Here is a 57,671-nt window from a genome sequence, read left to right on the forward strand (position 1 = left end):
CTTCTTCCATTGCTAATTCAAAGGAAGCTCTTAGGGAATCCTTGAATTTTAAATCTTCATCATTTGCTTGTTTCATGTTTATTTTTTTAAGTGAATTTTGGGTTAGGTTTGTATGTTGTTACCTAAAATAAATATAAATATGTATACTCTTAGATTTTTTTGTGATATGCCGAATATGAAAATTTGATTGTTATAGATACATTTATCACCTTCAAATTAAAAAGACTGAATTTATGTATATTAATGCTGTGGGTTACTATATCCCTGAAAAACGAATTTCGAACGATTACTTTACTGATATAAATGGACTTGACGCACAATGGATATACCAGCGAACCGGAATCAAAACTCGCTCCAGAGCTAATGATAAAGAAACTATAGACTACATGTGTACCGAAGCGGTATTAGGTGCATTGCCACAATTACCATACAATGAAACAGATGTAGACCTCATAATATTCGCTTCTTATACCCCTTCGGATACTGTAGGTACAACGGCCCATGTTATTCAGAGGGAGTTTAAAATGGAAAAAGCTAAAGCATTTCATATATCTTCGGCTTGTTCTTCCGCAATTAATGGAATGGAGATTATACAGTCGTTTCTTAAGGCTAACATGTCTAAGAAAGCTCTACTTATCTGTGCGGAAAGGAATTCTACATATTCTGATGATGCTGATTCTATAGCAGGGCACTTATGGGGCGATGCTGCCACAGCATATTTTTTCTCATTTGAACGATATTCGAGTGATGAATTGGAAATAGTTGACATCACAAGTCAGGGATTAGCACATATAGGGCAAGGGCCGAAAGCTGTTAATCTAGAACCAAATGGTGCCGGATTACGTATGCCGTATGGCAGGGATGTATTTCAGCGTGCATGTATCTATCTAGTGCAAAATACTGAAGATATTATAACTAAAAATGGATATACTATCTCTGATTTGTCATATTTTATAGGACATCAGGCGAATAAAAGGATTATAAACCATGTAGTTAAAGAATTGGGTATACCTCAAAACAAAACAATGAATAATATAGAGGAATTGGGTAATACGGGTTCTACAAGTGCGTTATTGGTTCTTGCTCAAAATTATGATACATTCAAGGAAAATGACCTGATATGTATATCTGTTTTTGGTGGCGGTTATTCTGCCGGAACGTGTTTATTAAAGAAAAGCTAAATTTATATTCTCCATATTTTTTCTTGGTTACTAAAACCATGTCAATTTAATACATTATATTTGCACTAGAATTTTGGTGTTACAAGTCTGCGTTTGCCAGATAAGTAATGAAAAGGGAATCAGGTGTAAATCCTGAACAGACCCGCTGCTGTAAGTTCCATTAGTTTTTACACAAAACTCATACCACTGTTCGTTAAGAATGGGAAGGTTGTGTAGAAGGAATAAGTCAGAAGACCTGCCATAAAATAATAGTTTAAAGCTCGCGGTAAAGGCTTATAACATATAAGAGCATCATGTATGTAATCTTGTTTTATCCCTATTATCAAAGGCGTTATTAATAATACTCAAATTAAGAGTTTATAATGTACCCTATTACCTTTGTTTCTCTCGGACCGGGAGAAGCTGAACTTATTACATTAAAAGGATTGAAGACTTTACAGTTGGCTGATCGGGTATTCTACCCTGCTACCATAAGTAAAGAAGGTGTTCAGACCTCGCGTGCTTTGGATATTCTTTCCGAGTTAGATATTGATACGAGTAAATTAGTTCCGTTTCATGTTCCGATGAGTAAAGACCGCTCGTTGGCTATAGATGCTTATAACGCAGTATCGGAAGAGATAAAGGAACAATATAAAATGGGGCAGAGAATATGTGTTGTTGCCGAAGGTGATTCGGGTTTCTATTCTTCTATACAATATATATTCGATAACCTGTCAGATAGCGACTTTCCAGTAGAGCGTATTGCCGGGATCCCTGCTTTTATAGCAAGTGGCGCTTTAGCTAAGATACATATTGTAAAGCAGGAAGAAGAGTTGAATGTTGTTCCGGGTATTATATCGGCATCCGATCTCAAAGAGAGAATAGAATCGGGAAAAGTTGTTGTAATAATGAAAGTATCGCAGTGTGCAGAAGCTATTAAAGAATGTATAAGTGAAAAATCGGATGCTACATATCATTATTTCGAAAACGTCGGTGTAGATGGAAAAGAATACTATACTAAAAACACATCAGATATTCTCGATCGGAAAATTCCTTACTTCTCATTAATGATTATTCATAAGTAAAAAGCTATGAACAAATTTTCGTTTCTGTACCTTATCATTATTACTATTTGCTTTTCGGCTTGCAACCCGAACAGATCACAAGAAGGAACAAACAGTTCTTCAATAAATAATTCGGACTCTGCATATATTGAGATAAAATATGCGCAAGGTTTTAAAGTGACATATTTAGATAATTATAAGTTGGTAGATATCCAAGATCCGCAAGGTGAGAGTGAAACTATTTATCGCTACGCTTTAGTTAACAGAGGACAAAGCCATGAAAGGATTCCGCAAGATTATACAATTATAGAAACTCCTGTTCGAAGCCTTATTTGCATGACGACCTTACAACTTTCCAACTTCATTAAGTTAGGTGTACTAGACAAAGTAGTGGGTATGACAAGCACCAACTTCTTGTTTAATGAAGAAATGAAAGAACGAATAAAAACAGGGAAAGCCAGTCAGATAGGTATAGAAGGTAATTTCGATAAAGAGATTATTATGGCGCTCGATCCTGATGTAGTTCTGGTTTCGCCATTTAAACGCGGAGGATATGAGGTTATCAAAGATTTAAATATTCCTCTGATTACATTTCTTGGATATAAAGAAACATCTTCTTTAGGACAGGCAGAATGGTTGAAATTTGTTGGCATGTTATTAGGGACAGAAGAACAAGCCAATCATAAATTTGTCGAAATAGAAAAGAAATACAATGAGTTAAAAGCGCTTAGTGAATCAGTTACTAATAAACCAATAGTACTGAGTGGGGAAATGCGTTCGGGAAATTGGTATGTAGTGGGTGGCAAAAGCTATCTTGCAGAACAATTCAGAGACGCAGGTGCAGAATATTTTCTGAAAGATAATCAGGAAACAGGAGGTGTAAATCTCGATTTCGAATCGGTGTATTCGCAAGGGGCAAATGCTGATTTCTGGAGACTTTTGGTAAGTCATACGGGTGACTATTCATACGAAGTGTTAAAGGCTAGCGATGCTCGTTATGCAGACTTTAAAGCTTTTAAAGAAAAAAAGGTGGTATACTGCAATCTTCGCCAGAAACCATTTTATGAAAATGCACCGGTAGAACCAGAAGTGGTGTTAGCTGATTTGATAAAGGCTTTTCATCCTGAATTGTTGCCTGATCATAAACCTGTATATTACGAATTATTGAAATAATGAGCAGAAAACAAAATATACTTTTCTTCACTCTTATTATAGCATCCATTATTCTATTTTTTATTCTGAATCTAATATTGGGAACTATTTCGATCCCTCCATCTTCTATAGGCAAAATACTATTCAATGTTGGTGACGAACCTATTATCTGGCAGAATATTATCTGGAAATCTCGTTTTCCGCAAACAATAACAGCTTTGTTTGCTGGGGCTGGTTTAGCTATAAGTGGATTACAGATGCAAACAGTATTTCGTAATCCATTGGCAGGACCATCTGAATTGGGTATTAGTTCGGGAGCAAGTCTGGGGGTTGCATTAATGATTCTACTCTCTGGAAGCATAGGGGGTATTGCCTTAAGTAAGATTGGTTTCTTTGGTGAGATTGCTGTTTCTGTAGCCGCGATACTAGGGGCGTTTGCAGTCATGTTATTGATAATAGCTATATCGCAACGAATAAAAGGAAGCGTAATTTTACTAATTATTGGTGTTATGATCGGTTATATAGCTAATGCAATAATCGGTGTATTGAAATTTTTCAGTAACGATGAAGATGTAAGAGCCTATGTAATATGGGGATTAGGAAGCTTTTCGAAAGTATCGGGCGATCAAGTCTATACCTTTGTAGCAATTATGCTGGTACTTATCCCCCTCTCTTTTCTACTTATCAAGACGCTTAACCTCATGCTCTTGGGCGATAGTTATGCACGTAATTTAGGTTTGAATGTCAGGCGGGCAAGATTATATGTTATCACTTGTTCGTGTGTCATTACCGCTATTGTAACAGCATATTGCGGACCGATTGTTTTTCTTGGGCTTGCAGTTCCGCATTTATGCAGGACTATATTTCAGACATCAGATCATCGCATTCTTGTACCTGCGGTTACTTTCGTGGGTGCATCCTTATCCTTGTTCTGTAACCTTGTAGCTCGTATGCCAGGTATGGAAGGTGCATTGCCTATCAATTCGGTAACGGCGCTTATCGGTGCACCGATTGTTATTTCAGTATTATTCGGTAAAAGAAGAAACGAGATAAATAGTTGATAAGGATGGCTAAACAAAAGACAATAGAATTACAGAATCTTGCGATCGGCTATCAAACGAAGAATAATAAAAAAGTCGTTGCTGAAAATATTACTGCTGATATTTATAGTGGTGAATTAACTTGTTTACTAGGTTCTAATGGTATAGGTAAATCGACATTACTACGCACATTATCGGCTTTTCAACCTAAGTTAGGTGGTAATATTAAGGTTTTAGATAAAGACATATCAGCATATACTGAAAAACAGTTATCGACACTGATTAGTGTTGTCCTCACCGAAAAAACCGATGTGAAGAATATGACAGCAAGGGAACTTATCGGTTTAGGTCGCAGTCCTTATACTGGATTTTGGGGTACATTAAGTGACGAAGATAATCGGATTGTAGATGAAGCTATCTCTATGATTAAAATAGAAGATTTGGCTCAGCGAATGATTCATACCCTTAGCGATGGAGAGCGTCAGAAAGTAATGATTGCAAAAGCATTGGCACAGGAAACACCTGTTATATTTCTTGATGAGCCAACCGCCTTTCTTGATTTTCCGAGCAAGGTTGAGATTATGCAATTGCTACATCGTTTGTCCCGCAAAACGAATAAAACGATATTCTTATCGACACACGATCTGGAGCTAGCTTTACAAATAGCAGATAAGATATGGCTCATAGATCAGTATTCGAGTGTAAATATAGGAACTCCCGAAGATTTATCCTTAAACGGTCAGTTAAGCAGCTTCTTTGAGCGAAAAGGAATCACATTCGATATGGAAACGGGATTGTTCCGTATTGAAAATACGTATGATAAGCAAATAAGACTTGTTGGACACGGACAAAAATATGCTATGGTGCGTAAGGCCTTATTGCGTAATGGTATATTAGCATCACGCAATATAGAGACTGATTATTATATTGAGGTCGGCAATTTATATGATACAGAAATAAAACTATACTTGATTGAAAATGAAGTGATTTTAGTGAATAGTATTGAGAATTTGCTTGAGCATATTAATCTATTTTCGTTCTTTAATAAATAGTAGGTATATGATATTGATATTTGGAGGAACAACCGAAGGACGGCACGCTGTAAAAGTTTGTGACGAAGCCGCAAAAATATATTATTATTCTACAAAGGGGGATTTGCAGGAGGTAGAATGTGTTTATGGCATTCGTTTGACAGGTGCATTAAATGATCAGTCAATGTCGGATATTTGTACAAATAATCATATCAAATTAATAATAGATGCAGCTCACCCTTTTGCTGTTGGCTTGCATCAAACGATAGCACGAGTATCGGAAAATTTAGAAATACCTGTTGTTCGCTATGAGCGTAATTATCCTGAACATGAAGACGATTTAATATGGTGCGATAATTATGAGAATGCTATCAATTATCTGGAGAAAAATAAAATAGATAATTTATTGGCATTGACAGGTGTAAATACAATCTCTAAATTGAAACCTTATTGGGAACATCGTAATTGTTGGTTCAGAATACTAGACCGTGATGAATCCAGATCAATTGTCGAAGACTCTGGCTTTCCAATAGAAAAGGTACTTTATTATCAGCAGGGGGAAGATGAAGAACCATTATTTAAGCAGCTAAACCCTCAAGCAATCATAACAAAAGAAAGTGGAGAGTCTGGTGGTTTTAAGGAGAAGATAGAAGCTGCATGCAATTTGAATATTCCTATACTAGTTGTGAAACGCCCTACCCTTTCATCTTCTTTTATTTCAGTATATGGAGAACATGGATTGAGAAAAATTATAGAAAAGCTTGTTCCTGACTTTTTTGAATTAAAAACGGGCTATACTACGGGTACTTGTGCCACAGCAGCCACTAAAGCCGCACTAATAACTTTATTAAATCAAGAGATTGTAAATGAGGTGAGTATAACTCTACCAAATGGCGAATGGATACGAATTCCTATAAATTTTGTAGTATTCGACAAAGAGATGGCTACAGCTACCGTTATTAAAGACTCTGGGGATGATCCAGATGTTACAAATGGTATAGAAATACAATCGACAGTTTGTTTAAACGATGCTAAACGTGGCGTTCATTTGCTACAAGGAGAAGGTGTAGGTACAATCACTTTGCCCGGCTTAGGATTAGAGATTGGTGGACCAGCTATAAATGAGACTCCCCGAAAGATGATGAAGCGGGAAGTATTTAAAGTGTTGCGACATAATCAGGATAAATTACCGAATCAGAATGTAAAAATTGGGGTTGATGTAACTATATCAATACCTAAAGGTGAAGAAATAGCAAAACGGACTTTTAATCCGAAGCTCGGAATTATAAACGGTATATCGATTATTGGTACTTCGGGTATTGTAAAACCTTTTTCGTCAGAAGCTTTTGTTAATTCTATCCGTCGCGAGATGCAGGTCGCCAAAGCCTTAAAGTGCGAACGGGTAGTAATTAATTCGGGAGCAAAAAGCGAACGATTTATAAAAGGTGAATATACTGATTTACCAAGTCAGGCATTTATACACTATGGCAATTTTATAGGAGAGACTATCAAAATAGCTTCTGAACTTCAATTCGGTTATGTAACAATGGGCATAATGCTCGGAAAAGCGGTGAAACTAGCCGAAGGCTCGTTAGATACACATAGCAAAAAGGTTGTAATGAATAAAGATTTTCTGATTGATACCGCCAGAGCATCAAGCTGTTCGGATAAAACAATTGAATCAATAGAGAATATTACAATGGCACGTCAGTTATGGGATATAATTCCAAACGAAGAATCTACGTTCTTTCATCTCATTATAAAGAAATGCCATGAAGTATGCGCTCCTCTACTTCCTGACGGTGAGCTAACAATATTATTGATTGATGAAGAAGGACGAATTTTAAAATAAAGTTATTTCAAATCAAATTCAAGTACCTGTCCATACTCAGCTAAATTATCAAAAGCACTTTTAAGGTTGGTTTGTCCGAAATAGACCTTTGCACAATTAATTACACCACCATGAGCAAAAACAATCACTTCTTTATAGTCATTTTCTTTTATTTCGTCGAAAAATGAAGCTACACGGTCGTACATATGTTTGAATGATTCACCATTAGGTGCAGGGTTATTAACCCAGTCTTTTTCCCATTCAGACATATCCAGCTCGTCCCATTTGTGCATTTCCCAATCTCCGAAATGCAACTCTTTCAATCGATCGTAGAGTTGAATTTCATCAGCATATCCGCAATAATTTGCCAGCTTGCGGCATCTGCTCAATGGGCTTGAGAATACAGCATCATGATCGACATCAGCTAATTTCTGCTTTACAATTTCTGCTTCCGATTCAAAAGTGTTTTTTAAAGGTACATCGGTTTGTCCATAGCATGTGCCTTGAGGGACTCCAACCGCTGTATGTCTGACAAGATATATTTTCATAAATTGAATATTCTTAATAATATAATAATTCCCAGATAAAAAGATAGTTCGCAAAGTAGAAAAGTTGCACCGCAACAATCACCTGTATAACCTTGAATCTTTTTTCTCATCAGGAAAATTAATAATATGAATACAAATATAGGAAATAATATTGCTAGCCAAAAGTGAAATTTCCATAATAAAACAAGAGGAAGAAGTCCGAAAATACAAGATATAATGGCTGTTCCGATTGACATTTTGTTATAAACGGTCTTTGATTTACTTGTCTCTGCCGTACGCGCATAAGGCAAAAATAATGTTATCTGAGAGGCGATAAATTTACATAACGGATCGCCAGCCAATATAGCTAAACAAGCTAAATGTAAATTCATATTATCGAATAGCAGATAAAAAAGCAAGAAATAAAAGATAAGGCTTATCACACCATAAGTACCTATGTGTGAGTCTTTCATTATTTCTAAAGTTCGCTCTTTTGTGTTTCCACCTCCGAAGCCGTCGAAGAAATCGGCTAGACCATCTTCGTGTAAAGCGCCAGTTATTAGTAGACGGCTAAGGATAGCCAAAACTATCGCTATAGAATATGGAAGAATATGTGCCGCACTCCATAATACTCCAACCATTATGACTGACGTTAGCCAACCGACAACAGCCCAGTGATTTATTACCTGTTTGAAATAATCAGGCCGTACATTAAAGGCCTTTAGTCGCCAGAAAGGCAAGCGGGTAAAGAAAACAAGTGCAGCAGCTATATTTTTCATCAATCAGAAATACTTGGTTACTTGTATTTTCTTAAAGGAATTCATTTCGTTTATCATTCTCACTGCTGAATCGACAATTGGGTAGGCACAAAGCGCACCTGTACCCTCTCCTAACCTGAAATTGAGATGAAGAATCGGTTTAGCGGACAGGTATTCAAGTATTTGTTTATGCCCTGCTTCATCCCCCTGATGTCCGAAAACAGCATAATGCAATACATCGGCATTGAGTTTAGATGCAGCGAGTAGGCAGTTTGTCATAATGAAACCATCAATAAGAATAATCATCTTCAATTCGGCAGCTTTTAGCATAGCACCTACTGCCATTACCATTTCGTAACCACCGAAATATCGCATAATATCTTCGGGAGAATAATCTCCACCATAGTTTTCAAGCGATTGTTTGAGTACTTTGAGTTTATGTTCTATTACTTGCCCCGAATGATCGCAACCCGCACCCACGCATTGTTCTAATGGTGTTCCGGTAAGGCATGCCATCCATAGAGCAGAAGATGAAGTATTGGTAATACCCATTTCGCCAAAGCCTATGACATTACATCCGCTATCATAGCATTCTTGTACACATTCTGCACCACGCTCTATGGCTAATTCCATTTCTTCCTTAGTCATGGCTGCTTCATACAGATAATTGCGTGTGCTTTTACGAATCTTTTTATCTATAATAGGGTCTTCCGCTTTAAAATCGAAGTTAACACCGGAATCCACAACCTTGAGATCGAAATTATGCTGACGTGACAGAAAATTAACGCCTGCACCTCCTGCCCAAAAGTTAGCTATCATCTGATATGTAACTTCTTGTGGCGATGGACTGACACCTTCGGCAGCAATACCATGATCACCGGCAAAAACAATGTGGCAAGGGCGACTTAATTTCGGTTCGAGTGTTTGTTGTATCCATCCTATTTGCATGGCTAGATCTTCGAGTATTCCTAAAGAACCTTTGGGTTTAGTCAGATTATCTATTTTTTCTTGTAGGTATGAGCGAACTTCGTCTTTAGGCTTTTCGATATTGAACTGTATCATTTTTTATTTTTGGTTTATTATTTTATTTTCATTGGAATACCCGATATCATGATATATACATCATCGGATTTACTCGCAATATACTGATTCAGCCAACCTTGTAAATCGGCAAATTTTCGTTGAATTTCATTTTGTGACATTTCACCCATCCCTATCTCATTGGTCACAAAAATAAATTGAGCATCTTGTAGGGTGAAGTTATCGAATTCAGATTTCAAGGCATCCAAAGATTGTTCTACATTGGATTCTAAGTCAAAGAAAAAGTTTGTAGCCCAAAGGGTTATGCAATCTATCAGAATTACCCGATCTGTCAGATCATATTTACTTAGTTCTTTTTCCTCTTCTATATTTTTCCACTCTTTTCCTCTATTGGCTTTGTGTCGTTCGATACGTTTGCAATGTTCATCATCCCAGATACGCGATGTTGCCATATATACAGGATGAGGCGAAAGTGATAATGCCAGTTGCTCCGCATAATTACTTTTGCCAGAACGCTGTCCGCCTGTTATGAGGGTTATTTTTTTCATTCTAATTATTATTCGCCCCCTTTAAACCAATTAAGGCTTACCTGATCTATTGTCAGATATTCATTCGGAATACTATTTATTTTTGTAGAATCGCCTTTAGCTGTTATTCGATAATATACATTTTTTAGAGCTTCATCATTTACCTGATATTCGGGGTCCTCAATAAATTGTGCCTGATAGATTCCTTCTACACCTTCTAATTCAGAGCCCTTCCATTTTATAGTATATAATGCTGCATCCATTCCCGAATATCCGTAAGTAAGGCCTCTTATTAAACCTTCTCTTGGATAAAATGTAGGATTCATAAATTCGACTTTCTTTTTAAATGTACCGTTTTTGGGATTTAACAAATACACATCGTGTATATTTTTAAGACAACAACCTGCCAGCGGATACCAATGTATATCTAAATCTTTATATCCATCGCCATTTATATCTCTTATTTCGTCACTCATAAATGTATTATAGCTTTGCTCATTATGGTTGACAAGTTCAAATTTATTGTTTTTGAATAAATATAAATCTATTAATACATCTCCGTACTCAACTGTTCTTTTGATGAATAAGTGTTTATGATTGGCAGAGAATAAATTGCCCAAAGAAATAAAAACTTTAGTCGGATTATATACTTCATCACCTTCTACCTGATATTCATCGGTAAAGCTTGCCTTATCTTTATTCTGAACAGCTATAGACAAAGCATTTTTCAAAATATCATCCATTCTTAAGCTATCGGAAACGTCCTTGAGATTATCAACTGTTTGCGAATTAGCTACATTATCTTTTGCCTGAAAAGATAAAAAAGTTAGTGCAACGAATGCAGTAATCAATAGTTTTTTCATAGTTATTTTCTGAATAAATGTTTAAACTGATGCGAATATAATTTGGACAATCCTTTACGATTATCAATAGCGTCACCCACTACAATCATTGTAGTAAGAGTTAGGTTATTATCATTTACAATTTTAGCTAAATCCTTTAATTCTCCACGATAGATACGCTCGTCTTTCCACGTTAGTTTGTAACATGCAGCAACGGGTGTTGTAGGTGGATAATGTTCCAATAAATCTTTTTGTACATCTTCTATCACGGTTGCACTTAGAAATATACACATTGTACTTTGGGAGCGAGCCAACAAATTTAATTTCTCTTTCTCCGGCATTGCTGTGCGACCTTCGCCACGAGTCAGTATAATCGTTTGTACTTTCTCTGGTATTGTAAATTGAGATCGTAGTGCAGCCGCAGCAGCCTGAAAAGAGGATATCCCGGGGGTTATATGATATGACATATCATATTGGTCGAAATATGCCATTTGCTCTTGTATAGCGCCATAGATACATGGGTCTCCTGTGTGTAAACGGACAACAAGTTTTCCCTTATCGTAAAACTCTTTCATTGTAGTAAACTGTTCTTCCAGATCCATCGAAGCAGAACTGCGAACAACCGCCCCTTCTTTCGCACAATAAGTTAATTCAATGGGTACAAGACTGCCGGCATAGAGAATTAAATCTGCAGCTTCTAAGAATTGACGTCCTTTTACCGATACTAAGTCCGGATCACCGGGACCTGCCCCTACTATTTCGATATGCCCCTGACGAACAACTTCTGCATCTAATGCTAAAGCAAAAGTGAAATCATTACCATGGCTCAACACACCTTTGTGTTTCTCAAGAATTAGTGGACCTCCATTACCACTTTTGATGGCTGTGGATTCTGATACTCCAAAAACAGAGGTAACTTGTTGTACCTTCTCTGATGGGTTCGGCACTTCTATATCTCGTAGCTCGTCAGCCGAGTAGATATTGACAGGAATACTATTAAAGTGTGCTTGCAATTTCTTCAATAAAGGCTCATCTTTCTTGAGATCGATAGATGAAATATCCTTTATAGAAGCTTTTGCAATATTAAGTCCTTTTAGCTCCATATCAATAAATTCTGCTATTCCTTTCGGATCACAATCTTTACGACAGCCAATACCTAAGTGTAATACCTGAGGATGATAGTATATTATCTGTATACTTGCATCCGGATATAAATAAGGAGTGACAGCAATCAGTAACTCATAATTATGCAAATCAATATCCTCATATTTGTAGAATACTTTTACATGTTCCGGGGCTGTGCGTTCCAAATACTGAGTTCCTTCGTCGTATATATCCAATAGCAGAGCTGTAGGTCTCTTATTGACGAACGATGTAAGAGGATAATTCAGATTAGCAGCGTTAGTTTCTGTAATCCAATCATATTTTTGTCCGAGAATATCCAGTGCCCACAAATTGGTATTATCGCTTTGTGTCGTTATAATAGCTTCTCCGCCTATGATGTGTGCAATACGAGTAGTCAATTCATTAGCACCGCCCACATGGCCTGACAATACAGATATCACATATTTGCCTGTACTATCTATATTTACAACAGCGGGATCATTGTGCTTATCTTTGATATATGGGGCTATGGAGCGTACGCAAATACCCATAGCACCAATGAAAACAAATGACTCTGTTTTTTCAAATATATCCTTAACACAATCATTTATAGAACAGATATGCTCAGTGCCTTTTATACTTGCTTTGGTATAAATTTGCGAATCTGTAAGCTCTTTTTTTATTGTTTCAGCTAATGGATAGCTGGATTCCGATGTTAATATAATTGCCGTTTTAATCATTTACACATTAGATTTTAAATTTCGCTTTCATTACATCTATTGTATTGAAATCATCTATTTTAATTGAAATGCTTTGATCCAATCTTAGATTATTAGAGTCAATAGCACTCAAAAACAAAGATTTACTATCTTCTGAAACAGAGTTAAAGACAATAACTCCGTCTTTATTTAAAACACCTACTAATTTAGTAACTATTTCGTTCATTTTCCCTCCATGACCACCAATAAATACAGCATCGGGATGAGAAATAGTTGAAATATCTGTTTCTACAAAGTCCCCTATAAAAGATGTTATACCGGGTGTCCCAAATTTATGGGCATTACTTTCTATTAGCACTCTACCTTCTTCACGTTGTTCAAAAGCATATATTTGCAAATGAGGAAACTGCATTTTAGCTTCTATTGAAACAGAACCGGTACAGAAACCAACATCCCAAAGTACGGCTTTACCTCTTAGTTCTAACATACTTAAAGATAGTAATCTAACAGGCATCTTAGTTATCATTTTAACTCTTCCATTCAATAAATGAAAGTCGTTTTCGGGGATTCCAAACGGACGAGGGCGAGTATATATTTTTTGCAAGATGAGATTATTGGGAAATGAGAAAGTTTTGCCTATTACATCTTTTAAGTCGAATGTGGTAACTATCTCTTCCTCTTTATTACCTAGTAACTCTCCCACTGATATTGTATAATTATCGTAACCATATTCGAGCATTCGTGAAGCAATCGAAGATGGGGTATGTTCTTTATTATCGGTCAATACGCCTATCTTTTCGTACCCTGTTATCAATGCTTCGTCGAATTTGTTCCATGGGCGACCGGTCAACGATACGATGTGCATATCCTGATAGGGCATCACAAGCCGATGTGCTAATAACTGCAATGAATTGAAGTAAGGATATAAGATAATTTCGGCATCCGGCATTACTCGTTGTATTGTATTAGCAAAGCCAAAAAATAAAGGATCACCTGATGCAAATACCACTACATCTTCAAATACGCTATATTGCTTAAATACATTATCCAACGGAACAGTTATATTGATCCATGTGTAGCCCTTTGACAATATTTCTTTAATAATATCATGATGGCGTGCTCCTCCCGAAAACACTTTATTTGAAGCTATTACTTCAAGTATTTCGGGCGAGAAATGCTGTTCTTTATTATCGTCTATACCTATAACGTAAAATTTCATATTATCTGAAAATATAACTGATAGTTAGTATGTATATTATAACCAATGCAATCATAAGAATCTCGGCTTTGCGGTTTATCCCTACGGCTATTTGCATATCGTTGGTTGTTAGTTCTTTTGAATTATCTCCGATATATGGTTTTTCTACCAATTTACCGAAATAATTATTGGGTCCCCCAAATCTACAATTGAGTATCCCTGCCAGAGCAGATTCGGGATAACCCGAATTGGGGCTTGCATGCTGATTGCCATATTTCTTTACAAACGAAAATAGTGATAGTTTTCCACTTACTACTATCATTAATAATGCTGTTAACCGTGCCGGAATATAATTTACTACATCGTCTATTCGTGCAGCCCAACATCCGAATTGTTTATATCTTTCACTCTTATAGCCTATCATCGAATCGAGTGTATTGATCATCTTATAGGCCAACATTCCTGGAACACCTAAAAGCATATACCAAAATAGCGGTGCTATAACTCCATCACTTAAGTTTTCAGCTAACGTTTCTAGTGCTGCTGTTCGTATTTGTTGTTCATCGAGTTGTGATGTATCTCTACCGACAATGCGTGCTACTTGAGTTCTGCCTTCTTCTAATGATCTTTCAACAGCCATAAATACTTGTTCGACCTCTTTTATAAGTGTCTTTCCCGCCAGACAATAAAAGACAGTAATTGAAGAAAAAGCTATTGCTAAATAAGGATGAATTATGTTTAACCCTTTTACTATATAAAGTGTGAATAGAAAACATAAGATTATTAAACATATAGCAAATAATCCTCCTTTTAGCATCTTTCTGTTTCCCTTATTCAATCTTTTCTCTCCCCATGATATAATTTTACCGAACCCGACAACGGGATGCGGCAAACTAGATGGATCACCAAATAATAAGTCGGCAATCCACCCTATCAATAAGGGTATTATAAAAAGTAGAGTTATATCCATTGTTTAATTGATTCTACCAATAAATTATTTTCTTGCTCTGTTTGAGTCGCTATACGAAAATACCGTTCATCCAGTCCTCTGAAATTGGAGGCATTACGGATTAATATTCCGTAATTGTATATTAAGTATTTTTTCAAGTCTGATGCTTTTTTGTTATCCAACTTGCACAAAAAGAAGTGTGTATCAGTTGGTAAAATACTTAAGCCTTTTATCTGTGATAATTCGTTTCGCAATCGCTTACATTCAATCAGGTATTCATTTATATCAAGTTGTGACGACAAATCATTATCAAGGAGAAACTTACCTGCTTCTATGGCTAATTGATTGACAGACCAAGGCATACAATACGTTTTTATCCGTTCTATGAGTTCAGAGCAAGCTGTAATATATCCTAAACGCAGTCCGGGTATAGCATACTGCTTTGTCATTGAATGCAATAAAATCAGATTTGGAAACTCTATAGCTTCTTCAATTGACAATAGATCTTTAGTTGTATAATATTCGTATGATTGATCGATAACAAAACAAATATCAGAGTGCTCATTTATGTACTGTTTCAGATAATCAGCACTGTATATAAAGCCATTCGGATTATTGGGATTGCACAGCCACACCAATTGAGTGTCCGGTTTTATATTCTCCAATTTTTCGCAAAATGATACATCATGCTTATTGATTTTACAAGCATCTTCATATTCGCTGAATGTAGGAATAATAATAGTTGTTCTAGCTTCTCTATATGCTTGTGCTATTAAATAAATAGCTTCTGTTGCTCCATTAGTCATACAAAAGCTGTTACTATCTGCATTATGCTTTTTAGCCAAGAGCTGTGCCAACGAAATAGCATCGGGTTCGGGATAAGCATGTATCGTATTTATCTGCGAACATAAATGAGCTTGTAATAATGAAAGATCGAGCTTATTATAAACATTCGAACTGAAATTACTCACAATCGTTTTGCCATGGCTATATATGTCGTCTCCGTGTCCGTTCAGCATATTAGTTTTTGTCTGTCATTATTTTATAAACCAAGTCCATATTTACATGCGCACGGATATGGTCGGCTAGTTTATTATATTGCTCTTCTTTGAAGGCTTTAAAATCGAATGGCTTATCTGATATTTTTTCGACATATGGTGCAAGCAAATGATCTATAACTACTCCATTATCTAAAATGCCGTGAATATATGTTCCAAAGCATTTATTATTCAAGAAATAACCGTCTTGCGTATTATCCTGCAAATGATTCAGAGGTGAAGATTGTGTATCTTTTAAAGGAACAGTTGTTCCCATGTGTATCTCATAGCCTTCGCAAATAGAATCTGAACCGAGGAATGAGAATTTAACCTGACGGGTCACTTTCTCTCCTTGTATCTCTGTAGAGATAGGTAATAAGCCCAATCCAGGCAATCGTTCTATATCCCCTTCTAAGTGTTGCGGATCACATACCTCCTGCCCCATTATCTGATAGCCTCCGCAAATACCTACAACCGTAGCGCCTGCTTTATGTGCCTTTACAATGCTTTGCGCAACACCATTGCGGCGAAGCTCATATAGATCGGCAATAGTACTTTTGCTTCCAGGTATAAGCACAATATCAGCTTTTTCTATCTCATCTGTATTATTGGTATAGTAGAGATGCACACGAGGATCACGCTCCAATACATTGAAGTCGGTAAAATTAGACAGGTGTCTTAATAATACAACCGCTACATTCACTTTGCCATACGTTGCTTGCAGATTCTTAGTTTGTAACATTACCGAATCTTCCTCTTCGATATAAATATCCTTGTAATATGGTACAATACCAACAACGGGGATATGGCATAGGTCTTCGAGTATCTTAATTCCCGAGTCGAACAACCGCATGTCACCTCTGAATTTATTGATAAGAATACCTTTTACATGTTTTCGTTCCTCTTCGGTAAGCAACATAATTGAACCGTAAACAGATGCAAATACACCACCTCTGTCTATGTCGGCAACAAGTATTACATTGGCATTGGCGTGCATCGCCATTGGTAAATTAACGAGGTCGGTATTGCGTAAATTAATTTCGGAAATACTGCCTGCACCTTCCATTACAATAGGATTAAAGCGCCTTTCCAAGCGATCGAAAGCATCGTTTACTTCTTTGCGAAAAACATCACGACCCTCTTTTTTGAAGTATTCATAAGCATCTTGATTCCCAATCGGTCTTCCATGCAATACTACTTGACTTGTCTTATCTGACGATGGCTTTAAAAGTAAGGGATTCATATCGGTGTGACAATCAATTCCTGCGGCTTCTGCTTGTACAGCCTGTGCCCTACCTATTTCAAGTCCTTCGGGTGTAGCGTATGAGTTCAAAGCCATATTCTGTGCTTTGAATGGTGCAGGATGGTAGCCGTCTTGTAAAAAGATACGGCAAAATCCGCTAGTGATTATACTTTTACCTACATCGCTGCCTGTACCGGCAAACATAATGGGGCGGAGTTTCTTTTTTGTTTTATCACATATTTCACACATCGCGTCCCGGTTTTAATTGTTCAGCATCATCCAGAGTAAGGATAGAATTAACTAACGTTGCAGCTAAATTACTTCCTCCTTTTCGTCCTTCAACTATCAGTTTGGGTATATTCTTAAATGGTTTGGTCATGTGTTTCGATTCACGCACATTTACAAAACCTACGGGTGCGGCAATTATTCCTATCGGGTATGCTTTATCTTTACGGATTAATTCGCATAGTTCCATTAATGCAGTCGGGGCATTTCCAAATACATAGAGTGCATCGGGATGCTCTTCTGCTGCTAAACGAATACCTGCTTGCGTGCGTGTAATTCCCTTATCTTTTGCCAAAGCGGCAACACGATTGTCATGTAGATAGCATTTCACTTCTATGCCCATCCGTTCCAATGCGCCTTTGCGAATACCCGAAGCAGCCATTGTAACATCTGTGATAATGGTACGAACTTTACCTTCCGTAAATTCTTTATGCAGTTTTTCTACTGCCCGATTATCTACATTCAGAATATTTTCCATATCGAAATCGGCAGTAGTATGAATAGCATGAAGCAAAGCCCATTTTTTATCTAATGGTATATCCTTATTCTTTAACTCGCTCTCAATTGTTTGGAAACTACGTATCATTATATCCTGACCAATGCCCACATCTTCTCGTTGAGCCTTACGATAATAACCACGAGGTGTAATAAAATGGCTTTCATCGAAAAGATAAGATTGAGAATTACCGATAATGATAATTGTAAACATATCTATTTCCTCAGGATCAAATTGACCTAATGTAGTCACTTTTACCTCTTGCTCGTCGCGTCCCGCTTGGCGTACATATCCAATTGGAGTATCAGGTGAACGGTCTTGTAAAAATAATTCTATCAAGCGGTATAATTGCCAGTAACGGCCATTACTCTTAGGATTGTATATTGCAGTAACGAAGTCTGCCGACGAAGCAGCAATAATTCGTTTCTCTATTCGGTCCCATGGAGTCATCAGATCAGATAGAGAAATTATGCAAAAGTCGTGACCAATGGGACATCCTAATAGTGCAGCGGCTTTCTGAAAAGCACTGATCCCGGGTAGTACTTCTATTTCTATATTGCTGTTTCGCTCCCTTTTCATTTCGTAAACAAGCGGAGACATACCGTAGATACCTGCATCGCCCGAACTGATAACACAAACCGTCTTACCTTCTTCGGCATATTTAAATGCTTCTTCGGCACGTTGGCGTTCTTTCTTCATTCCTGTATCTATGCAAAGGGCATCAGGTTTGATAATATCTTCTACAAATTGAAAATAATATTTGTATCCTACTACTACATCCGATATTCTGATAGCATGAAGTACTGCCGGAGTTATATCATCTTTTGAGCCGGGACCAATACCTGCGACTATTATTTTTCCTACTGACATGGGTTGTTTTTATCTTTAGATTTATTAGAACAAATATACCGTTTTAATTTCTTTATTTTGCGTTTCAAATACCTAAAACCTAGCCAGACACCCGTGAAAGAGACTAGTGTTCCTCCGATCATTGTTGTCCACATTACAATATTCCATAACACCGGGCGCTCCGCCAAAAACTTAAATTTAAAACTATGTAAGCCCTGATACGCCCATTTCCTTGCTTTCAGATTGGTATTGTAATAACGAATAGTTCCATTTTTCGGATTGATATAATAAGTACTGTTGTCTGCGTCGTTTATTTCAGCTTTGTAAACAGGTAACGCTAGGTGATCTGTTCTGCCGACGTAGTAATTGTCGTATTCAGTCATTAACGATATATTTATTTCCTCTTTATGTGTTTTGGATAACCTATTTCGGATCGCATCTTTATCTAATAAGAGATTGACGACTTCATCCGAAGATGCGTCGAATACGTATAAGCTATCGCCTATAATAGCCTTATACAATGGTATATTTCCGAAAGACGACCACTCTATGCTTTTTACCTTATCCGGGTATTTACTTAATATTTTTTGATACGATAAAGGATAGCCTTCCGATGGAATATGCAATTGTGATTTATATAGGCTTCCGCCAATTGTCGAATCATGTGTTTTTACTATCCAGTCAGGTACATCAGCTAATGACATCATGCCACTAAAAACAAATGTAAAAACGAATAATCCGAATACGAAACCTAATATATGATGCCATTTATAAGAAAACTTGCGGTAAGGGGTTCTTACTTTTTTCTTATTTTTGTATTGTTTATAAAAAACATAAATGCCTAGTATATTTCCTCCTAAGCACATAATAGAACCGATGCCGGATAACCATACCACAACATCAGACCACAGTTGCGAATCCTGACGAAGTGATGTAAAATAAACCCAATGTGGTATTGCTCCTACCCATGCCCAGAAACGGCTGTCTTTATCTGTAAATTGTAGTGCTTCTCCAGTTTTGGAAGATACGTATAATTGATGTTCCTTATTATCCGAAAAGTGAAATTTGTATATGGGAAAGTCTTTTTTCAAATAACCGAATTGTATCCACTGATCTAGTTCGTAAAGCGTATCTACTTTAGTGATATTTCTATTATTCCATTGCTTAGCATAAGATTCTATTTGCGAATATGATATTTTGTCAACTAATGATATGGTAGTATCAATAGATATTTTATATACACTGTCGTTTGTAACTATTTCAAATATAGGAGTGTTATATCTTATTCTTAAAGAAATACTTGAGATGTTTTTGTCTTTTGGCAAATTATTTAAGACTGAATCAATACTCGGTACACTATTAGGTAATACCTGCATATTCTGATACTTATCCTTTGTTTTTATTTTCGGAAATGTATGATAAATCATTACAAATCCTGAAAGGAACCAAACCAAGAATAGGATGCTGAGAATAGTTCCCAGCACCCTATGAATTGAATATAATATTCTTTTTAGCATATCATTTTAAGCTATAAGATATTGTTGCTAAAAAGTTTGTCGGTGCACTCGGTACCATTTGATTTCCCAGCGCTTGGTTATAGTATTTTTCATTGAACATATTATTGACATTAACCGATAATCTAATGCCACTATTCAATTTATACGAAGCCCCCATATCTGTTAACCAATAGGATGGGAAATATATATCATTACTCAAACTGCGATATACTTCATCCATATAAGAGACAGTAAAGTTTACCCCTAAGTTCTTGAAAAAACCTTTTTGTACAGTATAGTTTCCGGCAGCAATAAATGTATTTTTGGGTATAGTAGCTAAGGTCATACCTTTATTGGGGTCGACATCTAGATATTTATTTTTAGCCAAGTTCACAATTTTAGCATCTATATATGCATATCCTAGGGTTAAAGCTAAACCGCTTGTAGGATATATACTTATATCCAAATCAAATCCTTTTGATTCGGTGGAACCAACCTGCCCGATAACATTTTTAGTTACTCCATCCTCTTCTACAGTATCCAAAGTCTTTTTTTCATTATTACGACGAATGTAATAAACACTTCCTGTTGCCTGTAATAATGACTTATAAGTATATCGTGTGCCTATTTCGGCTTGGTAGCCTGTTTGAGGTTTGAATATTTCTTTTCCTTCCTCGGGGTAAAACCTGTCGCCATTTCCGTTTATATAGACAGTTTTTTCAGAATAAACATCGCTATAAGGAGTAAAAAACGAGGCCATCGATGCATAAACAGATACATCGGGATGTGGCAGATAAACTGTTCCTAAACGATAACTGAATGCTGATGTATTATTTTTAAAATACCCTTTTTGTTCTGATTTATGATATTGTCTTTTGCCATTATAAGTTGGTATACCACTCTCACTCATATATTTGAAGAAATCATAACGTCCTGCAAGCATTACTTTCCATTTGTCATTCAGTTCTATCAGGTCTTGTAGATAAATACCATGTGTATAGAATTTAGTGAGTGTAACCTTACTAAAACTTGATGTCATATAACCCATGCTTTGAGGATCATTAACTACCACTTTCGAAAACAATCCGGGACCCTGTACATCTTTTCCCAGATTATAACCGGTAAATGAATTCCGGTTCATCTGAGAGAAGTTATAACCCCCTAAAAAGTTATGTTTAATATCTCCTGTTTCTAATTTACCGGATAATTCAAATTGATTCATCAATGTTTTACTAAGATGTGAAAATCGTAGCGGAAATGTTAATTGCACAGTATCGAGTGATATATAAACTGTTGAATCTCGTAATCCGTCTTTAGATTTTCTTTTATAATAGTGGTTATAGATAGGATTATCTTCCCCACTCTCTAAATAGCTTAATTCTTCTGTTCCAAAATAGTCAATATCGTCAGAAATGTAAGAAATATAGTTTTCAAGTTTCAAACCATTCCCGAAAACCTTATCATATCTAGCTGAAATATTGAAATTCTTATTGTAAAAGAAATCAGATTCATTATTGTATCTAGCTTTTCTATTCAGTCCCGGTTGCATTTCTCCTTTTTTCAGATAGGAAGTACCATCCAGATTATAAATATCATTAGCCATATTAGGAGGCAATCCTATTTCGGTACCATAGAAATCGCGAACTGCTCCTCCCCTAACCACAATATTACTTGTTGCATCGAGTTTGTATCCCAAAGCTAGATACCCCGATAAACGATTATTTCCATTATCTCTCCAGCCTTCCTGATCTGCATAATTGATCGTTGCTCTATAGTTGAGTTTATCAACAAGTTTGCCCCCAAAATCCATTGTGACCTGTCTGTTTTGCCAACTACCATAAGACATACGAGTATTTACCGTAGTTGTGGCGGTCGGTGCTTTTCTTGTGATATTTAGCACTCCACCCACAACCGAATGTCCATACAGAACCGAAGCCGGTCCTTTTAATAACTCTAATGACTCGACAGAAGATAAATCAGGAAATGGATTTGAGTTTACGATAGTTCTCTCATCTCTCACGCCATCAATCATTATGGCTGCATTGGTAAATCCCCGCACCGAAAACGTTTGGAATGCACCATAGCTCGTTTGCATGCGAGTACCGGGTAAAAACTTAACAGCATCTTCGAGATTCAGAATCCCTCTCATTTCTAAGTCTTTACTTGAGACACTAGTCACTGAAAGAGGCAGATAGCTCAATGGCACATTAAGATTAATCATATTTACTCTTTGTTGGATAGGAGCTTCTATAACAATCTCTTTTATAGCATGAACTGTGTCGGTAATGTTTTTATATTGGGCATTAATTACCCCTGCTGCCATTATAAAAATGGCAGATAATATTATTTTTTTCATTAAAATTAATGTGTTTTTTGTGCTTACTTAGTCTTATTTCATTTTTTCTCCGGTCACTTCATAAATGGCCTTTTTTTTCATAATGCCAATTTTACGGTGGTGAGAAATAAATTTAAGGTGAGAAATAAATAGGTCTTGTATTGCAGGATTTTGTCCTAAGCCTTCCATGTGTACATCTACAGCAAATCCTTTTTCTTCTAAGTCTGATTTCCAGTCTTCTGCAATGTCGTTTTTAGCATGTTCGCCTGCTACAAAAAGAAAAGGAACAAGCACGACCTTCTTTGCTTTCATCGAATTTAGGCGCATCAATACATCATCAAATTCGGGGTAGCCCTCTATTGTTGCTACAAAATAGTTATTATACCCTTTCGATTTCAACATATAATCTAGCATCGCATATTGGGCAGTAGAAGAATCGTACGTGCCGTGCCCTATCCAAATATAAGCTGTAGAGGTGTCTTTTCTTTGAGCTAATACTTCTATAACATTTTCATAGTCGTGTGGTGAATACAATAACGGATCACCTACACGGATTTCTTTAAAAGAAGACCGCATCTGATCTACTTCGTTGTTTAAGGCTTCCATCTCTACCCCATCGATAATACAAGTGGCTTGTACTAAGATATGTGTGTAACCATCTGCCTTTAGTTGCACAAGAGCCTGTGAAGCATTCATTTTTTGAATACCCCTCTCTCCTAAACGTTTTACTACGATACGTGAAGTGTATGCTTCACGAAATTCTACATCAGAAAATTCTTTTTTTACTTTTTCATTAATAGCATCGATAGTTAAGGCGCGAGTGTCAGCATGGGTGGTACCGAAGTGAACCATCAATATGGCTACTTTGTCTCCTTTCCCCAATGTTTTGAAGATGTCGGAGGCTTCAAAATTTGGACCGGAATGAGCTGCTAGGGCATTAGAAAAAGCTAATACCATGAGCATAAAAAAGGTTTTTTTCATTATAATAATGAATAAAGTGTTAATAAAATATTCTTGACCCCGAGAATACGTATTTACTGTTTTGCTTGGCAGGTTTCCTGACTTACTCCATCTTTGAATATCCTTCCCATCGTACCAGTTATCAGTCATCAGTCATCAGTTATCAACTAGATTGTTGTTACTGTTTACTGTTCACTGTTTACTGTTTCTGACAGTGGTATGAGTATTATTCAAAGACTTAAGAAGAGTTTACAGTAGCGGGCACTGTCTCGGATTTTAACCGAATTCCCTTTTAAATACAATAGACGATTGTCCATTAGTATCACCTAAGCGGTTGCAAAGATAGTCTTAATAAATGTTATAGAAAATAGTTTCAATAAAATAAATAAAACTTATGTATATATAAATATGATTTATAGTGTGCATTTCATATTTTTGTAATAAGAATCAATTTTTATGAGCAAGATATCCAATCTCCTTATTGCAGCCACATCATCAGGATCAGGAAAAACGACCCTGACCTTAGGCTTATTGAGGGCATTAAAGAACAGACAATTAGAGGTGCAACCCTTTAAATGTGGTCCTGATTATATAGATACTAAATACCATGATTTGGCATCGCACGGACATTCTATTAATCTGGATTTGTTTCTGTCTTCCCCCGATCATGTGAAACAATTATATGCAAAACATAGCGCAAGTAAAGATGTTTGCGTTACCGAAGGTGTTATGGGACTTTTCGATGGGTACGATCGTATGCAGGGAAGCAGTGCGCAGATAGCCGAATTGCTTGATATTCCTGTTGTACTCGTTATTAATGCTAAATCGATGGCATATTCGGCAGCGGCAATGCTATATGGATTTAAAAATTTCTATAAGAATATAGATGTTGTAGGTGTTGTTTTCAATTTTGTAGGTTCAGAAAGCCACTATCATTTTCTGAAAGAGGCATGTAAGGATGTTGGCATAGAGCCTTTAGGTTATCTTCCTAAGCAAGCGGATATAGAAATACCGTCACGCCATCTGGGATTAAGTCTCGATAAAGAATTTTGTTTCGACCATTTTGCTGATAAAGTAGCTTCATTTATTGAAAAACATATAGATATAAATCGTTTACTGGAAATAACAAAACAAGAGAGACCTGTTGTTTCCCTAGCGGATAAAAAGATAACAAATAAAAACTTAAAAAATGCTGTTGCTTATGACGAAGCATTCAATTTCTTCTATTACGAAAATATAGAGTATTTGAAAGAATTAGGAGATGTCACTTTTTTTAGTCCTCTGTGGGATAAGGAACTACCGAAAGCAGACTTTATTTATCTTCCCGGTGGATATCCCGAATTACATCTATCAGCATTGAGTGAAAATAAATCGATGCACGAGAGTATCAGAAATTACATTGAAAATGGAGGTAAGCTATTAGCTGAATGTGGTGGTATGATGTATTTGTGCTCATCTATTACAGATAAGGATGGAAATGTTTATCCAATGGTAGATGTTTTGAAACAAAATGCTACTATGCAACAAATGAGGCTAAAGTTGGGTTACCGTAGTCTCAGTTACAATGGGCAGAATATTAAAGGACACGAGTTTCATTATTCTAAAATAGCAAATGCTGAAAATTCTATTTCTATTGCTAAAATATATAATGCAAAAGGCATAGAAGTGGATGCCAAATTATTTCGTTACAAAAATCTGATTGCAGGTTATACCCATATTTATTGGGCACAACTGGATTTATTGAGTCTTTTTGAATAAACAAAATATTGTTATGAGAATATATACACGAGGTGGAGATAAGGGCAAAACAGGAATACACGGTGGTCTGCGTGTGGATAAAGATGATATACGTATTGAAGCAAACGGTTGCCTCGACGAACTGAACAGCATGATAGGTGTTGTACGTGCTTATCTGTCTGATGAACATGAATGGCAGCAATTATTATTTCTTATACAATCTGAAATGATGGTTGTTATGTCGCATGTGGCAACACCTTCCGATATACGCGAAAAGAATCCGAATAAACTGTCTGATAATTTAGTTACGCTATGTGAGGGGCAAATCGATAACCTGACGAATAAAATGGGTCAAAATTCTCACTTTATTCTTCCGGGTGGCAATTTGGTTTCTGCACATCTGCAATTAGCGCGAACCATTGCCCGCCGGGCAGAACGCAGGTTGTGGACACTGAATAAAACAGATGAAGTATCTCCTGTTATATTACAATTTGTAAATCGCTTATCTGATTTATTTTTTGTTATGGCACGCTTCGAGATGAATCAGCAAGGAGATGTGGAGGAGCGATGGAAAGATTTTTTATATAAAAAGAAAAGAGACTGAATAATGCATTCAGTCTCTTTTTCTATTTGTATATATTTTACTTACTAAACTTTATTGCTAAACTTACAAAGAATGTACGCCCGGGAGATAGTGTAGCGTAGCTACTTCCATAAGGTCTGTCATCTACAAAATTAAATAAGTTCTCAACACCAAAGCCAGGTTCAAGCACAACACCATTCATACTTTTGAATGTATGGTTTGTCGATAAATTCCATAATTGATATGTACGTGCCCATTCGTTAGAAAAATATCTTTTACTTTGCAGACGTCCGTTAAAATTGAAGTTTGATCTGAATAATCCCCAATCTTTAGCATAGTTTACATTTACATTTCCTGTATGACGGCTTATACGTTGAAGATCTTCTCCTGTTTCCAGATTCTTAGCTCTCACATAAGCATATCCCCCACCTGCTGTAAGGCCTGCGCCAATGTAATAGTTGAACGATACATCGAATCCTCTGATACGTGCTTTATCCCTGTTCACATATTGGTCTCTTTTAGGAAAACCGTTTTCTACATCTTCGGGCAATGGTGTAACACTTTCTTTTTCAATAATGTTTTTAACTTCATTAATGTAGCCGTTTATCGATGCGGTAAATTTACCACTGATATATTCGGTACCAATCGAGTAATAGTTCGAAGTTTCAGGTTTTAAGTCCAGATTTCCTACAGTAACAGTTTCTTTTGTGCCATATGACTCATAGTAAAGCTGTTTTAAATCGGGAACTCTGAATCCTGCTGCATACGATGCCCTGAAATTTACGTTATCGAGCGTATACATTGCTGACAATTTAGGTGTTAATTTACTATTGAATGTTTCGTGATATACATATCTGATACCCGGTACAAACTGTAATTTATTATTCAGCAATCTTATTTCGTCCTGTGCATAGATAGCTGATGTATAAACATCTTTCGATCCGTCTCTTACATCAGTTTCATTTTTCAGGTAATCGATTCTATATTCGGTACCGACTGAAATTTTATTATATTGTCCGGCATTAAATACACCTTTCAGATTGGCATTATAGTATTTTTGACGACGAACAAATACTTCATCTCCGGCTACGACTCCGGTTTTCGTATTATCAGCTATATATACTTGCGAATAATCAAAGTTGTCTGTATTCAAATCCAATGAGATAACACCTTCATTTTTGAGAAGATATTTACCACCCAAACCGATCGAATAATCTTCGTATAGCATATTATATGCTGATACACTTGGTACGCGTATATATTTTTTATCATAAAGACTACCTTCCACATACACGCTTAATTGTTTTGTTGGAGCAACAGAAAGCTTCTGACTTAATATATCGGAGTAAAAGCGCATGGATGCTTGCGCTTCGGTATCCACGAGTTCGCCTGTTTTACTGTCTACTGTTTTCGAGTTTAATTGCCATCCATCTGATTGATTCCGTTGGTATGCCGTAGAAGATGAAAATATTCCCAGATTCAAATCTACATTTATACCTTGAGTAAACTGTCCATATTCCGAATAACGTGTATTACTCGATGCGAAAATTTTCTCTTTACGCTTGTCGGTAATAATGTTTACTACACCGGCTATGGCTTCCGAGCCATAAAGAGACGATGCAGCACCTTTAAGTATTTCGATACGTTTCACATTATTCATATTGATACGTGAGAGGTCGATATTTCCACTTACATCACCTGCAAGCCTTCTACCATCTATCAATATAAGAATATACCTATTGCTTAAACCGTTTAGCTGCATATATGTACCCATAGCATTTGGGCTGAATGTAAAGGATGAATTAAGAGCAATCATTGCATTCTCAAAAGTAGGAATATTCACATTTCTTAATTCCTTCTGCGATATTACTTCTATTGCAACAGGCGATTCTTGCAAACGGCGATGTGTTCCTGTCCCTGTAACAACAACTTCATTGAGATTTAGAAATGATTTTACTAATGTAAGTACAATATCTTCTTTCGAGCCATTTACATCTAGACGAGTAGCTTCGAAGTCCATACGACTAGCTCTTAGAGTGTAGTCCCCATTCGGGACATTGTTCAGTTCGAAAAAACCATTTGCATTGGTAACTGTTCCAATTGTCGTTTTTTCGAGGCGTACTGTAGCATTTGCAATTGGACGGTCAGTTTCGTCGACTACCCTCCCTTTTAATGTGATTTGTGCACATAAAACATTAACAAAACAGCACAACAATGCTGTAAAAAATACTTTCTTCTTCATTGAGAATAAATAGAATAAGATGTTAATAACTTATACTCTTGACCCCGAGAGTACATAAATTAATGTATTTTGCCTGGCAGGTTTCCTGACTTACTCCATTTTGAGCGCCTTCCCATCATATCAGTCATCAGCCATCAGTTATCAACGAAATTGTTGTTTACTGTTTACTGTTCACTGTTTCTGACAGTGGCAAGAGGGTTGCTCAAAACTTAACAAGAGTTTCACAGTAGCGGGCACTGTTTCGGATTCTAACCGAATTCCCTTTTAATACAAAAGATGGATATCTTTTTGTATCACCTAAGCAGATGCAAAGGTAGGATTTTTATACTTTTTATAACATATATTAAAGAAAATAGATGTCTATTATAATATCATAAATTAAATCTATATCGTATAATTTCTAATCACTAAAATAAATATTTTTAAAATTGTAATTTTTCTTATATATTTACAATTTAAATCTATAATTAAAAACACCATAAAATAATTCTTCTCTATTATCAACTTAAATATAACAACATGAAATTAACTATCAAGAGTATAATGATGTCTGCGACAGCCTCATTAATGCTATTCAGTTCTTGCTCAAGTACTGAGCCCAACACCCTAACCGCTGAAGAAGCAGCTGACGGTTGGGTTTTATTATTCGATGGCAAGACGATGGACGGCTGGCGCGATTACAACGACTCCGTACTAACCGAACCATGGCATGTAGTAGACGGCTGCATCCAAGCCAAAGGTGACGGAAGTGATGCCAGCGGTTACATCGTCAGTGAAAAACAATACGAAAATTTCGAACTATCGTGGGACTGGAAGCTATCTAAAGGCGGAAACAGCGGTATGCTATACCATGTAGTAGAGCGTCCACAATTTGCAGTACCTTATGTCACAGGACCTGAATACCAACTGATAGACACCCCTAACTTTCCCGAACCACTCGAAGACTGGCAAAAACTAGGCGTAGACTATGCCATGCATTTACCAGACACAACATTGATGAAAGTAAATCCCTACGGAGAATGGAATAACTCGAAAATCATATTTGATAACGGTCATGTGGAACATTGGCTGAACGGCGTGAAAATATTAGAATTCGAAGCATGGACAGACGATTGGTTCGACCGTAAAAACAGTGGTAAATGGGCACATGCTCCTGAATATGGTTTAGCAAAAAAAGGCGTATTCTGCTTACAAGACCATGGTTACCCGGCATCTTTCCGCAATATAAAAGTAAAAGAACTTCCACGCAAATCGAAAGAAGTATCACTCTTTAATGGAGTCGATCTCAAAGGCTGGGAAAAATACGGCACAGAACTATGGTACGTGAAAGACGGATTATTAGTATGTGAGAGCGGTCCCGACAAACAATACGGTTATCTGGCTACCCGCGAGTATTATGATGACTTCGACCTATCAGTAGAATTCAAACAAGAAGCAGACGGAAACTCAGGCGTATTTATTCGATCATTCATCGAAGAAGACGTAAAAGTAAACGGATGGCAAGTAGAAGTAGCACCAAAAGGTCACGACACAGGCGGCATCTATGAATCTTATGGTCGAGGCTGGTTAATCCAAATACCAGACGAAAAAGAAACCATTCTCAAAGAAGGAGAATGGAATACACTTCGCATCAAAGCCGTTGGAGACAATGTAACAACATGGTTGAATGGCCAAGAGATGGTTAACTTCGATGATGCTAAGATTGGAGCAGGCCAAGGCCGTATCGCCCTACAGATTCACGATGGTGGCGGTATAAAAGTATTATGGAGAAATCTAAATGTCAAAACATTGTAATATATAACTGTAATAACATATAATAAAGGCTGCATAGATTGATCTATGCAGCCTTTATGTTTTATATAAATTATATACAGATTACTTAGTAGCTGAAGATTGTACTTTATCAAGAACACGTAAGTAATTACCGCCCCATATTTTAGCTATATCGTCTTCTGAATATCCTTTTTCTATTAGCTTTACAGTAATGTTGATTAAATCGTTCGCCCCTGAGCAGCCTATTACGCCTCCACCACCATCGAAATCGGAGCCGATACCTACATGGTCTATACCTGCTACTTTAGCGATATGGTCGATGTGATCGATAACATCTGTCAGACTCGCTTTTTTAGGGTCTTTATTTACAAACATGTCTACAATTGCAACTTGTACTACTCCACCATTCTTAGCAATGGCACGCAGTTGATCGTCAGTCAGATTTCTGTCTTTATTACATAATGCCCGAGCCGACGAATGAGTTGCTACAACTGGCTGAGAAGATAGTTTTATTACATCCCAGAAAGTGCTTTCTCCCGAATGAGAGAGATCGATAATCATTCCCAAGCTGTTCATCTCGCGTATCACATCTTCACCAAATGGACTTAACCCCTTCCACTCTTGGGTAGATGCAGCATTCGATGTATCGCAAATATCATTGTCCTTATTGTGACACAAGGTCATATAACCGACGCCCATTTTCTTGTAGCGAGCCAGATTACTAATATCTTTACCTATGCCATAACCATTCTCCACACCGATAAATACAGCTTTCTTACCTTCTCCTTTCAATCTGATAAGATCGTCTTTTGTGTATGCAATATCACACTTATCTTTGTTCATGCCCACTTGCTTATGTACCCCTTCTATCAAGCCTGTGATATAGTCGACAGCCTTTTGCGAAGAAGCTTTATCTCGTTCACCTTGTCTTATATAAGCAGCCATATAGACACCATCCAGTTTGCCTTCTTCCATTTTAGGTAGGTTTACCTGATTAGTATCTCTGTTAGCAATATTAAAACCCGTTTTCTTAAATTCTAAAGGCGTATCTGTATGCGTATCAACAGATAGAATACGTTGATGTATTTCTTTCGCCTGACGATAAATATTAGCTTCTTTTACCATAAATTTAAATATTTCGAGCATCGTCTTATCGCCACCCATTACATGAGCTTCGGGATGCCATTGGATTGCTAAAATAGGTCTGTTGGGATAAGCTTCGATTCCTTCTATGACACCATCTGTAGCGGTTGCAACGGCTTTAAATCCGGGTGCTACATCTTTTACGGCCTGATGATGGAACGAGTTTACAAACAATTCTGTTCTATCATCCACAATAGTAGCTAATTGCGAACCGGGAGCGACTGATACATAATGTGTTCCTATTTCACGAGCTTCGGTTTGTGAATGTTTTATACTCTTATTTTCGTACTGAGAAGGAATATCCTGAATGAGTGTACCTCCGAATGCCACATTGATTAATTGTTCGCCACGGCAAATGCCAAGCACGGGTACATTACGATCTGTTGCAAATTTAAGTAGCATCAGCTCATATTCATCTCGCAAAGTATCTGTATCTAACGTTTCTGTATTAGGTTCTTCGTTGTAATATGCAGGATTAACATCACCACCACCCGAAAGAACAAGCCCATCGATACGTTTTACGATATCTAATAGTGTAGCAGCATCTGTTGTTACTGGTATGATAATAGGAATACCACCTGCTTTTACAATAGATTCTGTATAAGCTGTTGCAATCCGCGAAGCATTGTTATTACTGTAACTAGCCGAAACGCCTATATAAGGGGCATGATATGTTCGATGATTTGTAGCAGCAGAATCTGTTACATGAAATATTTTTTTCAAGCTCAGAGCATCATTTGATTCCTGTGCGTTTATCGATCCGCTAGCGAATAGAGAGCAGAGGATAGTGCTAAATAAAAACTTTTTCATATTATGTTATCTTTATTTTAATCAACATTTTCAGTAGCAATTTGTTTAACCCAATCTTTACCCTCCGATAAGCGGGTTACTAATAACGAACATACTACGTTTCCGGTAGAATTGAGTAAAGTTGCAGGAATATCTACAATAGTGGCTATGATTAATAATGTACCTGCCAGTTCGGGTGAAAATCCGAAGATAGAGCAGATCAGTAACTCGCCTGTCATTCCGCCACTTGGGATAGCACCAACAACAGCACCGACAAGCAAAGCTACTCCTATTATCATAAACATATTGGATGATACCATAGACTCCTGTCCGAAGATAGTAAGTAGAAAAATAATCTTAATGATAGCTGACATTACCGAACCGTCTTTGTGCATATTTGTTCCTAATGGAATTACTGTCTCAGCTATATTAACAGGAACGCCCATCCGTTTAGATGCTTCTATATTGACAGGTATACAAGCGGCGCTCGATGATGTTGCTATGGCTGTCAACGAAGGGGTCAGCATATTTTTCCAAAATGAAACAAATCCTTTTTTACCCCCTGCCAGAAGTACATAAATTGAGTTTACACCGAAAAAGATAATGCATGTAAGTATAAGATATAAAAGGAAAACATGCAGATAACCATTTAGTATCTGTTCGCCGAGCCTCCCTACTGTATTGGCAAAATAACAGCCAAGGCCGATAGGTGCGGCATACATTATCATGTTCATCATTTTTAAGATGACATTGGTCACAGCATTCAGCAAATCGGCTACCTGTTTACCCTTGTCTCCCGAAAAAGCTGTTGCCATTCCAAAAAGAATAGAGAATATAATAAGCGGTAGAAGGTTTGCTTTAGTAAGTAAATGAGTGAAATCGGATACGGTAAATGTTTTTACGAATATCTCGCCCGATGTCAGTTGATTTACTTGTAGCTGGTGTACGGTATTTGCTAAGAAATCGGATTTATCTATTCCTTCCAGCGGATTGTAGAATAGGGTGAAAATATATGCGACTACAGCAGCTACAAGAGCTGTTGCCATAAATACGAAAATAATATTACGTATCACTTTCCCTACCATGTTCGACTGCTTCATATTACAAATGGCAGACGATACACTGAAAAATACTAATGGGACAATAAGTGCAAATATGAGGTTAAGGAATACATCCCCTACAGGTTTTACTATTGTTGCTCCTTCGCCGAAAATAACACCACTGATACCTCCTATTAAAATACCTCCTATCAGGCAAATGGTGAAAGCGTAATTCTTTAGAATATTCATCTATATAAGTTAACTATTTTTCCAACTGTAAAACTACACTTTCTTTTTCAAACAAGTTGTTTGTCAGACTCTATATTTAGCTTACAGGAAGATGGTACGACTTGAAAATATCCTCTGCGTGTTTTATTTCTTCATTTGTTGGCGATTGGATATCTTTCAATTGATATTGTTTCCCTATTTGTTCCCATTTGTGAATACCCATCTGGTGAAAAGGGAGTATATCTATTCTTTCTATATTGTCGAACTGAGAAACATATTTAGCCCAATCGTGAAGGTCTTTCTCGTCATCTGTAAATTGTGGAACGAGCACATAGCGTAACCACACAGGCTTTTTTATTTCATGCAAATACTCTGTGAAATTCAATGTAGGTTCAAGAGGTCTTGCGGTGAGATCATTATACTTGTCGGGATTTATGTGTTTTATATCAAGCAAAACAAGGTCTGTATATTGTAATACTTCCTTTATCTTATCATTCAGCAGATAGCCAGAAGTATCTATAGCTGTATGTATACCTTGTTTTTTGCATAATTCAAAAAACTCCAGTATAAAGTCCGGTTGTAGTAGTGGTTCTCCGCCCGATATTGTTACACCGCCATTCTTTATAAAACTTTTTACTTTCGATACTTCTTGAAAAGCATCTTCAGGACTTATCTCATATTTATAATCATTCATCTTCCAAGTGTCCGGGTTGTGGCAATAAAGACAACGCAGAGGACAGCCTTGCATGAAGAATACAAAGCGGATGCCCGGACCATCTTTTGTTCCGAAGGATTCATAAGAATGAATATAGCCTTTCATTACATATCTTTTATAAATAAACAGAGAGGACATATAATATGTTCCTCTCTGTTCAATTTTTTTTTATTATCAGAACGATGCTGTGATGGTTCTGTTGATAACGTCTAACTGCTGCTCCCTTGTTAGCTTGATAAAGTTTACAGCATAACCCGAAACTCGTATTGTTAATTGAGGGTATTTCTCAGGATGATCCATTGCATCGATCAATAAATTACGATCGAATACATTTATATTCAAATGCTGCCCGGTCTGTAAGAAGTACCCATCCATCAAGCCTACCAGATTCGATTTCCTTTCTTCGGTACTCTTACCCAATGTACCGGGTGTAATAGCGAATGTATAAGAAATACCATCGTTGGCATCCTCGAACGGAAGTTTAGCAACGGATGATAAAGAAGCGATAGCACCTCTCGTATCACGTCCGTGCATAGGATTGGCTCCCGGACCAAATGGTTCACCCGAACGGCGACCGTCAGGCGTGTTACCTGTTTTCTTGCCATACACTACATTAGATGTGATAGTAAGTACCGACTGTGTAGGAATAGCGTTCTTGTACATCTTGTGCGTACGAATCTTATTCATAAACAGTTCGACAATATCTACTGCAAACTTGTCTGTATTATCATCGTTGTTGCCGAATGGAACATAAGAACCTTCTACAACATAATCGACGGCATCACCGTTTTCGTCACGTATCACACGCACCTTTCCATATTTGATAGCAGCAAAAGAATCGGCTACAATAGAGATTCCCGCAATACCAAAAGCTTGTGTACGTCGAACATCGACATCGTGCAGAGCCATTTCCAGAGCTTCATAAGAATATTTGTCATGCATATAGTGAATAATATTCAGTGCTTTAACATAGGTTTCGGCAAGCCAGTCGAGAAGCTTATCAAATTTTGTCCATACTTCATCAAAATCGAGATAATCACCTGTTACTTTTTCAAATATCTCAGGGGTTACCTGTACTTTTGTTTTCTCATCTTTGCCACCATTAATAGTGTATAATAATGCTTTGGGTAGATTGGCTCTTGCACCGAAAAATTGCATTTGCTTACCAATATCCATTGGTGAAACACAACAAGCAATACCATAGTCATCACCGAGCTGCACTCTCATCAAATCGTCATTCTCATATTGTAGCGAAGATGTATCAATAGATACCTTTGCACAATATTTTTTCCAAGTCTCGGGTAAATCCTGACTCCAAAGAACAGTGAGATTTGGTTCGGGAGAAGGTCCAAGATTATATAATGTATGTAGAAGGCGATAACTGTTTTTAGTCACCATGCTTTTACCCGACATTGTCATCCCTCCTATCGACTCTGTTACCCAAACCGGATCGCCAGAGAATAATTCATCGTATTCGGGGGTGCGAAGGAAACGGACAATACGCAGTTTCATTACGAAATGATCCATTAGCTCCTGTGCTTGTTCTTCTGTAAGAATACCACTCTTAATATCTCTTTCTATATAGATATCCAGAAATGTAGATACCCTACCCAAACTCATTGCAGCGCCATTCTGGTCTTTAATTGCACCTAAATATCCGAAGTATGTCCATTGAATAGCTTCTTGAGCAGTTCGGGCAGGTTGGGAAATATCAAATCCATAAGAGGCAGCCATACGCTTCAAAGCTTTGAGTGCTTCTATTTGTGAACTCAATTCTTCGCGCAAACGGATAAGGTCGTCAGTCATTTCAGTCGGATCACATTCCTCAAATCTGATTTGACGCTCTGTCAATAGCCTATCAACACCATAGAGAGCCACACGGCGGTAATCACCGATAATACGTCCTCTACCATACGCATCGGGAAGCCCTGTTATAATTGCATTGCTCCTAGCCTTACGTATACTATCGGTGTAAGCTGCAAATACGCCTTCGTTGTGGGTTCTCCTGTATTTGGAGAATATCTCAGATACAGTGTCGTCTATTTTATAACCGTATTCGGCTAAACTTTGTTTTACCATGCGCAGACCACCGTTTGGAAAAATGGCACGCTTAAGGGGTTTGTCTGTTTGGATACCTACTATTTTTTCAAGGTCTTTATCAATATAACCTGCCCCATAAGCATCTATTTGAGATGGTATACGGGTTTCGGCATCATAAACTCCTTTGGCTTTTTCTATAAGAAACATTTCGCTCAATAGTTTCCATAGTTTATTAGTAGCATCGGTAGGTGCTGAAAGGAAATTTTCGTCACCGGTATATTCTGTATAATTCTCTAATATAAAATTGTTTACATCGATATCTTTCTTCCATCGTGTACCATTAAAACCAGTATATGAATCCATATCTATAGAGTGTTTGTATAAATGTTGTACAAAAGTATATAACTGGGCGTTCATATACAATCTTGTCGAAAGATTATAACAATCGTTGAGTATAATTAACCGGTAGATAATTGTATTTTCTAAAATATATTTGCCATTCACTAGCAACAACAAAACACATGTATTGAAAGGTAGCAGAATAAAATTTCAAATAATGAAAATAGTAAAGGGTATTTTAGTTTTTGTTTTACAAAATGAAAATTAAAGCTTTTGCATAGAAGATTTGAACCGAAATTAGAGTAAAAATATCACTGAAAAAGGGTTCGTTTTGAGCGCTTTTAATATAATTTTGAAGTGGAAAAATACTATATACAATCGTTCAAATAAAAAGAACTTTGTATTTGTCAAATACTATGATAACACAAATAAAAATATCACAAGGTTAAGCATCTTTATCAAATTAAAATTTGATAATTCTGTGAAAGTTTGTGTAAGGTGGGAAAGAGTCTGCGAAGTGATTTTGCGGACTCTTATTTTTTCTATAATTAGAGAATATCTATATTTGCAATTCTGTCTCTAATCTATAAATTATAGTAAAATGGCTCTCTGGAATCCCTGGCATGGTTGTCATAAGTTAAGTGTAGGATGCAGGCTTTGTTATGTATACAGAGGAGATGCTAAGCGCGGTATTGATAGCTCTATCGTTACTCAAACCAAAACTTTCGATTTGCCAACACGGAAAAATCGTAAAGGAGAATATAAGATTGTATCGGGTACAGAAGTAGCTACATGCTTCACTTCCGACTTTTTCGTAGAGGATGCTGATATCTGGCGGCAAGAGGCATGGCAGATGATAAGGGAACGAAGCGACCTTACTTTTCTGATGATAACGAAGCGCATCGATCGTTTCCATTTATGCCTTCCTGACGATTGGGGCGATGGCTATGAAAATGTCACGATTTGTTGTACTGTCGAAAATCAGGATAGAGCCGATTATCGTTTACCCATCTACTTGAATGCCCCCATAAAACATAAAATAATTATCTGTGAACCCATTCTTGAATCAATTGACCTGACCTCTTATCTCGATGCGAGTATAGAACAAGTGGTAGTCGGTGGAGAATCGGGAAACGGTGCCACAACTTGTAATTATGATTGGGTACTAACTCTCCGAAATCTTTGTGCTGAACGTAAGATTTCATTCTGGTTTAAACAGACAGGGGCTAAGTTTATGAAAGACGGACAATTATATAATATCCGTCGACACTTTCAGCATTCGCAGGCTCGTAAGGCAGGAATTAATATTTTGGAGCCAAAAAGAAAAAAATAGCATTACAATAGATTACCTTTGCATTATGAAAACAAAAATTCAACTAGATACAATATTGTCTAATCTGGGCATTGATGCCTTAAACGAAATGCAGGTAGCAGCTCAATCTGCAATAATTAACGAAAAGGATACAATACTTTTATCACCGACAGGCTCGGGTAAAACAATTGCGTTTTTACTTCCCATACTGGAATTATTAAAAGCAGATGTGAAAACTGTACAATGTTTAGTAATTGTACCTTCCCGCGAACTTGCTATCCAAATAGAACAGGTTTGGAAGAAAATGGGCACAGGCTATAAAGTAAACGTTTGTTATGGTGGACATTCTATCGATACGGAACTGAAAAATTTAACGAATCCTCCTGCCCTACTAATTGGTACACCCGGACGATTGACCGATCATCTGGAACGCGAATCTTTCTCTACCGATTCAATACATACATTGGTATTAGACGAATTTGACAAATCGTTGCAACTTGGGTTTCAAGACGAGATGAGTACTATTATTAGTCAACTACGCAATCTGGAAAAGAAGATTTTAATATCAGCGACTTCAGATGTTGAAATTCCCGATTTTATACAAGTTGCATCACCGAAGACTTTAAATTATACAGAAGAAGAAAAGAGCAATGCTCTTTCTATAAAGCTTGTCTTATCTCCTGATAAAGATAAAGTGGATACTTTATTCCAACTTATTTGCTCATTCAACTCAGAACCTGCACTGATCTTTTGTAATCACCGTGAAGTGGCAGAACGTATCAGCGATTTACTCACAGCTAAAGGCATACAAACAGGTTATTATCACGGAGGAATGGATCAGGATGACCGCGAACGTGTTTTGATTCAGTTCAGAAATGGCAGTTTACGTTATCTTGTTACTACAGACCTTGCAGCACGAGGGCTGGATATACCCGAAATGAAGCATGTAGTACATTATCATTTACCATCTAAAGAAAGCGAGTTTACACACCGTAATGGCCGTACGGCTCGTATGCATGCGCATGGAACAGCTTATATTTTACTATTCAAAGATGATAAAGCTCCCGATTATATACCCAATAATTTAAACGTTTTAAAAGTTCCTGTCAATAAGCCGTTGCCCGAACGTCCCGAATTTGCAACAATTTATGTAAGCGGAGGTAAAAAGAATAAACTTAATAAAGGGGACATTGTCGGCTTCTTTTTACAAAAAGGACAACTCGATAAAGCGGACTTAGGGTTAATCGAAGTAAAGGACTTTATTTCGTTTGCCGCTGTTCGTTCATCTAAAGTCAAATCTTTACTTACTATTATCAAAGATCAAAAGATGAAAGGCAAAAAATACAAGATAGAAGTAGCTCGCAATGTGATTAAAAAAGAAGAAGAGTAGTATTTACTTAGATTTGCTTAACAATAAAATAATAAACGCAATGATTATTCAGTCATTGCGTTTATCTATTCTTACAAATATCAGACTTTACTTGGAGAACAAATAAGAACAGATGTAGATTTATTTATCCATTCTTTATTAAAGTGAAATAACTTATCAAAATTCTCCAAACTTATAACAATTAAATTCTGCTTGTTTAGAAAAGCTTCGTTAATATATTCTAAGCTCACAGATCGAATGTGATTTGGTGCATTATGCTCAATTAATCTGATACGTTCTTTTATTGTATGATTTTCTTTGTCAGACTGATCGAGTATTGAAATCTGTGCATCTGCATTATGAATAAGTTTCTGTGCATATGTGATAAGGAATTCATCTCTTTCATTGAAAATAGGAATAAAGACATTATCAATTTCCTCTAATTCTTTATCTATTAATATACCAACCGGTATTTTAGTTTTAGCCAGTATTAAACGTGTGTTGTTATCAATTAGAGAGTTTTCGATCAGTCTTTCTTTTCCAGTAACGGTATTTATCAATTTCTCGGGATTAATAATTTGTTTCGTAAAGCCAAACACACGCCCCAATACACTTCCTTCGAAAATAGATTCTTCCAAATTCATCAGTAGTAAATCATGATCACCTTTATTTGCTATTTCAACAACATCGGAGGCAATATCATTCGATATTTTAAATAATGATATTATTTTACGATTTAGAGAATGTGCTTCTGCAATTACGGGAGCAAAGCTCTCCTTTTCATATATATCGGTATCTATTTGATGCAATCCGCTTGAAGATGCAAAATGGATAGCCGTTATGGAAGTATTATCGTCCACCCTTTTCGACAAACCGTTTGCTAACTTTACTAATGCTGGTCCTTTCAGAGGATTACGAAAAAATAAGAGTAATTTATATCGGGCAAGATCATACATCTTCTCATTAACAACTTCCTTATCGGTTTTGAATATTTTATGGATTAGATTTAAGGATGGGCCGGTCATGAAAGTGGTGACAAGAGCCATTATAACCATCATAGCGAATGTCTCGGCATTCAAAACACCCAATTCATATCCGATATTCAAAACAACGAGTTCCATCAATCCTCGTGTATTCATCAATGTGCCAATTGTAAGACTATCGCGCCAGTTTTGTCCAACAAATCTTGCTGCTAAAGCACTCCCTACAAATTTACCAATTACAGCTACCAGAATTATTATGCCGGTAATACCCCACAGAGCAGGATCATTTAATAATCCGATCTCTGTTCTTAATCCACTGATAACAAAAAATAGAGGCAGAAGTAAAACTAAAGCTACATCTTCGATCTTTTCGATAAACATACTTCTAAAACGCATATTCGAAGGCATAATAACACCTGCCATAAAAGCACCGAAAAGCGCATGAATACCAATTGTTTCTGTAATAAAAGATGATATAAGCAATACAAGGAAAAATAATGCAACCATCGATTTTCCTAAATTCTTCTCAGACTGATACAATTCGCCTATCCTTTTCAAAAAAGGGCGTACCATTTTTATCATGAAAAAGACATAAGCTACTGCTAATAGTATAGTATATAATGAACTGACAAATGATCCTGCTTTTACAATCGCGATAACAACAGCCAGCAAGCACCATGCTGTAATATCGTCGGCAGCAGCACAGGTAATAACAACAGCTCCCAGTTTAGTTTTGTGAATACCCCGTTCCTGAATTATACGAGCCAATACAGGAAACGCTGTAATACTCATCGATATACCTATAAATAGAGCAAAAGATGAAAATTCGACATGTTCGGGAGCATGAGCCGTATATATAAAATAGGCCAACCCAACACCTAATGTAAATGGAATTATGATACTTGCATGGCTAATTACAATCGCCTCATGCGCTTTGTTTCGAAGAACTTTCAGGTTTAATTCCATACCTATGACGAACATGAATAATATTAGTCCGATCTGACTTAAAATATTTAAATTACCTAGTGATTGTAGCGGGAATAAAAACTCTGAAACATCAGGAAAGTACATACCAAGTAGAGATGGTCCGAGGACTATCCCTGCCAAAATTTCGCCAATAACCATTGGTTGTCCAATTTTTTTAAACATCCACCCGAAGATTCTGGCTACGATAATTATAATGATTATTTGAAGTAATAATAATCCTATCGAATGATGTAAGTTGCCTATGATAGAATCCATAAATTCTTGAAAAGCTGAATTCTCTAAAGATTTGGTGACAATCCCTCTCCCATTTTCCAATCCTTTACCTGTGGATATAATCCAATACATTAGAGATGAGAAGCCGCCTATGATGATGATATAGAAAAACACATTCCTGATTTTTTTCATGCTCTGATCTGTAATTTTACAATTAAATATTAATTTGAATGTAAATTTATGTATATAAACAAATGAAAAACCGGAAAGGAAATGAAATCAGGTAAAAATGTAACAAGGCAGGGAAATACTGAGATGAAATCTTACTTATGGATTGGTTTTCTTCATAAAATCTGTTCTGTATATATCAGATAGAAAAAAATGAATTGGAGTTTCATTATGGACAATTGAGGTGATTATTTCATCATAAGAAAAGTATTGAATTATTCTTAACGCAATAATTTCTTTTTTATTGATGCGACAAAATAAATTATCAGGCAATAGATCTAAAAGTTTATCAAAAGAGATGTTTTTAAGGATGAGAATTTTTCCATCAGACAGATGCACCATCTTATCTCGGCTATCGGTATCTGAGATTGTTATATAATTGATCTGATCGAAGTAAAGTAAAGCTTTTCCTTTTTCACTGTTCAATTGAACAAAGGTCTTCTCTTGTCGGGCTTTCTCAACCCTTTCGATAGCTTTATCAATGGCTTGTTTCAATCGATCTCGTTGAATGGGTTTACGGACATAGTCGACTGCATTTAGATCAAAAGCTTCTGCTGCATATTCTTTGTAGGCAGTGACAAATATAATTGCTTTGTCTTTTAATAGATTAGCTATCTGCAAGCCATTCATGCCACCCATCTCTATATCGAGAATACAGACATCAAATTCTAAAAGATGAATTTCTTCCAGAAATACTTGAGGATCATTAAAAGCCTTGACTACTTCTACTTCAGAAAATTGCTCGCATAGTAACTTCAAATAAGTTAAGCCGGGCAATTCATCGTCCAGAATCAAGCATTTTAGTTTTGTATTCATTCAGATTGATTTTTAAATGAGCTATGAATGCATCATCGTCTATTATTCGTTCCAATTCGTAACAACCTTTATATAGTATATCCAGTCGTTGCTCGAATGTCACATTCCCAATTCCACTTTTTTCTTTCTTTAAACTGGCTTTTGGAGATATCTTATTTGATACTGTCACTGTAAATACATTGTCTTTAAATCCAAAAACGATCGAAATATACGCATCTTTGCTTTGTAGATCAGCATGTTTAAATGCATTCTCAATCAAGTCGATGGTAATAAGCGGTGCTAATACTTTCTGTGCATATAGCGATGCTGTTTCGTCTATTTTTGTTTTTATGGTCAATTCGAACAAAGGGCTTAATTTAATCCTATTTACTTCAATTAGGTCTTTCGCAAATTCAATTTCTTCTTTTGGTGTAACATATCTGTTTTTGCTCTCGTAAAGGATATAATCAAGAATATTTGCCAGTTTATCCAAAGCAAAATAAGTCTGGTAAGCATGTGATTGTACCGAGTTTAATATATTCTTGAATAAATGAGGATTCAGTACAGTCTCGATTGTTCCTAAATGAATATCATTATTTCCTTTCTGTATAGTATTAAGACGATTTTCTACGTATTTCTTCTGCTTTTCTAATCTCTGCAAGCGTAGCCATAGATATATAACTATAGAAATAAATCCTATAATTATAAGTATTAAAATAATAGTTGTTGCCATATTTAGAGATACATTAAAAACAATGTAAAATTAATATTATATTTAAGAAAAACAGCCACTTGTTTTATTATGATTATCGTATGCCCTATTCATCTCATAATTATAGTATGAGGTAAAACGTTATAATTAGTAGATAGTTTTAATTAAAAAAGGCAAGTAGTAAATACTTGCCTTTTTTATATTTAGTCTAATGACTTGATTTAATATTATAAATTTGGATTATTCGTTGTTTCTGAAGCCGGAATAGCAAACAAATAATAAGTGCTATTTGGAGCAAAAGCATCCCCTGAAGGAAACTTAGTAATGGTATGACCTTTTATGTATACAGCCTCACCTCCTACTTCAACAGGTTTCCCATCAATTACCAATGCGGTATTGTTCGGAACAGCCTTGCGTTCAACAGCTTTTTGACGTCTGATAATATCAGATAGAGAAAATCCTTCACCAAACAATTCTTTACGTCTTTCGATGAGTATTACCTCTATAAGATCTTTTTTATTTAGACCAGATAAATTTGGCTTATCCGCATTACGTGCACTCCTAAGCTCATTCAATTTTGCAATTGCTAATGGTAACTTATCTTGTTCTGCATACGCCTCTGCTTCAATCAATACCATTTCAGCTTTTCTCATTAAAACAATATCAGCAGTCTCATCGCTACGAAGCAAGAATTTCTTGTACATTAAAGCGCCCTTATATCTACTTAAATCCCACTCAAACAATTGATAACGGATATCATTTTGGTCAAAAAAATCTTTGAAATATGGGTCGGCAAGAAAACTATAATAACCGGATGATTTAGAAGATACATCTTTGTATTGGAAACTGTAGCTAGCTGTATTTTGTTCCGTTGTTTGTCCATGTCCCCATATCCATTCGGCATTTCCTAAATCATTAAAGCCTTGCAAATAACTAGCTGTAGCCATCCATGAATAACTTGACTGAGCTTTTTCGGCATACGATTGAGCTTCTGCCCAGTTACTGGTTTGAAGATACAATCGTGCTAAAAGTCCTGCTATAACATTCTTATCTATTTTATATTTTAGACCGGATCTATTGTAGTCTCCAATAGTTTTGTAAGCCTCAGTAAGGTCATCTTCAGCCCTTTTAAATACGTCTTTTAATTGGCTTTTTGGTTTACCTTCTGTTAATATACTCGATGGTTCAGTATAAATAGGAACACAAAGTGCTGCAGGGTCTTTTTCATAAGATAATGCGTAGAACGATGCCATATTAAGATAAATATACCCTCTTAAAGCCAAAGCTTGAGCTTTCACTCTTGCTTTCGTTTCGGGTTTTCCTTCAACACCATCTATTCTTGCTATAATGTTGTTCATATTATCTATAGTCTTATAAGCCAACGTCCAGGCGGCAGTAACAGATGTAGTACTTGTACTCGACATTGTAGAAAACTCGTAATGCCCAATGTAACCATATTTGCCCGGTTGGATTGCAATATCACTACCCATCGCATCACTTGCCAACAAGACAGATGTCCATCCCGGATTTTGGTATGTAAAGTACGTATCGAAAAGATAACTCCACGTTCCGTTTAATACCTTATCTGCATTGTCTGCATTTTCGAAGACCAGTTCACTATTGACTGAATTTGTCGGATCAATATCCATATCGCATGAATAAAGTGTTACTCCTAACAAAAGCGCCCAAAATGAATATATAATTTTTTTCATATTAATATTTCTTTTTTAGATTCGATAATTGTTTAAAACGATAGATTCATTCCGAATGAAAATGTTTTCATTGCCGGATATCTAAAGTAAGATACCCCATTTACACTTTGTTCTGGGTCTAATCCTTGTTCTCCAAATACTGTCAACAAGTTTTCTCCCTGTATATACAACCGACAAGCACCTATTTGAGCTTTATTCAATAAAGATGTAGGAATATTATAACCTAAAGTAATATTTTTCATACGTAAATAATCTCCATCGACTAAAAAACGGGTAGACTGACTAGTCCATGCATTTGCTGTAGATGTTTGCATACGGGGAACATCAGTATCTCTATTTTCAGGAGTCCAACGTTTCAGTATTTCTTCCGACATTGCACGACCTGCAGTTCGTCCATTATTCAAAATCATTATCTTATCTTGATTATATATCTTTCCACCAAGTGCGTATGCAAATAAAGTTGAAAAGTCAAAATCACGGAACGCAATACTTGTACTAAACCCTCCTACAAGATCAGGTAGAGCCGAACCAGCTACTATTTTTGATTTGGTTGTATTTGCTTCATTATAAACTTTTGTTTTTACTCTGTTTCCGTTAGCATCGGTTTTATACCATTGTGCCAATCCATCAGTAGGATCTACTCCGGCCCACTCTACTAAGAAGAAATCATAAACCGAACCTCCTTTTGTTAATATTTTATTGCTTGTTATAATAGGATCTTGTGGCAAGTCGGTAATTTCATTTTTATATTGGGTTACATTTGCCGAGATCGTCCATGTTAAATCTTTTGTTTTGATCGGAGTACCTGTTATCATTACTTCATAACCGACATTTTTCAGTGCACCTGCGTTTGCAGTGTAGCCACTGTATCCGGTAGAAAGAGCCTTAGGTATATTAAATAGCAAATCTTTAGAACGACGGTTAAAATACTCTATCGATCCGGTTAATCTATTATCGAATAATCCGAAATCTACACCGAGGTTGAAATTCAGGTTTGTTTCCCACTTCAAATTAGGGTTAGACATATTTTCTTTTACAAAACCAGATTCTCCAAGATTATTTTTTATAGAATAGAGATCTTGATATGCGTAATATATTTCGTCACCATTACTATCATTTATTCTATCATTACCTTGTCCCCCGTAACTGGAGCGTATCGACAATTTTGTTATTTCTTTAATATTTTTCATGAAATCTTCTTCCGAAATTCTCCACGATCCTCCTACAGACCAGAATGTACCCCAGCGGGAATCAGGTGAAAATCTTGATGAACCATCGCGACGTATAGAAGCTGAACCATAATACTTATGGTTGTAATTATAATCGATGTTACCGAAGAAGCTTAATAGTTTATAATTGTCGGAGAAGCCTGTAAAAGAATTAAGCTGACTTGCTGCTGCAGGTTCTTCGAGTCCTAACGCCGGCAAACCAGTTCGTGTTCCTTCAATAAAGGTTGTATTATATTCATAAAATTCTTGTCCGGCCAATATCTTAAAATTATGAATTGTATTAACCGTTCTGTTATAGGTAATAATATTATTACCTGTAAATCCGGTTGTACGGCTATTATACCTTGTTATTTCTCCCGGATAAGTATTATATGAACCGCTTCCATACACAGGATTAGTGTAGTCATGGTCATTTTGGTTAGTGTAATCAATGTTTAGACTACCTTTATACATCAACCCTTTATAAATATCTATTTCTACTGCCGTTCTTAAAGAAGCCATATCTCTGGTTATTCTATTATAGTCGAATGGAGAAGTTCCCAAGTGATTGTATTTAGGTACTGCCCCTGATGGACGATAAGGACCATAGTCAATAATTCTTTGTCCATCGGCTGTCTTAAGAAAAGCACCTGTTTCAAGATCTCGTTCCCAAATAGGATAAAAACTAGGGATTAGACGAGCTGTATTCAATGTGTTGCTCGTGCTGCTATCATCACCTTGCGGTGCATTTTGTTTAGAGTGTATAAGTGATAAATTTGCAGAAACACGTAGCCCTTTTCTTAAATCGGCATTCAAGTTAACCCGTCCTGTATATCTCTTAAAATCAGAAGCTAAGGCAATACCTTGATCGTTCAAATAACCCAGCGATATATAATAAGTGGAATTTTCACCACCTCCGCCAATATTAATCTGGGCTTCGGTACGGTTAGCATCTTGTGTATATGCATCTGACCAATTATCGTCCCAAAGAGGAGTAGCTCCACTTACTATCTTACCATCTGTACCCACAGGTTGTGGAATTCTTGTTCCATAAGGATTGATACCCAGTGCAGATACAATATTCGATGATGCATAAGCAGCTGCTTCAGCCGGTGATTTATCGTTATAGTACAACTGATTGTTACGTAAAGCATCCCAATACAACATGAAATATTCATTTGTAGAAACTTGCTTATAATCAGCTACTGCACGTGAAGATACACCGTATTTGAAACTAGCATCAATCTGTGCTTTTTGTCTTTTACTACCTTGCTTTGTTGTTATAATTATAAGACCATTAGCTGCACGAGAACCGTAAAGAGCCGTACCGGCAGCATCTTTCATTACATTGATAGATTCAATATCCGCAGGATTTATTGAGCTTAATGCACCATCAAAAGGAGCTCCATCTACAATATATAAAGGAGTACTCGAAGCATTAACAGATCCTATGCCACGAATAAATATATCGGCATCTGAACCGGGTTGACCCGATACAGCTACAGATTGCACACCGGCAGCTGCACCTTGTAACAAACGAGATACACTACTTACCTGAGATTTTGCTATTTCTTTTTTACTTACTGTAGATGCCGAACCGGTATATCCGGCTTTTGATGCCGTACCATAAGCTACAACAATCACATCATCCAACTGTTGGTCGTTAAGATCTAATCTGACATTAAGAGTTCTACCTGAAACGACAACTTCTTTTGTTTCATAACCTAGAAAAGAAAATCTAAGCGTCGTAGAATTTGCAGCGTTAATAGAATACATACCATCAGCATCAGTGGTTGTACCTACACTCGTGCCTTTTATTGCGACAACTGCACCTGCAATAGGCTCGCCTGTCTCATCAGTCACTTTACCTTTTACTGCATCATTCTGAGCAAAGGCTAAAGAGAAATTTAAAACACATAAGAAGAGAAATAATAGTTTATTCTTCATAATTAGTAAAATTAAGCGTAATAAAGAGATGTTTTATTAGAGTATGTTATGAATTTTATAAATTAAAAATCTAATTGATAGAAAACTAACTATCCAACCTTGTATCTTAATACATAGTTAGTTAGTGGACTATTTATTGACCTGATACAATAACGAGCCAATTTATTCTTAATCCCTTATTTATAATATTGTTAGAGAGTTATTAGGAAAAGCATTACGTATGTTTATAATGATAGCATTGAGAGCTAATTTTTTGACAAAGATACTATTTTTATGATAATTTTCAATAAATTATCACTATTGACAAAGAATTAATACACATCTGACATACTCTAAAGAAGCTAAATGTGAGTATAAATTAGATTTTGAGACTAATACCAGTAATAGTTTTACACAATTATTTGCAACAAATAAAAGTTCATTAAGTAAAGAGAAAAGACTAATACAAGCCCTCTTCAGACTAGTATCAGGGGCTATATATGGAGAAGTAAAATCTCAAGAACTACTTGTTTTGCAATCAATTTATGATTAATTTTATCGGACTGTGGTTATATAGATGGGGCACATCTTATAGTAGATTGTGTCTAATCCAGTTAACTCACTTTCACATGAAATTAACCTTGTCAACTAAAGAAGCATTTATTATGTTACCAGCGAATTACCAGCAATTAAAAGATAAATTATCTGAAAAAATTGATCCGAAAAGATTAATCACAAATCCTTTGCAGCTTCTGGCTTATGGTACCGATGCGAGTTTTTATAGGCTGATACCTAAAATTGTGGTTCAAGTACATTCCGAAGAAGAAGCAGTCGAAGTAATTCGTTTAACAGGAGAAATGAATATTCCGGTAACATATCGAGCTGCCGGAACTAGTCTATCCGGTCAGGCAATTACCGATTCTGTATTGATGGTAGCTACGCATAAGTGGAAAAGATATAGTATTTTAGACGATGGGTTAAAAATAAAACTTCAACCGGGTATTACAGGTTCACGAGCAAATATATTTTTAGCACCATATGGCCGTAAAATTGGCCCGGACCCTGCATCTATCAATGCTGCAATGATTGGAGGTATAGCCTCTAATAATGCTAGTGGTATGTGCTGTGGAACTTCGCAGAATTCATATAAAACTATTGCTGATATTCGGATTGTACTGTATGATGGAACCATACTTGATACATCTGATGAAAAAAGCAAAGTAGCTTTTTCCGAAAAACACCCTGAGATTATAAAGGAAATAATTCAGTTAAGAGACGATATCAAAGCCGATAATATTCTATATGAGCGTATCAAACGTAAATTTAAAATAAAGAATACTACGGGCTATAGCATTAATGCGTTGGTTGACTATGAAGATCCGTTCGATATTATTAAGCATCTGATGATCGGCGCAGAAGGAACATTAGCATTTATTTCTGATCTTACTTACAACACTGTTATAGATGAAAAATTCAAGGCTTGTGCTTTAATGATTTTCGAGACAGTAGAAAAGGCTTGTGAGGCCGTCCCTTTATTAAAAGAAAGTCCTGTTTCTGCTGTCGAGCTACTAGATCGGGATTCTATACGTTCAGTAGAAAATGATCCGGATGCCCCTGAATATTTTAGCAAATTGCCGGAAACAGCATGCGTTCTTTTGGTTGAAATACAAGGGAATGAAAAGGGAGAAATAGAGCAAAAAGAAGTTGATATAAGAAGATTGGTATCTCCTATTCCAACAATTCAACCCTATATATTTACATCAGATCCAAAAGAGTATAAATTCAACTGGAGAGCTCGTAAAGGCTTACTGTCTTCGGTAGGTGGACTAAGGAAGACAGGGACTACGTGTATGATTGAAGATGTTGCTTTCCCTATACCACGACTGGCTGAAGCCTGTGTAGCACTGAAAAAGTTATTCAAAGAATTAGAATATAACGATGCTGCTTTATTCGGACATGCACTCGACGGCAATCTGCACATTGTCTTTTCACAAGATTTTTCCACGCCATCGGAAGTAGAACGCTATTCGCAAATGATGGACGGGCTTGCCGATATTGTAGTGAATAAATTTGATGGTTCTCTCAAAGCTGAACACGGGACAGGGCGTAATATGGCTCCGTTTGTAGAAAAAGAATGGGGAGAGGCAGCATATAAAATAATGATCCGTATCAAAGACTTATTTGATCCACACAAGCTGATCAATCCGGGTGTACTAATCAATCCAAATCCTAAAATTCATCTCGAAAATCTAAAACCGCTGCCCCAAGTAAATGAAATTGTAGATAAATGTATGGAGTGTGGTTTTTGCGAACCCAATTGTGTTTCAGAAGGTCTAACATTGTCACCACGGCAACGCATTGTCATTGCAAGAGAAATCTCTCGGTTAAAAGAAGCCGGTGATAATCCCCAACGTTTGCAACAAATGTTGAAGGATTCTAAATATTACTCGAACGAAACCTGTGCTACCGATGGGCTTTGTGCACTACTCTGCCCTGTCAAGATTGACACAGGTAAGTTTATAAAAGACCTTCGGCATAATGAAGCGGGTAATACATCTAAAAAGGTCGCAGCATTTATCGGAAATCATATGGCCGGCATTACTTCTGCAGGACGCGTAGGTTTAAATGTGGTAAACTTCTCGCACATGGTATTAGGTGATACGCTTATGGGTGCTATTGCGGGAGGTATGCGAACCGTATCAGGGAATACAATACCTAAATGGAATAAGGATATGCCAAAAGGTGCACGAAAGATCGCACATTCTATCGCTAATCCCGGGCAGACTGATAAGGTTGTCTATTTTCCGTCATGTATTAACAGAACAATGGGGAAATCGAATGGCTATGAAAAAGGTGATCTGGAATTGACCCGAAAAACAGAAGAATTACTTATCCGTGCCGGCTTTACTATTATCTATCCCAAAGGATTGAATAGTCTTTGTTGTGGAATGGCTTTTAGCAGTAAAGGGCTGAAAGAAGAAGGTAGTCGCAAATTGAAAGAACTCGAAGAAGCATTATATCAAGCATCGGAAGGAGGCAAATATCCGATACTGTTCGATATGAGTCCCTGCTTCTATACGTTTCAGGATAGTTATACAAACAAAGACATTAAAATATACGATCCGATTGAGTTTATGCTTAAGTTCGTAATGACAAAGTTGACTGTGAAAAAACCACGAGATGTAGTAAGCGTATTTCCTGTTTGTTCAGTGAAAAAGATCGGCATGGAACAACATCTTTACAAGTTGGCTCAAATGTGTTCTAAAAAGGTTACAATGGTAGAAAGTAACTGTTGCGGATTCGCAGGAGATCGAGGATTTACATACCCCGAATTAAACAAGCATGGTCAAAGGCATCTTCAAGAGCAAATACCTGTCAATTGTAAAGACGGTTATTCGACAAGTCGAACCTGTGAAATAGGGCTGAGTGAGTACAGTGATATTAACTTCAAATCTATATTCTATCTGATTGACGAAGTGACTAAATAACCGATATTTTACCGATTATTGCTTGCTATTTTTCTTAACTGATTTAGTTATCAGATAATAAGCACCACCTAGCATCATAAACCATATAGGAGTGACAATAAGTGCCTGACGCGTATCTTCTTTAAACCATAAAGCTACTATCAGGAATAGGAAGAAAAGCAATGAAAGATAGCAAGTATATAATCCTCCGGGCATTTTATACTTAGATTTCTTATGCAATTCGGGCTTCTTCCGTCTGAAAGCGATATAAGAAAAAAGAATCATCGACCAGACAAATATAAATAAGACTGTTGCTACGGTTGTAACGAGAGTAAATGCATGAATAATATTCTGATTCTCGAAATAAAGCAGAAATACAACCGGTAGTAAACACATACACGAAAAAATGAGACCTATTGCCGGAACTGATGATTTAGAAAGTTTTCTAAACATAGAAGGAGCTTTTTTATTTGTAGCCAAGCCATACAGCATTCTACTCGTAGAAAAGATTCCGCTATTTGCCGACGAAGCAGCAGATGTTAGTACTACAACATAAGTTATAGTAAATGCAGCGGCAATACCTGCAAAAGAAAATAAAACAATGAAAGGACTTTCGTTAGGATTAATTGTTCTCCAAGGCATTACCGACATTATCACAGCAAGTGCACCGACATAAAATAGAATTACTCTAATTGGAATTGCATTAATTGCTTTAGGTAATGTTTTCTCCGGATCCTTAGTCTCAGCAGCAGTAGTTCCTACCAATTCGACACCGACAAAGGCGAATACCGCTATTTGAAATCCTGCTATAAACCCTGCGAAACCCATAGGGAAAAAGCCACCATCATTCCAAATATTGTTTAACGATGTGGTTGTACCTGATGGTGTTTCAAATCCATAAATAATGAATAGTATACCAATAGCAATCAGTGCCATAATGGCAATTATTTTGATAATGGAAAACCAAAACTCTGCTTCTCCAAACAATTTTACAGACAGAAGATTAAGACCTAGAAATAAAATAATACAAACTAATGCGGGAACCCAGGGTCCTACCAAACCTGGAACTAAATACTGGACATAGCCCGATATTGCAATAAGGTCGGCTGCACCTGTTACAATCCAGCTGAACCAATATGTCCATCCCACATAAAATCCGGCCATGGGACCTAACAAGTCAGTTGCAAAATCCATAAAAGACTTGTATTTTAAGTTGGATAATAATAATTCTCCCATTGCTCTCATTACAAAAAACAGAATGAAGCCAATTATGGCATAAACCAATAATATGGATGGACCTGAAAGGCTGATAGTCTTACCGGAGCCCATAAATAGGCCTGTTCCAATTGCTCCACCAATTGCAATGAGTTGAATATGACGGTTTGTAAGGTGTCTGTTAAGTCCGTTGTCCGATTTATCAGAAGTTTGCTCTGGCTCTATTTCGCTCATAATTTCTCACTAAGTTTGATCAATTTAAATCTTTCGTTTTTTAATTCCATTTTTATATAAGCAAAGCCTCACATGACTTATTTTCTCCACCATTAATTATTTGATAGAACTTCCATATATCCCCCATACTTCATTTTAGAAACAAAGAAAGAATATAGCATTTATAAATATTAGAATTACAAAATGCGAAAAGAAATTAAAGATACAAATAAAACGATAATATTGATAAAAAACTAACAATACTATCGTTTTATAGGGTATTTAGCTACAAATAGGTTCTAAAATTATTAAAATTACAGATATATGCACCTTGAGATGGTGTATTCAAAATCCAAAGCTATCTATTTTTTCTTCGAACTTTTCACTTTCTTCGAATGGTTTAGCCTGCTTTTGGACTGTATGCCCCTCCACATGAATAGCGCGATATGGACGTACCGGGCAAATAAACTCACAACCACCACAGCCAACACATATTTCTGGATTTATGTGCGGTATTGTTAACCCATTCTCATAAGGGATCATAGTTACCGCTTGTGTAGGACAATGCTCGGCACAAGCTCCGCAATTCGTTCCATCAGTATGCACAACGCAAATATCTTCGTTGAAGACAACATAGCCTCCTTGTGTAAGATGCTTTTCGTCTTTGGTGAGTGGCTTTATAGCCTCGTTAGGGCATACCTCGGAGCAGATAGTACAGTCGAAATTACAGAACCCTTTTTCGAAATACATAGTCGGCTGCATAATTCCACCAAGTCCATATTCCATAAGCGCAGGTTTCAGTACTCTCGACGGGCATTTGCTGATACAGAGATGGCAAGATGTACAATGATTCGATAAATGTTTGATACTGATTGCACCAGGGGGTGCGATCGGTGTTTTTCGAGCATAGCTCTTCTCGCCTACTAATGAATCGGTTTTATCTTGTACTAATAATAAAGGGGCAGTAAATGTTGCTTTCAAGAACAAACGTTTTCCCGAATCGACAGGTTTTACTATATTTTCTGTTTTTGCTGTTCTTCCTACTTTCGGTGTGAAACTCAATGCTTTTTTGTTACAACTTTCTAAACAGTTGAAGCAATTTACGCATCGGCTATAATCAATAACATGCTCCTTACTATTTATACAAGAGGCTTTACATTTCATTTCGCATGAACCACAGCCATTGCATTTGCTTTCGTCTATCCTGATTTTGAATAAAGAAAACCTACTTAAAAATCCTAAGACAGTGCCAACAGGGCAAATCGTATTACAATATGTACGTCCATGCTTCCAAGCCATAAACCCTATAATAAGAAAAGTCAACACACTCACAGAGAGAGCAAATACACTATTGATAAATATATCGGTTCTGTAAAAAGTATAGTTCCCGAAACTTGTGAAAATATATTCTAATAAATTATTACCTCCCATATACGCAGGGCGAAATATATTAGCAACTATTCTTCCATAAGCACTGTAAGGATCTAATAATCCTAAAATTATAGTAAATCCCGAAACAGCACCAACCACAGTTAGTGCCAATACTGACCAACGTAATATATTTTTTGCTTGACTAAACTTATGCCGCTTTTTCTTTTTAGCTGTCCGCTTCGAAAACCAAGTTATTATATCCTGATATATCCCCATCGGACATATCGAGGAACAGTAAACTCTACCAAATAATACTGTAAGTAAAATAAGAACTATCAATACTATCAAATGACCGGCTAACAATGCCGGCACAAATTGTATCCTCGGCAACCAATTGAGACTATCATTTGGTATTAATTCTACGAAGTCGAGAAAATAGAAAGTTATCAGTATAAACAACAGGAGTGATACTCCTACACGTATTTTTTTTAGCATCGTGTGATATTTGGATGAAGAATAAATAGGTCTATGACCTTACATTTTTATTCTCTTGATATTCAGATTATCTATATTCATAGTTCCCAGTTTCAATGACTGCCCATTTGCCAAATGCCCTATATTTGCCAAAGGCATCTCACGTATCTGGTTAAAGAATTTAGCAGCTGCCGTATCTACAGCTACAATATCAGTAGAAACAAAAAGGCTCTTAGTATCTACTACATCAGCAGATGATTTTCCTTGTGGACCGTTTGTTTTCATTGTGCGATATGCGTCTACAACATTCAATACCGGTTTTTTCTGCATAGTACAAATATCGGCTATACATTGTTGAAGATCTGAGCTATGGAATATTCTTCTGTCCCAAACAATACCCATGTGATTTTTCATTGAGATAGACAGATTAGCTCCGCCATGATGTTTGAGCACAGGTACGTTGATCCATACATCGCTATCGAGTATAGCTTCGTGTACTTTAGCATTTTTTATCTTTTTTCCATTAGGAAGTTGGATAGTGCGATAGTACGACTCTTCGTGTGCCGGTACAACTTTTGCTCCTGCACCTTTAGCTGCCGCTTCGATACCACTGTTTTTATAACACTTCACCCAATCGTCGCATGTATGATCGAATACAGTCACTTCTTTAGCTCCGGCAGCAAAACATTGGCGAACAATCTCTGCAACAAGCTTGGGATTGGTATTTCCGGCTAATTCAGGTGCTTTATCCCAACCGATATTTGGTTTTACAACTACCTTGTAGCCTTTCTTCACATATTTCGACATACCGCCCAACTCAGTTATCGCCCGTTTGAACATAGCATCAGGCTCGCCACCCATAACAGCAACAATATCTACAGGTTTTCCGGTCTGTGCATTATTAACTGTCTGAGCTAATATATCCATTCCTCCTTGTGTCTTCAATGTTATAGCTGCTCCTGTGATAGCTATTGTTCTTAAGAAATTCCGTCTGTCCATAGCGCTAATTATTAAATTTAATTGATCTTTAAAAACTTAAATTTATGCCACCGAAAACCGTAGCCCGTGGCATTGGGTAGCCCTTGTTTATTTCATACTTTTGTGCAAGTAGATTTTCCCCTCTTCCAAATATTTCCAATGCCTTAGTCGGACGATACATTACTCTCGTATTCCATAAGACAAATGAATTTTTCACACTCTCTGCTGGTGTTACAGCAGTATACAAGTTACCTACATATTGTACACCTGATGATATGCCCCATTGTTTTTGAGTATAATCTGCACTCACATATAATTTTTGCTCGGGTGCGGCTATCACTTTGTATTTCATTTTCAGCCAACTATAATTAGCTGAAAATCGCAAATTATTATTTATCTTGTAATGAGTGGCAAACTCAAGTCCATGATTCTTGATCTTTCCTGTGTTGACATTCAATGGTTTACCATCAATCATTATAGTTTGTATGCTATTCTCTCCTTTTATATAAAAAAGATTAAGTTCCATACTCAACCTATAATTTAAAAGGTGCTGGGAGACTGACAACTCATAATTCATCAATCGTTCTTGTTTCAAATCGGGATTTTGAGGAGGAAACATATACATCTCCCGAATAGTAGGATTTCTAAAACCTTTACTTACTATCGCTTTTAATGATGTAATGTCTGATACGAAATAGTTTAGTCCCACTTGTGGAATCCAAGCCATTCCGGCATGACTGTTATTGTCTGCTCTTATTCCGGCATTTAAAATGAGTTTATTACTCAAACGCTGTTCTATATTCACATAACCCGCCACATTATTGATTCCTTTGTCTACAATATCTTTATCCACTCTTTCATCAAAATAAGTATTCCATGCATGTCCGCTAAAACGCTGAAAATCGAACCCTGCAGTAGCCTGATTACCTTGAAAGAAACTATATGTCTGATATATTGAGACACCTAACATATTATCATTGGAACGAAAACGATAGTCTAAAGGCGCGCTGCCATCCTTATTTGGATTATATCCATCGTTTATTTTATGTGCACCAAAATTGTAAAAGAACTTTACTGCCCCCGAAGTCTTATTATATCTGTTTTCGAGAGAGAAAGATGTCATTCCTCTTGTAACATCAGCATCATTATCGACAAGTAGCTCCGTTATCGAACCTGGATTAGACGTCTTAAAATTAGTCAAATTCAAATCTGCGAATGCATTCCAATTAGAGGTAAAATCGTAACCAAGTTTGGTATATCCGCTGAATTGTTCGAAGTCCATATTTTCACGATGACCATCACTACGGTTATATCCCAGCGAAACGTAACTACTGAATTTGCCTGATCTAACAGCATTATTAGCTTCTGTAGAGGACGTATTATATGATCCATACATCGATCGAAAATGTGTTTTTACACCCGATTGCAATTGCTTTTTTGTAATGATATTGATAACACCACCCATTGCGTTCGATCCATAAAGAACAGACGCAGGACCTCGTACCACTTCCACACGTTCGGCCATCATAGACTGATAGGAGTCTGCTAAAGGATGCCCCATTAGCCCCATATATTGAGGGTGTCCATCTATGAGCATTAATATACCTGTGGTCGGACTATCTCCCACCCCTCTTATTTTCATACCACCGGCCGAACCGGCTGCAACACCATACCCCATAATACTCCGTCCTGTTATAAATAATCCGGGTACTTCCTCGGTTATTATCGGTAATAATGACTGCTCTAATCTATTTTGAATCTGCTTATTACCAACCACAGTTATACTCATCGGTAAATTACGCAAATTTGTTTCTGTTCGTGATCCCGTAACTATAATCTCATTCAAATGAATAGAATCGCGAACAATAGACTGAGAATAACTCTTATGTACAATAAAAAGCTGTAAAAAAATAAAAAAGAGAACGATTGATACTTTACTCATCTATTACTTATAATATCCATGGAAACTTAAAACAATCTTCGTTGTATAAAGCATAGTCTGCATTTCCGTTTACTGCAAATGTTTTTATAAATTTTGCACCTTGCAACAAAGCTACTGCCAAAGTTAAAGATGCCCCTGTTTTGACACGGTCTTCAACTAAAAGAATGCGTTTATTTTTAAACTCAAAATCGATAGGTGCAATTAGCCGTGGGCTATCATACTTTGGTTTTTGAGTACTATCTCTCAAATTGATCTTGAGCAATTGAATCTCAATATCTAATCGTTGATTGAGT

General features: G+C 36.6%; 41 protein-coding genes and 3 riboswitches (1 of these 44 running past the window's edge). Of the genes, 12 read left to right on the plus strand and 29 right to left on the minus strand.

Going from position 1 to position 57,671, the window contains the following annotated elements; translation table 11 throughout:
* The first annotated feature begins 233 nt into the window (after positions 1–233).
* From G7Y56_RS11655 to cbiD, 6 genes are all read left to right on the plus strand, one after another.
* On the plus strand, positions 234–1,181 hold the full coding sequence (locus G7Y56_RS11655) for a 3-oxoacyl-ACP synthase III family protein (RefSeq protein WP_165043623.1): 948 nt from the start codon (positions 234–236) through the stop codon (positions 1,179–1,181).
* 57 nt (positions 1,182–1,238) lie between these two features.
* Positions 1,239–1,439, plus strand: a riboswitch (cobalamin riboswitch).
* 101 nt (positions 1,440–1,540) lie between these two features.
* Positions 1,541–2,245, plus strand: coding sequence for a precorrin-2 C(20)-methyltransferase (locus G7Y56_RS11660; RefSeq protein WP_165043753.1), 705 nt, complete (start codon positions 1,541–1,543; stop codon positions 2,243–2,245).
* Between the two features lie 6 nt (positions 2,246–2,251).
* Complete coding sequence (locus G7Y56_RS11665; protein WP_165043625.1) at positions 2,252–3,397, plus strand: ABC transporter substrate-binding protein; 1,146 nt, start codon at positions 2,252–2,254, stop codon at positions 3,395–3,397.
* A complete protein-coding gene (locus G7Y56_RS11670; RefSeq protein ID WP_165043626.1) occupies positions 3,397–4,437 on the plus strand; it encodes an iron ABC transporter permease in 1,041 nt (346 codons plus the stop codon). Before G7Y56_RS11665 ends, G7Y56_RS11670 begins: the two co-directional genes overlap by 1 nt.
* Positions 4,438–4,442: 5 nt before the next feature.
* Positions 4,443–5,468, plus strand: a complete 1,026-nt coding sequence (locus G7Y56_RS11675) for an ABC transporter ATP-binding protein (protein WP_165043628.1) — start codon at positions 4,443–4,445, stop codon at positions 5,466–5,468.
* A 7-nt stretch (positions 5,469–5,475) separates the two neighbouring features.
* Positions 5,476–7,299, plus strand: coding sequence for a cobalt-precorrin-5B (C(1))-methyltransferase CbiD (cbiD, locus tag G7Y56_RS11680; RefSeq protein ID WP_165043630.1), 1,824 nt, complete (start codon positions 5,476–5,478; stop codon positions 7,297–7,299).
* A gap of 2 nt (positions 7,300–7,301) precedes the next feature.
* Here cbiD and cobC read toward each other — a convergent pair whose 3' ends face one another.
* From cobC to G7Y56_RS11750, 14 genes are read right to left on the minus strand one after another with little or no spacing between them, the layout of a single operon-like run.
* Positions 7,302–7,826, minus strand: coding sequence for an alpha-ribazole phosphatase (gene cobC, locus G7Y56_RS11685; RefSeq protein ID WP_165043631.1), 525 nt, complete (start codon positions 7,824–7,826; stop codon positions 7,302–7,304).
* Entirely contained in the window at positions 7,823–8,584 is a 762-nt protein-coding gene (cobS, locus tag G7Y56_RS11690) for an adenosylcobinamide-GDP ribazoletransferase (protein ID WP_165043633.1), read from the minus strand. The genes cobC and cobS overlap by 4 nt, the downstream gene beginning before the upstream one ends.
* A 3-nt stretch (positions 8,585–8,587) precedes the next feature.
* A complete protein-coding gene (gene cobT / locus G7Y56_RS11695; RefSeq protein WP_165043635.1) occupies positions 8,588–9,625 on the minus strand; it encodes a nicotinate-nucleotide--dimethylbenzimidazole phosphoribosyltransferase in 1,038 nt (345 codons plus the stop codon).
* Positions 9,626–9,642: 17 nt separating this feature from the next.
* A complete protein-coding gene (gene cobU / locus G7Y56_RS11700) occupies positions 9,643–10,152 on the minus strand; it encodes a bifunctional adenosylcobinamide kinase/adenosylcobinamide-phosphate guanylyltransferase (RefSeq protein WP_165043637.1) in 510 nt (169 codons plus the stop codon).
* 8 nt (positions 10,153–10,160) lie between these two features.
* On the minus strand, positions 10,161–10,994 hold the full coding sequence (locus tag G7Y56_RS11705) for a hypothetical protein (RefSeq protein ID WP_165043638.1): 834 nt from the start codon (positions 10,992–10,994) through the stop codon (positions 10,161–10,163).
* 2 nt (positions 10,995–10,996) lie between these two features.
* Positions 10,997–12,817 (minus strand): precorrin-4 C(11)-methyltransferase, encoded by a 1,821-nt coding sequence (gene cobM, locus G7Y56_RS11710; RefSeq protein WP_185153997.1) that lies wholly within the window; start codon positions 12,815–12,817, stop codon positions 10,997–10,999.
* 7 nt (positions 12,818–12,824) lie between these two features.
* Positions 12,825–14,015 (minus strand): precorrin-6y C5,15-methyltransferase (decarboxylating) subunit CbiE, encoded by a 1,191-nt coding sequence (gene cbiE / locus G7Y56_RS11715; RefSeq protein WP_165043640.1) that lies wholly within the window; start codon positions 14,013–14,015, stop codon positions 12,825–12,827.
* Between the two features lies 1 nt (position 14,016).
* The gene (cbiB, locus tag G7Y56_RS11720; protein ID WP_165043642.1) at positions 14,017–14,964 is read right to left on the minus strand and encodes an adenosylcobinamide-phosphate synthase CbiB; all 948 of its coding nucleotides are present in this window, start codon (positions 14,962–14,964) and stop codon (positions 14,017–14,019) included.
* The gene (locus G7Y56_RS11725) at positions 14,955–15,962 is read right to left on the minus strand and encodes an aminotransferase class I/II-fold pyridoxal phosphate-dependent enzyme (RefSeq protein ID WP_165043643.1); all 1,008 of its coding nucleotides are present in this window, start codon (positions 15,960–15,962) and stop codon (positions 14,955–14,957) included. Before G7Y56_RS11725 ends, cbiB begins: the two co-directional genes overlap by 10 nt.
* 1 nt (position 15,963) lies before the next feature.
* Positions 15,964–17,472, minus strand: a complete 1,509-nt coding sequence (locus tag G7Y56_RS11730; protein WP_165043645.1) for a cobyric acid synthase — start codon at positions 17,470–17,472, stop codon at positions 15,964–15,966.
* Positions 17,465–18,874, minus strand: a complete 1,410-nt coding sequence (cobJ, locus tag G7Y56_RS11735; RefSeq protein ID WP_165043647.1) for a precorrin-3B C(17)-methyltransferase — start codon at positions 18,872–18,874, stop codon at positions 17,465–17,467. Before cobJ ends, G7Y56_RS11730 begins: the two co-directional genes overlap by 8 nt.
* The gene (locus G7Y56_RS11740) at positions 18,865–20,370 is read right to left on the minus strand and encodes a PepSY domain-containing protein (RefSeq protein WP_165043649.1); all 1,506 of its coding nucleotides are present in this window, start codon (positions 20,368–20,370) and stop codon (positions 18,865–18,867) included. Before G7Y56_RS11740 ends, cobJ begins: the two co-directional genes overlap by 10 nt.
* 1 nt (position 20,371) lies before the next feature.
* Entirely contained in the window at positions 20,372–22,705 is a 2,334-nt protein-coding gene (locus G7Y56_RS11745) for a TonB-dependent siderophore receptor (RefSeq protein ID WP_165043651.1), read from the minus strand.
* A gap of 33 nt (positions 22,706–22,738) precedes the next feature.
* Positions 22,739–23,665, minus strand: coding sequence for a sirohydrochlorin cobaltochelatase (locus tag G7Y56_RS11750; protein WP_165043653.1), 927 nt, complete (start codon positions 23,663–23,665; stop codon positions 22,739–22,741).
* 49 nt (positions 23,666–23,714) lie between these two features.
* Positions 23,715–23,989: riboswitch (cobalamin riboswitch) on the minus strand.
* A gap of 111 nt (positions 23,990–24,100) precedes the next feature.
* Here G7Y56_RS11750 and G7Y56_RS11755 point away from each other — a divergent pair.
* Positions 24,101–25,402: a cobyrinate a,c-diamide synthase gene (locus G7Y56_RS11755; RefSeq protein WP_165043654.1), complete on the plus strand. Its 1,302-nt coding sequence runs from the start codon at positions 24,101–24,103 to the stop codon at positions 25,400–25,402.
* Between the two features lie 13 nt (positions 25,403–25,415).
* The gene (locus tag G7Y56_RS11760; protein WP_165043656.1) at positions 25,416–25,985 is read left to right on the plus strand and encodes a cob(I)yrinic acid a,c-diamide adenosyltransferase; all 570 of its coding nucleotides are present in this window, start codon (positions 25,416–25,418) and stop codon (positions 25,983–25,985) included.
* Between the two features lie 37 nt (positions 25,986–26,022).
* Here the strand turns inward: G7Y56_RS11760 and G7Y56_RS11765 are convergent, their stop codons facing one another.
* Positions 26,023–28,206: a TonB-dependent receptor gene (locus G7Y56_RS11765; RefSeq protein WP_165043658.1), complete on the minus strand. Its 2,184-nt coding sequence runs from the start codon at positions 28,204–28,206 to the stop codon at positions 26,023–26,025.
* A gap of 57 nt (positions 28,207–28,263) precedes the next feature.
* A riboswitch (cobalamin riboswitch) is annotated at positions 28,264–28,522 on the minus strand.
* A gap of 203 nt (positions 28,523–28,725) precedes the next feature.
* On the opposite strand from G7Y56_RS11765, the gene G7Y56_RS11770 reads away from it, so the two are divergent.
* Positions 28,726–30,000 carry a DUF1080 domain-containing protein gene (locus G7Y56_RS11770; protein WP_165043659.1) on the plus strand — a complete coding sequence of 425 codons (1,275 nt, stop codon included), beginning with the start codon at positions 28,726–28,728 and terminating at the stop codon, positions 29,998–30,000.
* Between the two features lie 81 nt (positions 30,001–30,081).
* Here the strand turns inward: G7Y56_RS11770 and G7Y56_RS11775 are convergent, their stop codons facing one another.
* From G7Y56_RS11775 to pflB, 4 genes are all read right to left on the minus strand, one after another.
* Positions 30,082–31,932 carry a gamma-glutamyl-gamma-aminobutyrate hydrolase family protein gene (locus G7Y56_RS11775; RefSeq protein WP_165043661.1) on the minus strand — a complete coding sequence of 617 codons (1,851 nt, stop codon included), beginning with the start codon at positions 31,930–31,932 and terminating at the stop codon, positions 30,082–30,084.
* Positions 31,933–31,949: 17 nt separating this feature from the next.
* Positions 31,950–33,200 (minus strand): dicarboxylate/amino acid:cation symporter, encoded by a 1,251-nt coding sequence (locus G7Y56_RS11780; RefSeq protein WP_165043663.1) that lies wholly within the window; start codon positions 33,198–33,200, stop codon positions 31,950–31,952.
* A gap of 76 nt (positions 33,201–33,276) precedes the next feature.
* Positions 33,277–33,999 (minus strand): pyruvate formate-lyase-activating protein, encoded by a 723-nt coding sequence (pflA, locus tag G7Y56_RS11785; protein WP_165043665.1) that lies wholly within the window; start codon positions 33,997–33,999, stop codon positions 33,277–33,279.
* Positions 34,000–34,068: 69 nt separating this feature from the next.
* Positions 34,069–36,297, minus strand: coding sequence for a formate C-acetyltransferase (gene pflB, locus G7Y56_RS11790; protein ID WP_165043666.1), 2,229 nt, complete (start codon positions 36,295–36,297; stop codon positions 34,069–34,071).
* A gap of 577 nt (positions 36,298–36,874) precedes the next feature.
* Between pflB and G7Y56_RS11795 the strand changes: the two genes are divergently transcribed.
* Entirely contained in the window at positions 36,875–37,606 is a 732-nt protein-coding gene (locus G7Y56_RS11795) for a DUF5131 family protein (RefSeq protein ID WP_165043668.1), read from the plus strand.
* Between the two features lie 25 nt (positions 37,607–37,631).
* Complete coding sequence (locus G7Y56_RS11800; protein ID WP_165043670.1) at positions 37,632–38,975, plus strand: DEAD/DEAH box helicase; 1,344 nt, start codon at positions 37,632–37,634, stop codon at positions 38,973–38,975.
* 80 nt (positions 38,976–39,055) lie between these two features.
* Here G7Y56_RS11800 and G7Y56_RS11805 read toward each other — a convergent pair whose 3' ends face one another.
* From G7Y56_RS11805 to G7Y56_RS11825, 5 genes are all read right to left on the minus strand, one after another.
* Complete coding sequence (locus G7Y56_RS11805) at positions 39,056–41,329, minus strand: cation:proton antiporter (protein WP_165043672.1); 2,274 nt, start codon at positions 41,327–41,329, stop codon at positions 39,056–39,058.
* 135 nt (positions 41,330–41,464) lie between these two features.
* Positions 41,465–42,181: a LytTR family DNA-binding domain-containing protein gene (locus G7Y56_RS11810; RefSeq protein ID WP_165043674.1), complete on the minus strand. Its 717-nt coding sequence runs from the start codon at positions 42,179–42,181 to the stop codon at positions 41,465–41,467.
* Entirely contained in the window at positions 42,144–42,893 is a 750-nt protein-coding gene (locus G7Y56_RS11815) for a histidine kinase (protein ID WP_165043675.1), read from the minus strand. Before G7Y56_RS11815 ends, G7Y56_RS11810 begins: the two co-directional genes overlap by 38 nt.
* Positions 42,894–43,099: 206 nt before the next feature.
* Positions 43,100–44,584, minus strand: coding sequence for a RagB/SusD family nutrient uptake outer membrane protein (locus G7Y56_RS11820; protein WP_165021715.1), 1,485 nt, complete (start codon positions 44,582–44,584; stop codon positions 43,100–43,102).
* 32 nt (positions 44,585–44,616) lie between these two features.
* Positions 44,617–47,739: a TonB-dependent receptor gene (locus G7Y56_RS11825; RefSeq protein ID WP_165043677.1), complete on the minus strand. Its 3,123-nt coding sequence runs from the start codon at positions 47,737–47,739 to the stop codon at positions 44,617–44,619.
* 608 nt (positions 47,740–48,347) lie between these two features.
* Here G7Y56_RS11825 and G7Y56_RS11830 point away from each other — a divergent pair.
* On the plus strand, positions 48,348–51,206 hold the full coding sequence (locus G7Y56_RS11830; RefSeq protein ID WP_255498741.1) for an FAD-binding and (Fe-S)-binding domain-containing protein: 2,859 nt from the start codon (positions 48,348–48,350) through the stop codon (positions 51,204–51,206).
* A 15-nt stretch (positions 51,207–51,221) separates the two neighbouring features.
* On the opposite strand, the gene G7Y56_RS11835 is transcribed toward G7Y56_RS11830, so the two are convergent.
* The 5 genes from G7Y56_RS11835 to G7Y56_RS11855 form a co-directional block, all read right to left on the minus strand.
* The gene (locus G7Y56_RS11835) at positions 51,222–52,634 is read right to left on the minus strand and encodes an amino acid permease (RefSeq protein WP_165043679.1); all 1,413 of its coding nucleotides are present in this window, start codon (positions 52,632–52,634) and stop codon (positions 51,222–51,224) included.
* A 324-nt stretch (positions 52,635–52,958) separates the two neighbouring features.
* Positions 52,959–54,479, minus strand: a complete 1,521-nt coding sequence (locus G7Y56_RS11840) for a 4Fe-4S binding protein (protein ID WP_165043680.1) — start codon at positions 54,477–54,479, stop codon at positions 52,959–52,961.
* Positions 54,480–54,518: 39 nt separating this feature from the next.
* Positions 54,519–55,457, minus strand: coding sequence for a DUF362 domain-containing protein (locus G7Y56_RS11845; RefSeq protein WP_165043682.1), 939 nt, complete (start codon positions 55,455–55,457; stop codon positions 54,519–54,521).
* A 28-nt stretch (positions 55,458–55,485) separates the two neighbouring features.
* Positions 55,486–57,378, minus strand: coding sequence for a TonB-dependent receptor (locus tag G7Y56_RS11850; protein ID WP_165043683.1), 1,893 nt, complete (start codon positions 57,376–57,378; stop codon positions 55,486–55,488).
* Positions 57,379–57,385: 7 nt separating this feature from the next.
* Positions 57,386–57,671, minus strand: partial view of a phosphoribosyltransferase gene (locus G7Y56_RS11855; RefSeq protein ID WP_165043685.1) — the 3' portion only. 113 nt of this gene lie beyond the right edge of the window; the window shows 286 of its 399 coding nt (coding positions 114–399); its start codon lies off the right edge, out of view — the gene reads right to left on this strand; it ends in the stop codon at positions 57,386–57,388.

Origin of the sequence: Dysgonomonas sp. ZJ709, assembly GCF_011039195.1 — a bacterium.
Classification (GTDB): domain Bacteria; phylum Bacteroidota; class Bacteroidia; order Bacteroidales; family Dysgonomonadaceae; genus Dysgonomonas.

Excerpts from the sequence above, each read along its gene's own strand:
- pflA (WP_165043665.1), bottom strand. The coding sequence starts at position 33,999 with ATGAAAGGCTATATTCATTCTTATGAATCCTTCGGAACAAAAGATGGT.
- G7Y56_RS11655 (WP_165043623.1), top strand. The coding sequence starts at position 234 with ATGTATATTAATGCTGTGGGTTACTATATCCCTGAAAAACGAATTTCG.
- G7Y56_RS11750 (WP_165043653.1), bottom strand. The coding sequence starts at position 23,665 with ATGAAAAAAACCTTTTTTATGCTCATGGTATTAGCTTTTTCTAATGCC.
- cobT (WP_165043635.1), bottom strand. The coding sequence starts at position 9,625 with ATGATACAGTTCAATATCGAAAAGCCTAAAGACGAAGTTCGCTCATAC.
- G7Y56_RS11795 (WP_165043668.1), top strand. The coding sequence starts at position 36,875 with ATGGCTCTCTGGAATCCCTGGCATGGTTGTCATAAGTTAAGTGTAGGA.
- G7Y56_RS11755 (WP_165043654.1), top strand. The coding sequence starts at position 24,101 with ATGAGCAAGATATCCAATCTCCTTATTGCAGCCACATCATCAGGATCA.
- G7Y56_RS11745 (WP_165043651.1), bottom strand. The coding sequence starts at position 22,705 with ATGAAAAAAATAATATTATCTGCCATTTTTATAATGGCAGCAGGGGTA.
- G7Y56_RS11725 (WP_165043643.1), bottom strand. The coding sequence starts at position 15,962 with ATGCTGAACGGACACGGAGACGACATATATAGCCATGGCAAAACGATT.
- G7Y56_RS11820 (WP_165021715.1), bottom strand. The coding sequence starts at position 44,584 with ATGAAAAAAATTATATATTCATTTTGGGCGCTTTTGTTAGGAGTAACA.
- G7Y56_RS11805 (WP_165043672.1), bottom strand. The coding sequence starts at position 41,329 with ATGAAAAAAATCAGGAATGTGTTTTTCTATATCATCATCATAGGCGGC.
- G7Y56_RS11765 (WP_165043658.1), bottom strand. The coding sequence starts at position 28,206 with ATGAAGAAGAAAGTATTTTTTACAGCATTGTTGTGCTGTTTTGTTAAT.
- cobU (WP_165043637.1), bottom strand. The coding sequence starts at position 10,152 with ATGAAAAAAATAACCCTCATAACAGGCGGACAGCGTTCTGGCAAAAGT.
- cbiE (WP_165043640.1), bottom strand. The coding sequence starts at position 14,015 with ATGAAATTTTACGTTATAGGTATAGACGATAATAAAGAACAGCATTTC.
- G7Y56_RS11705 (WP_165043638.1), bottom strand. The coding sequence starts at position 10,994 with ATGAAAAAACTATTGATTACTGCATTCGTTGCACTAACTTTTTTATCT.
- G7Y56_RS11670 (WP_165043626.1), top strand. The coding sequence starts at position 3,397 with ATGAGCAGAAAACAAAATATACTTTTCTTCACTCTTATTATAGCATCC.
- G7Y56_RS11825 (WP_165043677.1), bottom strand. The coding sequence starts at position 47,739 with ATGAAGAATAAACTATTATTTCTCTTCTTATGTGTTTTAAATTTCTCT.
- G7Y56_RS11845 (WP_165043682.1), bottom strand. The coding sequence starts at position 55,457 with ATGGACAGACGGAATTTCTTAAGAACAATAGCTATCACAGGAGCAGCT.
- G7Y56_RS11770 (WP_165043659.1), top strand. The coding sequence starts at position 28,726 with ATGAAATTAACTATCAAGAGTATAATGATGTCTGCGACAGCCTCATTA.
- G7Y56_RS11840 (WP_165043680.1), bottom strand. The coding sequence starts at position 54,479 with ATGCTAAAAAAAATACGTGTAGGAGTATCACTCCTGTTGTTTATACTG.
- G7Y56_RS11760 (WP_165043656.1), top strand. The coding sequence starts at position 25,416 with ATGAGAATATATACACGAGGTGGAGATAAGGGCAAAACAGGAATACAC.
- G7Y56_RS11665 (WP_165043625.1), top strand. The coding sequence starts at position 2,252 with ATGAACAAATTTTCGTTTCTGTACCTTATCATTATTACTATTTGCTTT.
- cobC (WP_165043631.1), bottom strand. The coding sequence starts at position 7,826 with ATGAAAATATATCTTGTCAGACATACAGCGGTTGGAGTCCCTCAAGGC.
- G7Y56_RS11800 (WP_165043670.1), top strand. The coding sequence starts at position 37,632 with ATGAAAACAAAAATTCAACTAGATACAATATTGTCTAATCTGGGCATT.
- G7Y56_RS11740 (WP_165043649.1), bottom strand. The coding sequence starts at position 20,370 with ATGCTAAAAAGAATATTATATTCAATTCATAGGGTGCTGGGAACTATT.
- G7Y56_RS11830 (WP_255498741.1), top strand. The coding sequence starts at position 48,348 with ATGAAATTAACCTTGTCAACTAAAGAAGCATTTATTATGTTACCAGCG.
- G7Y56_RS11835 (WP_165043679.1), bottom strand. The coding sequence starts at position 52,634 with ATGAGCGAAATAGAGCCAGAGCAAACTTCTGATAAATCGGACAACGGA.
- G7Y56_RS11815 (WP_165043675.1), bottom strand. The coding sequence starts at position 42,893 with ATGGCAACAACTATTATTTTAATACTTATAATTATAGGATTTATTTCT.
- G7Y56_RS11730 (WP_165043645.1), bottom strand. The coding sequence starts at position 17,472 with ATGTGTGAAATATGTGATAAAACAAAAAAGAAACTCCGCCCCATTATG.
- cbiB (WP_165043642.1), bottom strand. The coding sequence starts at position 14,964 with ATGGATATAACTCTACTTTTTATAATACCCTTATTGATAGGGTGGATT.
- G7Y56_RS11675 (WP_165043628.1), top strand. The coding sequence starts at position 4,443 with ATGGCTAAACAAAAGACAATAGAATTACAGAATCTTGCGATCGGCTAT.
- G7Y56_RS11780 (WP_165043663.1), bottom strand. The coding sequence starts at position 33,200 with ATGAATATTCTAAAGAATTACGCTTTCACCATTTGCCTGATAGGAGGT.
- G7Y56_RS11810 (WP_165043674.1), bottom strand. The coding sequence starts at position 42,181 with ATGAATACAAAACTAAAATGCTTGATTCTGGACGATGAATTGCCCGGC.
- G7Y56_RS11850 (WP_165043683.1), bottom strand. The coding sequence starts at position 57,378 with ATGAGTAAAGTATCAATCGTTCTCTTTTTTATTTTTTTACAGCTTTTT.
- pflB (WP_165043666.1), bottom strand. The coding sequence starts at position 36,297 with ATGGATTCATATACTGGTTTTAATGGTACACGATGGAAGAAAGATATC.
- cbiD (WP_165043630.1), top strand. The coding sequence starts at position 5,476 with ATGATATTGATATTTGGAGGAACAACCGAAGGACGGCACGCTGTAAAA.
- cobJ (WP_165043647.1), bottom strand. The coding sequence starts at position 18,874 with ATGTCAGTAGGAAAAATAATAGTCGCAGGTATTGGTCCCGGCTCAAAA.
- cobS (WP_165043633.1), bottom strand. The coding sequence starts at position 8,584 with ATGAAAAATATAGCTGCTGCACTTGTTTTCTTTACCCGCTTGCCTTTC.
- cobM (WP_185153997.1), bottom strand. The coding sequence starts at position 12,817 with ATGATTAAAACGGCAATTATATTAACATCGGAATCCAGCTATCCATTA.
- G7Y56_RS11775 (WP_165043661.1), bottom strand. The coding sequence starts at position 31,932 with ATGAAAAAGTTTTTATTTAGCACTATCCTCTGCTCTCTATTCGCTAGC.